The organism is Gammaproteobacteria bacterium (genome assembly GCA_029862005.1).
Taxonomy (GTDB): domain Bacteria; phylum Pseudomonadota; class Gammaproteobacteria.
Window position 1 is genome coordinate 1 of record JAOTYD010000020.1, and the last position, 57,226, is coordinate 57,226.

Genomic DNA, 57,226 nt, shown 5'->3' on the forward strand with positions numbered 1-57,226 from the left:
GCCGACGTCACCGCGATCAACGTCATACTGCAATACCCGGAAAAGAACCTGATGGAAGTGCCGCAGGCGGTCAACCATGCACGCGAACTCGCGGCATTGATAGAAGCCGAGTACCCCGCCATCGACATACACCTGACCGGTGTTTCGATGTTGAACAACGCCTTCGCCGAGACCGGCATCAACGACGGTGCGACGCTGATGCCGCTGATGTTTGTCGTCATCTTCGTACTCACCTGGCTCATCATCCGCTCGTTATCGGCCACGTTTACAACCCTCGTCATCATCGGTCTGTCGTCGATGATCGGCATGGGCATCGCCGGATACTTCGGCGTCAAACTGACCCCGATCTCGATGTCGGCGCCGATCGTGATTCTCACGCTCGCGGTCGCCGACTCGATTCATATTCTATTATCACTGCACGGCCTGATGCGCGAAGGCATGGCCAAGCGCGATGCCATCGTCGAAGCGGTGCGCATCAACTTCCTGCCGGTCAGCATTACCTCGGTCACCACCATCGTCGGCTTCCTCGCGCTCAACTTCTCGGACGCCCCGCCCTACTGGCACCTCGGCAACATCACCGCGGTCGGCATCGCGGCGGCCTGGTTGTACTCGCTCACGCTGTTACCGGCGCTGCTCTCGATCCTGCCTTATCGCGTCAAGCAAACCCAAGGCACCGAATGGTCGCAGCGTGCGATGGATAAATTCGCGGATTTCGTCATCGGTAACAACAAGAAGTTGCTGATCGGCGTCGGCGCTGTCACGCTGGTGCTGATCTCGTTCGTGCCGACGCTCGAATTCAACGACCAGTGGGTCGAGTATTTCGATGAGCGCATCGAATTCCGCCGCGATTCGGACAAGTCCATGGAGCATTTCGGGCTCTACCCGATCGAATACTCGGTGCCGTCTAATGGCCCTGGCGGCGTTAGCGAGCCGGAGTATCTCACCAACATCGAAAACTTTGCCGATTACCTGCGCACACAGCCGAACGTGACTCACGTCTACGCGCTGTCCGACATCATGAAACGGCTGAACCGCAACATGCACGGCGACGACGCGGCCTGGCACCGTATCCCCGATGACCGCGAACTCTCGGCGCAATACCTGTTGCTGTACGAATTGTCGCTGCCCTATGGGTTGGATCTCAACGACCGCATCAACATCGACAAGTCCGCAACCCGCGTCACCGCAACCCTGTCACGCACCTCGACCGCGGAAACCAAGGCGTTCTTCAACGGCGTCGCCGCATGGCAGCAGGCCAACTGGCCCGCGTACATGCACGCCGAGCCGACCAGCGCCGCGGTCATGTTCACCTACATCAGCGAGCGCAATATGGAGAACATGGTTACCGGCACGATCGTCGCGATCATCGCCATTGCGCTGATCATGATGTTCGCGCTGCAAAGCCTGCGCCTGGGCGCCTTAAGCCTGATCCCGAACGGCCTGCCGATCCTGACCACCTTCGGCGCCTGGGCGCTGCTGGTCGGCACCGTCGGCTTCTCGGTCGCGACCGTGGCGTCGATCTCGCTCGGCATCATCGTCGACGACACCGTGCACTTCCTGTCGAAGTACGTGCGTGCTCGCAACGAACGTACACTGTCGATCGAGGATTCGATCCGCTACGCATTCCATAACGTCGGCATCGCGATCGTGGTCAACACCATCATCCTCGCCGCCGGCTTCTTCGTCATGACCACCTCGGCCTTCAAGATGAACGTCGATCTCGGCCTGATGACGATACTCGCCATCGGCTTCGCGCTGATCCTCGACTTTTTGTTGCTGCCCGCACTGCTGTTACTCGGCAAACGCCAGCCGGATGCATTGAAAGCACCCGAGGCCGCACTGCCAGCACCATCGGCAGCCACCGCTAACTAAATCATTTACATTAACTCGAAAACGGAGACACCATTATGAAAAGCAAGACCATGAAAACTTATCGCACCGCCCTCGGCTCTCTGCTGTTGCCGGCATTGCGGCTTTCCGGGCTGCGCAAGCAGAACCCAACCAAAACATTCAAGGTAAAGCGACCGGCCGGTTCGGTAGCACCCCTTTATTAATCCCGATTAAGGAGAACCAACATGCATCCCAGTACCAATACATCACTCGCCATCGCCCTTGTAATTGCCCTTTTTGGGGGCATCGCGTTTGCCGCACCCGTAGCGGCCAACACGCCCGCAGAGCAAGGCTTCGAAATCGCGGCGCGCTCGGACCGCACCGATATCGGCTTCGGCGACAGCCGCGTCGAGCTGCAGATGATCCTGCGCAACGCCGCCGGACAGCAATCCACGCGCTCGCTCAAAATCGCGACGCTGGAAAAACCCGACGAAAGTGTCGGCGACAAGAGCCTGGTTTTGTTCGAAACGCCGCGCGACATCGAAGGCACCGCGTTGCTGTCGCACGCCAAGATCCTCGATCCCGACGATCAATGGCTGTATCTGCCGGCGCTGAAACGCGTCAAGCGCATCGCGTCCAGCAACAAGTCCGGCCCGTTCGTCGGCTCCGAGTTCGCATTTGAGGATTTCACCGCGATCGAACTCAACAAGTTTGATTACAAGTACATCGGTACCGAAACCTACGGCGAGTTCCAGACCGATGTGCTCGAACGCAAACCACGTTATGAGAACTCCGGTTACAGCAAGCAGATTTCGTGGGTCGACCAGGACGCGTTCCAGTTGCGCAAGGTCGAGTTTTACGACCGCCGCGGCGACCTGCTGAAAGTGCTCAAGCTCGAAGACTACCGCCAGTACGACAACGGTGTGTGGCGCGCGCACAAGCTCATCATGGAAAACGTGCAGACCAACAAAAAGACCGACCTGGTCTACCAGGACTACGCGTTCAACGTCGGCATCTCAGACAAGGACTTCGTCAAGGGCCGCCTGAGCCGGTTGCGCTAATTCTTGGTCATTGCGAACGAAGCGAAGCAATGTGATGAATAAAATCCTCCTCAAGTCCATTGCGACGATTACCTTCCTGCTCTCGGCGCTCGTCGCCGAGACAGGAAGGGCTTCTTGGGATGTCTCGTCAAACATCGACCTGACCACGCGCATATTCACCGAGGAAACGCGTTGGCCCGGCCAGGACGACACGACGTCGCAACTGTCAATCGCCGGCTCGACCGAGTTTCGCTGGCGCGGTGACGAATCGCGCGCGTCGATCATCCCCTATCTGCGCTACGACGAAACCGACGACGAACGCTCGCTCGCCGACCTGCGCGAGGCTTACTGGGCGAAAGAGGCGGAAAGCTTCGAACTACTCATCGGCGTCAATACCGTATTCTGGGGCGTCACCGAATCCGTACACCTGGTCGACATTGTCAACCAGACCGACGCCGTCGCCGACATCGACGGCGAAGACAAGCTCGGCCAGCCGATGATCAACCTCGAACTGCAGCGCGACTGGGGATTGGTCAGCGTTTACGTATTGCCCTATTTCCGCGAACGCACTTTAGTGGGTGAAGACGGCCGCCTGCGCACCCCGCTGCCGGTCGACACCGACGACCCGCATTACGAATCGTCAGCCGAAGAAACCCACGTCGACCTCGCACTGCGTTACAGCCACTACGTCGGCAGCGTCGACATCGGCGTCAGCGCCTTCAGCGGCACCAGCCGCGAAGCGAGACTGCTGCCGAACGCCAACGGCAGCGAACTAATCCCATTCTACGACCAAATCGACCAACTCGGCCTCGACCTGCAATACACCGGTGACGCCTGGATATGGAAGTTAGAAGTCATCGCCCGTGAAACCCAAAACGATTCATTCACCGCGGCGGTGGGCGGCTTCGAATACACCTTTTACCAGGTGACTGAATCAAACGCCGACGTCGGCGTGCTGCTCGAACTGCAATACGACGGCCGCGATGACGGAGAACCCGTAACGCTCGCCGATAATGACCTGTTCGCCGGCATTCGCCTCGCGCTCAATGACACCCAGGACACCGCCGTACTCGCCGGCATGGGTTATGACCTGGAGACCAGCGAAACCTACGTCAATATCGAAGCCGACCGTCGCCTCGGCGATGACTATGTACTCGAACTGCGGGCACGCTTTTTCACCAATGTCGAGTCTGGCGATACCAGCCACGCAATCGAGAACGACGATTATCTGCAGTTGCAGTTAAGTCGGTATTTTTAGACCGAAACGGAGTTAGTACTTCCAATACAGATGGGAACCTCACTTTAACTGGTAACCAAATAGAAATACTGGCCCCGGAATTCACAATAGCTTTGGATTGCATAATACGATTATCGGCTGACGGGAATCTAACCTGAAAAATTAATAGTTATCGATTCAATTAATCGATAACTATTCGGGTATAATCGTATTCAAGTTTTTGTGAGGGAATACATGCACTTATCTAAATTACAAAATTCACTCGCCGATAATCGGTTCAACCCTCTAATATATATTAAAAGGTCGAAGACCTTTTAAATGAGCTGTTATGCGGATTAACTAAACGACAATGAAAGAGGCAGATTGGAAGATTTTTAAAGAGATCAAAGAGAAAGCGCTTGGATCCTTCTGTGAAAATGCTTTTTCTGAATTCACGGAGATTATCGAAAACGAAAGTGAACATATTCACGATAGATATCTTAAGCTGTATAAACTCGTTCATGAAAAAGACAAAGAATTAAGCGACATTTTTGATGGTCATAGCCGGTCAAAAGCAGCATTCCAATTACTATTAATCCGAAAAATGGGATTGGCGGATAAGGGTTTATTGCAAAAGATATCTGACGAGTTTGCCGAAGAAACCGATCCAGGGAGGTTACGTTGAAGAATCCGCATAACAAGGGCATGCAGACGGATCTCCGCAAGCGCTACACGCATGCTCCGGCCGCTGATGCGAGGCGTTATGTGTTATTTACAAAATCAAAGTATCGGAGCCTACTATGTCAGAGTTAATCGAAGCGAAAGGATCTTGTCTTTGTGGTGCCATTCGTTTTACTGCTAGGAAAGTTAGTAAAAGTGTAGGCGCCTGCCATTGCGGCATGTGCAGGAAATGGGGGGGCGGACCGTTGATGGCAGTTAATTCTGGCAGCGATGTATCATTCGAAGGAGAAGAAAATATATCGGTATACGATTCTTCGGCTTGGGCGGAACGAGGTTTCTGTAAACAATGCGGAAGCCATCTATTTTATCGGTTGAAAGAAAGCAACCAGCACATTATTCCGGCTGGTCTTTTCGAAAATCAGAAGTCTTTTGTTTTCGATAATCAAGTTTTTATAGATAAAAAGCCTTCGTTCTACAGCTTCGCAAATAAGACAAATGACATGACCGAAGCTGAGGTTTTCGAAAAGTATGGCGCATCATAAAAAAACACATAACAAGGCGCTGCAGTCGGATCGCCAAATCGCTACGCGGTTCGGCGACCGTTGAGCGCAGCGTTATAAGGCATTTGGAGAATCATGAATTACAAAGCATTAAATTTTAAAGAAAAACTTTCTCTCTTTAACGAGCAATGGACACCTAAAGTTATTGCGGAGATGAATGATTATCAATTCAAGATCGTAAAAATTAAAGGTGACTTCGTATGGCATGACCACGAGGACACGGACGAAACCTTCATTGTCTTGGAAGGAAATCTTCGCATAGATTTTAGGGATGGCCAGGTAGAACTGACGGATGGGGAAATGTTTGTCGTACCCAAAGGTGTAGAACATAAGCCCTATGCTGAAGAAGAGGTGAAAATGCTTTTAATTGAACCGCGAGGAGTAAAGAACACTGGGGATAAAGGTGGCGAACTTACCGCGGAAAATGATGTATGGATTTAATGCCTTATAACAAGCGCATGCAGTCGGGCGCGGCAGAGCCGCGCCGCTGATGCGAGGCGTTATGAATAATAGGAAAATATTAGGGGATAGACCAGGTTTATTTCACCGTCCGAATAGCAATCGAGCTAATCGTGGTCTGTCCCCTATTGTTCTCTTTATGATTTTTTGAATCGCCAGTTACAAGGCGGCTTGCAAATGACGTACCGGGTCCATTGCCCGCCCATCTCTACGGAACTCGAAATGCACGTGATAGCCGGTCGCATTGCCGGACCTGCCGACTGTAGCAATTATTGCTCCCTGCTGCACGCGCTGACCTCGCTGTACCATATTTCGTTGATTGTGCGCGTACGCGGTTTCAATGCCACCACCGTGATCGATGACAATCATATGACCATAGCCGCGATTGTAGCCGGAGTATTTGACCCTGCCCGCGGCCGATGCGCGAATCTGTGTTCCGCGCGCCGCGCGTAAGTCAATACCGGCATGCATGCGTCCACGGCGGCGACCAAAATGCGACGAAATCTCAAACCTGGCGAGCGGCCAGATGAAATCGGAGCGCCGGAGCTGACTGTCTAAATGCGCGTTCGATTGATCCGCCTGCTGGTTAGCATCGCCGTACGCATAATGGCTGTGCGGTGAAGCGTCAGGTATTACAAGCTGTGTGCCAGGCTCTATATATAACGGATCAACCCACGGATTGGCGTGGCGCAATTGCCCGGGTGTGACTTCGAGCGCAAAGGCGATGGAGTGGATGTTGTCATTCGACTTTACGGAATAGTAATTTGGCGATGGTCGCTCGCTATACGGCTGAAACGGGGCGCAGCCGAAAACTGTAACAACCGTCGTCAATACAAACAGAACTTTCAACATAGCATGCGTTCCGGCGGTGATTCGAGAACGAATGAAGTACTCTGATTGTACCAATTATAAATGAACATTCGCTTAATCGCTCAGCGCGCCAATTAGTAAAAAAATAAAGTTAATCTAACTAGTTTGACTCAAGTCAACAGCTTTTGCCGATAGTTTTGGTATTTATCAAATTCGATCATTGTGTAGATAGATTCAATTCGTCTCTAAAAGACGGATTTACTATCGACAGGAGAAAGTCCGATGACTATTGCACAAACGGTTCAGAAGCATCTAAAAGACCGCAAGATTGACTATGATGTAATCACCCATTCGCCGACAGGCTCGAGTTCGGAAACCGCGCAAAGCGCGCATGTCCCGGGCGACCGGATCGCCAAGGGCGTGGTGGTTAAGGATAGCAGCGATTACTTGCTGGCGGTGGTGCCAGGTGAGCACTATCTGGATGTAAAATCCCTGGGCGAGCATTTAAATCGTGATCTCGAAATGGCCGATGAGTCGGAACTCGGTAAGTTGTTCATAGACTGCAAGGAAGGCGCGGTACCGGCGCTGGGTATAGCCTACGGCCTCACAACCCTGGTCGACGAAGGCCTGCTCAAACAGCCCGAACTGTATTTTGAAGCGGGTGATCACGAGTCGCTGATCCAGGTCAAGGAAGCTGATTTTGAAGTCCTCATGGAGGGTGCAGAATTCGGCGTATTCAGTCACCATCGTTTGTAACTGATAAAAAAGATGACGGGGGGATTATTTTTTATTCCCTCCGTCGACTTCTTCTCGCTTCGAATGGCTATTGCAAATGATGCATTAATTTCAATTGCGCTGAGCGAAAAGCATCTCTAGCCAGCCAGTAACGTGTCTTTTGCCAAATTTATCTTGGCCGCGAGATATGCAGAACCACCGCGGTCCGGATGCAGCTTCTGCATCAGCCGCCGGTGCGCCTCGATAATCTCTGCTTCGCCGGCGTCGGATGACAATCCCAGTACCTGCAGCGCCTCTTCACGCGACATATCGCCCGGTTCGCTGGCTGTCCGTTGCTGCCCTTGCGTGCCGGCCTGTTGTTGCCAGGTGTCCGCATACACCCGGTCGAGGTAGGCCTGCAACAAGGCAACAGACTCCTCGTCGTCCTGACATTCGCGCAACAATTGCAGCAACGCATCCAGTCCCATTCGATCGAGCGTGCTGCCCTTGAACTGTCCCGCCAGAACCTCCCCGTTGAGGTCTCCCGAATCGTGGTTCAGTGTCATGCGGACATATTTGCTTTGTACGGTAGATGTTTGCCCGCTGCTCGGTTCAGTTCTTGATTTTAAAGCATCAATATCAACCAGCACCCGCTTGAGTAACGGAATATGATTGAGCAACACGAGCATGGCTCGCATGAACGGCAGCAAAGCGGCAAAAACCCCCGCCAGCCAATGCACCCGCCCCGTCAACACCAGCACCAGCAGCGCTACCGCGAGCAGGACCGCTATCCACTGCCAGTAAACCCGGGGAGGTTGGCTAAACAACCAGCGTAAAAAGAAGAACAGTCCAGCCGCCAGGCCGAGTAACAGTAACAGCCGTGCCACGGATCAATCCTTGCCCATCTGGCGGGTCAGTTGCCGCACAACCTCGCTGCGATCTTGACTGAAATCCTGCAAGGCTTTCTGACCGCCGGCGGCATAGACGGCAACCGCGCTCAACAGGTCCCGCAATTGGCCGGCGCTGGTCGCGTCGAAGCAACAGCAGGCGCCGCGGGTCAAGCGCGCGAATTCTTTGAACGCCCGTTGCGCCACCGGCTCTTCACCTTCATGAAACAGAAAAGCCGGCACCCCGAGCATCCCCAGTTCGCCCGCCAGGTGGCACAAGCGGTCGACGTCTTCTTCCACGCAGTCGCCGACGAACACGAGTGCCTGGACTTTCTTTTGTCTGGTCTGCTCGATTGCCTGACGCAGTACCTTTTCGATCTGCGTATAACCACCCCGGCAAGACACGCTCGTCATGCGGTGCAGCAGGTCATCCGCAGAAGACAGCCACGGGCTGACTTCGAATTCGCCAAAGCCGCGGTAGTAGCAAAGCTGAATATCCAGGCCGCCGAGCGCCGCGGTTTCGGTGAACATTTCGCCCTGAATCTGGCAGGCCTGGTCCCAGGTAGGCTCTCGACTGGCAGTGGCGTCCATCGCAAATATCAATCGCCCGCGTTCCTGACCGGATTTGACCACCGGTGTCGACCTGACCTGTTTAACGAACGCGTCAATCGCGACCTTGGTCGATTTTTGCGGAAGATCTTTGTCTGCGCCTGTCATGAAATCCGTCTTAGAACAGTCATCCCGGAGACAGTATACCTATTTTCCATGCGGCGGTTTTCAAGCCTGAACCAGGTGTCACTGTACCGGGAATTAACCGATCCCGAGATTCAATCACGAATTGCCAGACGTACTCGTTTAAGAAAAAAATCGAGAATGCATGCCTCGTTCCCACCAGCGCATCAGTAATCCGTCGACCGTGTCCTGCAGCACGATACCCAGTCTTTCCGGGAGCGGCTTTTTCTCCACGTACTTGACCTCGAACACGTCCGAATCCTCGCACGCTTTTGCGATGTATTCATCGCTGGTGATCAATTCGTCGACCAGCGCGCGGTCCAGCGCGCGTTGACCGAACCAGGATTCCCCGGTCGCGACCCGTTCGATATCGAGCCCGGGCCGGTGGTGGGTAACGAATTGCTTGAACAGCAGATGAATGTCCTCGATTTCCTCGGTGAACTTCTCCCGGCCCTTGTCGGTGTTCTCGCCCAATATCGTCAGGGTGCGTTTGAATTCGCCTGCCGTAATCATCTCGAAATCGATATCGTGCTTTTTCAGCAGGCGATTGAAATTGGGTATCTGCGCAAGCACGCCGATCGATCCGAGGATGGCAAACGGTGCGGCCAGAATTTTATTCGCAACGCAGGCCATCATATAGCCGCCGCTGGCGGCAACCTTATCGACGCAAACGGTCAAGCTGACGCCGTGTTCCTTGATGCGATCGAGTTGCGAGGACGCAAGCCCGTAGGCATGCACCATGCCGCCGCGGCTCTCCAAGCGCACGACTACCTCGTCGCTGGCTTGTGCCATCGACAATACCGCCGTAATTTCCCGCCGCAGCCGAGCCACCGCCAGGGCCCTAAGATCGCCGACGAAATCGAGCACGAAAACCCGCGGTTTAGCGTTTGCTCCGGTTTCACCGGTGGTAGCGCCCTTGGCGCCTTGCTTGAGCGCTTTCTTGCGTGCTTTGTGTTCGAGCTTTATCTCCTGACGCTTTTGCTTGATATGCAGTTTATACGTATCAGGATCTGATACCCCCGCATCGAGCGCAAAGCGCATGGCATCGATCTCGTCGTTGACCTTGGTGGTCTCGATATGGCCTTTCCTCGATTTCTTGACGCGTCGGGTGGCGAAAAACGAAACGACGACAACAACCAGTATGCCAATGACGATGGTAGCCAGCTTGGCGGCAAACAAGCCATAATCAAATAAGAATTCAGTCACGCTTAATCTCCATTTGTGTGAGTTGTGTTTCGGCAAGCATGATACCCGGCTGCCGCTGCTTGCGATACCGGGCTAACCATGGACAATGGAATCGAATCATTTGGTCTCCCGATAAGATAACCGTGACGCCCAGAATGACTTTTTATCTGATTCTTGTTGTTGGCCTGATCGCTTTTTTTACCTACATGATTTACATGCCGGGCCGATCCTACCAGGGGGAATTACCCGCGCTAGATTCTGCCGGCGAGCAAATGGCGCGACGCTTCGAGACCCATGTTGCTGCTCTGTGCAGCCACCCGGCGGGCAGGAATTACATCGAAAAAGAAGGCCTGGCCGCAGCCAGGGCGTATATCGCCACGCAGTTTGAAGCTTACGGTTATTCGGTCAGGCACCAGGAATATCAAATCTCGGGTGATCGTTTCGCTAATCTCGAGGTGACCCGCCTAGGCACCACGCGCCCGGACGAGATTGTGATCGTCGGCGCCCATTACGACGCCGTCATTGGCGCGCCCGGTGCGAACGATAATGGATCGGGTATTGCCGCCGTGCTCGAGCTCGCGGACCGATTCAAGGATGCGGAATTTCCGCGCTCAATCCGCTTTGTTGCCTTTGTCAACGAAGAGCCGCCGCATTTCACGCAGAAGACCATGGGCAGCGACGTGTATGCCAGACAGGCTGCGCAGGAAAAAGAAAAGATCGTCGCGATGTATTCCCTCGAAACAATCGGTTTTTTTCGTGATGAGGAGGACAGCCAACAGTATCCGCCGTTGTTCAATCTGTTTTATCCGCGCGCCGGTAACTTTATCGCGTTTGTCGGCAATCTTCGCTCACGGGGCCTCGTTACCCGCTCACTTCGATCGTTTCGCGCGCACGCAAGCTTTCCGTCGGAGGGAATTGCCGCACCGGCAATCATTCCCGGAATCAACTGGTCGGATCACTGGTCATTCTGGAAGCAGGGTTATCCCGCGATCATGATTACCGATACCGCACCCTACCGATATCCGCATTACCACAGCCCGGAAGATACGCCGGACAAGGTCGATTATGAGAAAATGGTTCCTCTCGTTAGCGGGATCGAAAAGATGCTGCAAGATATGCTGACAGAGTAATGGGGGGCGGTATACACTGGTGATTTAACTTGCCGAAATCTATCAATATCCGCGTTATTGGGTGTATGCTTTAAATCTCTCTCGTTGCGGAGATTTGTCATGTTTAAAACTATTTTATTGCCAGTAGACGTGGCCCACCTGGATGAAGGACATAAAACCCTCGAATTCGCACTGACTGTAATGAGCCCGGATACAGCGATTATTCTCCTCTATGTCATGGAAGATATACCCAATTGGACCGATATTGACCTGCCGCCAAATTTCAAGGCAAACTCTATGGAATCAGCCCGGAAAGCACTCGAAACGATTGCTGAAACGACCGATAAAGCGGTACAGATAGAAACCAGGGCGGGCCATGCCTACAGCACCATTCTGAAAGAGGCCGAGGCCATGAATGCCGATCTGATCATCCTCGCATCGCACAAACCGGGATTGAAAGAATTTTTTATTGGATCAAATACCACAAAGGTGGTCAGTCACGCCAATTGCTCGGTAGTGGTGGTGCGTTAATCGAGCTCGGCCCGTCTGACTCAGGACGGATTGACGCAGGGTGTCGTCAGTGTTTAGATAGCAGGTCAGGGGTTCGAAAATTACCAATCGCCGGGGATCCCGTGAACCCCTGGTTGAACGAAACGGCGACGCCGTTTCCGAACACAAAACGCGGGCGCAATGCCTGGTGCCCCCGGGGGTCGCCGGTGAAGAATTCAGGAGGACATCATGACGTCAACGTCCTGTAACCGGTGCCACGCCGAAACCGAACTCACGATCATCAATTTCGCCGACGGCGAAGCAAATCCGTTACGCATTCGCCTGAAAGAATTCCCGCTGCGCGCATGCCCCGAGGGCCATCGCCAGTTCGTGCGCCCGGATTTTGCCGCCGAGCTGTTGCAACACCTGACCGAGGAAGACGAACCCGAATTGCCAGCCGGCAAGGAAAAAGGTCTGATCATGAAGAAATACCTGTGCGAAAGCTGCGGCGAAGCGCTCGAGCCGAAGCCGGACCATCAGCATACCTTTTCGATCGATATCAGGCTCGACGATCTCGATCCATTCGGTGTAGACCTGACGATGCCGGTGTACAAGTGCTCGGCCTGCGGCAAGGAACAACTGCATTCGTTGAAAGAGGTGCGCAAACTGACGCCGGTGGCAATGGCGCATGCGTTCGAGGCGGCCGACATTCCGCCGCCACCGGCTGTTATCTGAACATTGATTTTCAGACCAAATTTGGAGACAGGAGACCACAATCATGAACGTTTCTTCCAATTCGAATCCAGTGACCGAGAAAAATCGCGGATTCCCTTTTGCGCCTGAAAACTGGCAGGAAAGCGATGCCGAGCGAATCGCTCGTGACGAAGGCATAGAACTCGGCCCGGATCACTGGCTGTTGTTACAATGCCTTCAAGAGTATTTTTCCAGGCATGAAAATTCCGACATTAACGTCCGGGAACTGAAGGATGCCCTGGATGAAACTTTTCATCAAAAAGGTGGGATCAGTTACCTCCATCGATTGTACCCGGGTGGACCCGTGGCACAGGGATGCAGACTCGCCGGCCTACCGATACCACCGGGCGCAGTGGATAAATCTTTTGGCAGCGTGCAATAGACTTCATCCTTGAAATAGGGTGATCGGGCTCGACATGATCACCGATGCAGGGCGACGCCACGAGGTCGCTAGCAATTGGGAGACAGGTTACGTATTTAATCCTCTGGTAATTATTAAGCGTTATTGGTAACAAAAATACTGTCCCCAGAATACCCTGAACAAGCACCCGGACGCCGGGTCACACGAGGTAAATCCCGCAGACCGTCACCAAGTGTATAAAAAACGTGATCTGTTCCCTATTTATTTATTACGACCAGCATCTAATAACGGGAATCAATCAAAAAAATAGAAATAATTCCTTTTTAATTCAATGATTTGTGATCCAAGCGAATTAAATCGGTTGATGGAAAATATAAAATAAATAAATGTTCCAAAACCTCGAGAGGGTTTATGGCTTGTGCAATATTAAAAATGAGTCCAGATGCAAACAGTGCATGTTGGGATAAGCTCGTGATGGTTGTTAACGGGTCCGACACCGTTATTCCGTTTATTCGCTTCAAAGATCGTTTTGATGCGGTGAATGCGTATAACCAGACTTTTATTGCACACACGAAAGGACACACTGGTGATCTCGATGTCGAAATTAACGGAATAATCCACAGGTTTACCTATGACGTGTGGCAGGCCGTTGGAGGAACACTTGACAAGTGGTACGAGGAGTACCTTGCTCTAGCTGATCAAACAGAAAGCCAATTTCAATAGCAAACCCTGCAATCATATCTCCAGAATTTAACCGATCGTTACGGGTGACAGTCGGAAGACAGTATACGTATTTAACGCTCTGGTAATTTTTAAGCTATATTTGTAATAGGAATACTGGCCCCAGAATACCCGGGGGCGTAATTATTTTTGTTAAGAATGAATGCGGCCCATTTATCAAAATAGTCCACAAAAAAGCAGTAAATAATTTCGCACCCCTAAATCCAATATACCGACATAACTCTCTATTATCAGTAACAACGAAGTAAAACATCGGAGAAATGACGTGGTCGCAATAACGACAATGCATAAATTGATAGGCGCTACTCTTGCATGGCCCCTATTGTGGGTACTGGTGTTTGACAGATGGTTCTTCCTAAGCCCGCTTGGTTTGTTTATCGCGTTCGGTATACCGATCGCAGGCTGGCTAATCTGGTGGAAATTTTATAAATCTGATGAACAGAAAATCGTAGCTGACAGTCAACTTGTATTAAACAAGGGTACGGAATTTTTGCACAAGCTTAAAAAACGTTTTCCCAATCATCAATAATCCAATCCTGCTCAAGTAAACGGGGGTCAGTACAGGAATTCCGGGGGGGAATTCCGGGGACAGTATACCTATTAACTAATAGCCCCTAATCGTGGCATTAATTTTCGGAATTCCGGGGACAGTATACCTATTAACTAATAGCCCCTAATCGTGGCATTAATTTTCAAGCAAGTTTCTCTGGCGGGCATAAGCACAATTTTTACAACTGGGATGCGCGTCCGGAATGTCTTCCTGATTTATCAATGTGATCATTTCTGAGACTTTTCCGGGAATCCAGTCCGTGCTCCAGTCATAAGGTATCAAGGTTTCACTGAACTTCATCACCCCGTAAAAAATTCGCCGCGGTCCGGTCTGTATTACAGACCAGAAAGTAAGCGGTTTCCGCGACGTGAAACCCAATCTGCTGCAGCAGATAGGCATAAAAATCCATCTGCGTTTTATAGCTCTCGCGATAGACATCAGACAAGTAAGTCTCAGCATCCAGCGATTTGGTATTTGCCTGGGATTTGTAATCGGCAACGACCAGTCGCTCACCCCGGGTATCTTGCCAGAGATCATCAACCCCTCCGGTCAGAATGATATTGGTGTCTTCAAAGCGATACATCAGGCCGTGGCGCAAGGAATCCCGCCACTTATCCATGTCAGGATGTTTGAACGTGGTCTATCCCCTATTCGCTATTCGCGGTAAACACGTAGATCAGCGTGGCGGTCACGATCGCGACCAGCAGCGTCTGGATACCGCTGCGCAGCCAGGATACGCCCGAGATCCGGCCGAGGAATACGCCGAGCAGGAAAATTATCAGCAGCGCGACGACTATTGCCGCATATAGCGGGGGTATCGGCAAAGGCAGCCCGGTCTGATCCAGGAACAGCGGCAACAGGATCGAAAGCGATATGGCCAACGGCGCCAGTCCGTTGACCAGCGCGATCAACAGCGGCACCCCGCGCGCCGCCTCGCCGTGCGCGCTGTCTTGCAAGCTGGTGATCATCGCCTCTTCGAGTTTGCCCAGTGCGCGCCGGCGTTCTGCAGCTTCGCTAACGTAGGCGCTGCTAAGGCCGCTCATGCCGAGCGCGATTGCAGCGCCCAAGCAAACATTTATAACTACCCTGAGATCGCTCGCGCCGCTGACCAGGAAACCGATGATGAGACCCAGCATCGTCAACGCCCCATCGAATCCGTTGACGACGAAATAGCGCCGCACGATATCACTGGAGCGGGTGATGCCCAGTAAAAATTTCACCTGGTCCAATAGGTTCATGGACCTTGACTGTCTTGGCCTTTACCCTGAACTTCGACTTCATCGATGCTGTGCAGCGATCCGCCTAGTTCACTGATGCTCGACTGTATCGCTTCGAAATCGATGCTGCCGCCTTCGACAACGACCTGTATGGTTTCGGTGTTTTCGTCGACCTCGAGCACCGTAACGCGCACCCGGCATTTATTGCTGGCACTTGCGATGGTACGCGCAAATTCGAGCACGTTCGGCTGGTGAGGTTTGAGCACATCAAGCACCAGCTTTTTAACAATGGCCATCTACCTTCCCCGCGTCAATCGAACCGAAGATCATACCCGATCCCTGCCGGAAGCCACAGGGGCTGTGACAGAATTACGCAGCAGGGTATATTTCATAAAAATCGTTTCCAGCCTGAGACCTACCCGCCCAGGTAAATAAAATAATACAGCAGCACCAGGGTCATACCGGTGCCGAGATTTACCAGAAAACCGTTCTTGATCATTTCACGCACGTTGACCACGCCGGTGGAATAGGCAATCGCGCTCGGCGGCGTGCCCACTGGCATCATGAAGTCGAGCGACACGCCGATTGCGATCAGCATCGCCATCGACTTTATGTCTAGCCCCAGATCGTCGGCCAGCGGCAGCATCAGCGGAATCAGAATCGCCGCCGAGGCGGTATTGCTGGCTACCATGGTCACACCGATGCCGAAAAAAACCAGTATCAGCAGCACCGCGAACAATGGAATACCCGTGATCGAGTCCTGCACCAGGCCAGCCAGCCAGGTGTCGATGCCCACCTGGTTGACCGCCGAACCCAGGCTCAGCCCACCGCCGAACAACAACAGCGTGGGCCAGGAAATTTTCGCCAGGTCGCCAACCTCGAGCAAACCCAGGGTAAACAAGGCGATAACCGGCACGAGCGCCACGGTGGCGGCGGACAAACCGGTAAACTTGGTGCTCAGCCAGCCGATCACGGTGATCAGGAAAACGAGAATAATCAATTTTTGTGAACGGTCGAGTTTGCGCTCGTGGTAGGTAAAACGGATTCTGTCGATCTCGGGTTTGTTGAACAGCGACAGCAGCAACCAGGTGAACAGCAGCGCCAGCAGCACAAAAGGCAGCGCCTTCGCCATCCATTCAACAAAATCCAGCGAGACGTTGTTCTGGTTCAGGAATTTTACCGCGATTGCGTTGGGCGGACTGCCGACCAGCGAACCGATGCCGCCGATGGTGGCGGCGTATGCCACCGCCAGCACCACCCCCTTGGCGAAGCGCGAATGTTCGTGAAACAGCCGGTTTTCCTTCAATACGATGATCGATATCGGAATCATGATCGCGGCCGAGGCCGTATTCGACATCCACATCGAAAGAAACGCCGTCACGAGCATCAGCCCGAGGACAAAAACGAGTGGCCGGTCGCCCATACGCTTTAATATTTCGTGCGCAATGCGGTAATCGATCCCGTACTTCTGCATTCCCTGCGCGAGGATAAAACCGCCGAAAAATAAAACGATCACAGGATCGAAATACGGCTGAAACACGGCCTCGGCGGTAAAATCGCCGAACGCGAGCAGTAAAAAAGAGCCGATCAGCGCAGAGACGAACAGCGCAATCACTTCAGAAACCCAGAGAATTACGACCGCAACCAGCGTAGCGGCAACCACCGCCTGGTTAGGCTCTGCTTGCGGCCAGGCCCAGTAGACCGCGATAAATGCCAGCACGGCAAGCAGGAACGCCCACCATTTGGAGTTGCCCCCGGCATTGGCTTTTTTTTCTGTGGTTTTACCTGTTTCCATTAGCCCGATTTTCTCTGCCGCAGCAGGAATTCTGATCACAATACACCGTTTAACCGTTCAACAATTGAGTCCGGTCAATTCGCGGATGGTGATTCGGTGGCAATATGAAATTTGACGAGTTATTTAAAATGGGTTTTAAGCCTTTTTTTATAATGATATTTGGACTTTATTCACGAAACAGCTGCTGAGGATTTGATAGAATGGATTTTAAAGAAGTGATTTCGATAGCGGGTTACGGCATCGAAACTATCGGCGTTTTGGTCATCATTGTCGGCTCGGCAGCGGCGTCATTTCGTTTTTTGTCTAGATTTCGCAAGGAGCCCGAAGGTGTTGCCTACGACGCCGTTCGGCGTCAGCTCGGGCGTTCGATCATCCTCGGCCTGGAATTTCTCATTGCCGGGGATATCATTCGCACGGTGATCGTCGCTGACACCTTGACCAACGTAACGATACTGGGATTGATTATCCTGATCAGAACTTTCCTCAGTTTTTCCCTGCATTTCGAGGTCGAGGGGCGATGGCCATGGGAGACTGCCAGACTATCGGGGAAAGATTAAGAGATCCTGTTGCGGCCTTACGGGTCGAGAATATTTTAAGGAATAAACATGAACAACCAATTGAACGACAAGCAAATACATCGATTAAGAGAACAGCTGGAAAATCAATTCAACGCCTTGTGGAGTGAAATTGGTTCAGAACTGAAAGGATCGGCCAAAGAGCGCTTCCTGCAAATCGCCGGCGAGGTTCATGATCTGGAGGATAGTTCGGTTGCTGACCTGTTTGCCGACCTGAATATGACGATACTCGACAAGCACGTGCAGGAAACGCGGGATATCAATAGCGCGTTGATTCGGATCGACAAGGGGACTTACGACATTTGCAACGACTGTGGCGAATCAATCGACTTCGATCGCCTGATCGCCTATCCGACAGCGACACGCTGTGTGCGCTGCCAGGATGTCTACGAGAAAACCCACGTCGAAGGAATGCATTCCAAGCTTTGAAACTTTAGGGGACAGACCACGCTTTCCTAAGCATTAAACTATAAACGTGGTCTGTCCCCTTAAATCCTATTTCAGTATTCTAGTGTGACTTATCGGCCTTGTTACCGTATCCAGCGCTATTCCCTGTTTCAGCATCTGCATGATTCCCACCGCTTCGAGATAATTGTTCGCGCGAAAGAACTTTCCGTGCTCGAAATCAAGTTCGTCCAGATCATTCGTCATGATATTTCGATTCCTTACTGCTATGACGGGTATGCCTTGTCTTATACAGGCCAGAACGGGTAATCCCACACAACCATCGGGAATAAGCACACAGGATACATCGCTGGCATTGAATCCCTTCTCGTAGGATACGATTCCGGGACTCTTGTGCAGACCCTTCAATACACAATGGATATGCCGAATTGAACCTGCAACAGGAGCCAGTCTCGGTTCGAAAACACCGTGATGCGGGGCGTCTCCCTGGGGAGCAGGGGCATGCGCGCACGGCTTATTGAAGAGCTCCACCGCAGCGTGTGTCATCATCGCTTCGATGCCACCGGTCGGGTTCACTGCTACATCCTGATATTCCCTGTCGGGATTAAAATATTCACGATACCAATCCGTATCCCGCTCTACATGAGTAGACAAAGCTATCGCTTGATAAGGATCGCCATACTTGTCTATGGTCTCGAAGAGATTCTCCATATGTTCCAACGCACCTACTGCCCTGCCTGATTTGGACAGGCCAATCGTGCAAGATGTCAATTTCTCCATCTCGAAAATGTCCGAATCGAGACCCAGCGTAATCCTTGCCGTCGAAACGGCATTGCGTATTTCCTCGTTGTATCTGAGGGCGCCCTTGTCAACCAGGGTTAAAATTCTGTTTGCTCTTACTTTTTGCAAGCCGACCTGTCCCATGAGAAGCCGGGTAACCGTGCTACCTTCGACGTACTGGGTATTTGGAAGCATTTCGTTATAGTCGGTCGCATTGACAACGTTAGGATGGGTAATCAGCGCATCGCAAGCCGAGGCCACTAATCTGCATACTGCATTTCCATCCCCTTCGTGACCACCTATCTCGCAGCCGATACCGGTAGGAATGATCAGGACTGCATTAAAGTTATCAGTGTTTTCGCGTTCTCGTTGGCGAAAGGCAAATATTCCGGGTTTCTCCGAGGACCATGGATTGGAACTATCGATCTCGAGAAAATCGACTTCCAGAAACCGCTGCCCGTCGTCGCAACCACAAACGATAAAACGAATGGCATGTTCGCCATACTCGCGGATTTTTGCATCCAGGTTTTCAAAGGTTAGCTCTTCCTCTTTGTTTATTCTTATCTCTTTGTGATAGACCCTCATGATCTCTTCTCCGGGTTGGGTAACTCTAATTGGGTCAGTCTTTAGGGTACAGACCACGTTTTCCCGAGCATTAAACTACAAACGGAGCCTGCCCCCTATACACGATATCGACAGCAGGTGATGCAGGTCAACTAATAGCCGGACAGCTATTTGTAAGCTTCGGTAATTGTAAGGAATAGCAATGCGGATTTTATCGTCATTATTCCGTCTGATACCGGCACTGGCCGCGCTGTTAATGATCTCGCCGGCCGGTGCCGACGAGGGCGGCAAGGCATACCTGATCGAGCTCGAGGGTACGATCGGGCCTGTCACCCAGGAACTCGTCACACGGGGTATCGCCGAGGCTGAACAGGACCATGCCGCCATCGTTATCCTGCAAATGGACACGCCCGGCGGCCTGGATCATTCGATGCGGGAAATCATCAAGACCATCCTGGATGCCCAAGTGCCGGTTGTAACCTGGGTCTCGCCGCAGGGATCACGCGCCGCCAGTGCGGGCACCTATATCCTATACGCCAGCCACATCGCGGCGATGGCCCCGGCGACCAACCTGGGCGCGGCGACACCGGTGCAGATCGGCGGACTACCCAAACTGCCTTCCCAACCGTCGCAGCCGGGGGAAGAAAAGCCGGACGACGACGGTAAAACCGACATGGAACGCAAGATCCTCAATGACGCGATCGCCTACATCAAGGGCCTGGCGAAACTCAGGAACCGCAATGAACAATGGGCCGAGCAGGCAGTGCGCGAGGCCGCCAGCCTGAGCGCGGAGGAAGCGCTGGAGCTGAATGTCATCGACCTGGTCGCGGCCGATCTCAACGACTTGCTGAGACAGCTCGACGGGCGCGAAATCAACGTCAAGGGACGCATCGTGGTACTCGACACCGATGCCATGGTCGTCGAACGCATCACTCCGGATTGGCGCTCCGAGCTGCTCGCCATCATCACCAATCCCAACATCGCCTACGTACTGATGCTGATCGGTATTTACGGGCTGATTCTCGAGTTTTCCAACCCGGGGGCGATTTTGCCGGGCGTGACCGGTGCAATTTGCCTGTTGCTCGCGCTCTACGCCTTCCAGGTGCTGCCGGTCAACTATGCCGCGCTCGCGCTTCTCGCGATCGGGCTCGCGTTCATGATCTCGGAGATATTCGTCACCAGCGGCGGCATCCTCGGCATCGGCGGTGTAGTCGCGTTCACCGTCGGCTCGATCATGCTGTTCGACGATGATTACCTGGCCGTGTCGATCCCGATGATCGGCGGCACCGCGCTGGTCGCCGCCGGATTCATGCTGTGGATACTGAGGCGTTTCGCCACGCTCAGGCGCGCCCAGGTGGTCAGCGGCGAGGAATACATGATCGGCCATATCGGCACCGTGCGCGAGGCGTTCGACGCCCGCGGGCGGATCGACCTCGATGGCGAAAACTGGATCGCGGAAACCCGCGTTCCGCTGGACGCGGGGCAAAAGGTGCGCGTCACCGCCGTCGATAAACTGATACTGAAAGTCGAGCCGGTCGAGAAATCGTCCGAGGAGGAATAAACATGTTTTTATTAGAATACATTACGCCCGCGATCATACTCTTTGCAATTGTTGTTTCTGCAATCCGAATCCTCCGGGAATACGAGCGTGGCGTGATTTTTTTCCTCGGCCGTTTTCAGAAGGTCAAGGGCCCGGGGCTGATAATCGTTATACCGTTCATCCAGAAAATGGTGCGGGTCGACCTGCGCGTCATCACCTATGACATCCCGACCCAGGACCTCATATCGCGCGATAACGTGACCGTGCAGGTCAGCGCGGTATTGTATTTCCGCGTGGTCGATCCGGAACGCGCGATCATCCAGGTGGAACAATTTTTCGAGGCCACCAGCCAGCTGGCACAGACCACGCTGCGCTCGGTGCTGGGCCAGCACGACCTCGACGAAATGCTGTCGCAACGGGACAAGTTGAACGCTCACATTCAGAAAATCCTCGATGAGCAGACGGCTTCCTGGGGCATCAAGGTCACCAATGTCGAAATCAAGCATATCGACCTGAACGAGAGCATGATCCGCGCCATCGCCAAGCAGGCCGAAGCCGAACGCGAGCGCCGCGCCAAGGTCATTCACGCCGAGGGCGAACTGCAGGCATCTCAAAAGCTGCTGGAGGCGGCGGAGGTCATGTCGAAAAATCCGCAGACCCTGCAGCTGCGCTACCTGCAAACCCTCAACGACATATCAAACGAAAATGCCACGACGATCGTGTTTCCGATACCGATTGATATTATGAAACCGTTCACCGGACCGAAGCCGGAAACTGTCGAAAAGAATTAGCGAAAATAACTAGGGGGACTGACCACTTTTTACAGCCAGATTTGGAGACAGCATAACTGTTTTGATCCCGAGGAAGAGGCAAACAGGTATACCGTGGAACTAATTCACTCGGGCGCGGGGCGCAGCAGTGCGGCGTTCACCTCATAACTCGAGCCGTCAAGGGCGCGAATGCTGATCTCCCACAGCTCTTCGTCCGGAATACTGGTGCGTTCATGGCCCGGCAGCTCGAACTCGTCGTCGACCTGTACACCCCACTGACGCACGTGGCGAACCGCCTTTACCGGTATTCGCCCAACGTCGAAACGGTCGCGGAACTCCCTGGGTAGCGACTCATCCGCAAACACAACATAGCCACGCCGTTCGATGGCGGCGACTTCGTCGGGCAGCCTGGTCGTAGGATCGTTCATCATTGCATACTCCTTCGGTTACACCGCACGCACACTCCGTAAATCCCGAAACAGTATACCAGTTTCTTTACCTATGGCTTTCAAACTGTGGTGACAGTTTACTTAACTCACCCGGCTTGCCGGCCTGGGGCCGGTCTCTAACTTTTTTTAAATCGCTTCCGGGGAGAAGTCGAGCCTGATTCAACTTTTCGGGAGTCAAATCCTAGGACAGACTACATTTCTTGAATAACTAATTAAAACGTGGTCTGTCCCCTATACTAAACCTCTCCCAATAAGGCGCGCAGTCCGGGGACTTCGCGTTTCAATTCCTCGAGTGAGGTTTCCGCCGAATCCAGGTTAATAACCCGGTTAACGCCCGCTGCACAGACAACCATCGCGGTGGCTTCGATCCGCGCGAAAAGCCAATAAAATCGACCGGATTTCTCCGCATTGCAATGGACCGCCTCGATGGCAATTACCCTGATCTTGTCGTCGGCATGAATTTCGCTGGCGCGCAGCTTCCGCATCGATCGCCCCGGACTATTCATGCGGCCTGACGCATTCGTTGCATGCCGCGCCAGAAGGATGGTGAACACAACAAGCCGAGCACGAGATATAACAGTTGCAGCGGAATCACGCTGATTTTGCCGCTGCTGTCGAGTTCAAATACGGCATCGATGAATTCCGGTTCGAGTGCGATCGACGCATCCTCGATATTGGCCAGCAGGCCGGACAAGGGCCCGAACAGCGCCCATAACTGCCCGGTCTCGGCCGGATCGCCCAGGCCGACCCGGATTCGAAGATTTAGATCCCGTTTCCGAAACGCACGCCAGATATCGCGCCCGAATCGCAGTGTCCGTTGGCGAAAGGATTTTTGCCGCAGCGCAGCCAGCGGGTTGGATTTTTTACGCGCCGTTTTGGCCCTGGGCCGGGTCGCGTCGTCGGATATCTTTATTTTCGGGGCGGACGCGTTGCCCCGCGGTGGCGCCAGCCGCACGCGAACGAGGCCGAACAGCCATTCCAGCCTGGCCTCGCCGCGTAGTTTTTGCTGCCAGTTGAGCTCGTAAGTCAGGGTGACCGGGACCGCTAGCAAGGCCAACAATACCAACAGGACTATTGCCGTGGCGGACAACACCGGAGCGCACGCCGATCAATCGTTGTCCTTGGCGCCCTTGGTGGTGGCCACCTTGCCGATGGACTCGGCGACCTTTTCCAGTACCGACGCGGTGCCGGATTTGATCGGTTCGACGCGTACACCGTCGGCATTGATAATGACCAGCGCCACCGGCTTGACGCCGCCACCGCCGCCGGTCCCGCCGCCCTGCCCGCTGCCCTTGTTCGGTTCCGTGCCCTTGCCGCCGCCGACGCCAAAACCGAAACCGACATTAATCAGTGGGATCAGCGTGTTACCTTCAACCGTGATGGGTTCACCCACGACCGTTTTGCTGTTGAGCATGCGCTCGATTTCGGCTACCGCCTTGTCGAACAGGTTTTCGATGTCTTGCATTGTATTCTCCTATGATCGGTAAGCCGCAGTTAATCACTCGTTCCGGCATCGCGTATTGACGTGAGTCAGGCATTCCTGTCATCGGCTGGTGTAATTTGGGATTTTGATATCGATTGGCCAGGCGACGGCGGGATTAAAAAGCAAACCAGTGAAACAAGGCAAAGCAAAATATGGATACCTTTTTATAGCGGCGAATATCGTTTATCTATTCTTCGTTATCAGGGGTTTGCCCAATCACCATTACCTGGACTGGACGCGGGAATTTCAGATCGGAGATTGCATTGCAATCATCATATTCACCATCCCCCTGGTTTGCCTGGTCCTCAAATGGCTCTCCCGCAAGCAAGACTATGTTAAAGATTCAATCTGGTTTGCCTTTTTTACTTCGGTTCCGTTTCTGATTTACGACTCGCTTTATCTCGGTATCTTCAAGGGCTTCGGTTTCAGTTATTTTCGTGAATTCTGGTTTTTGACCATCTTTTATTTCATTGTCTGGGTAGAGATGCCGCTCATCGGCTATCTCATGCAAGTCGATGATCCGAAGATTACGAAAAAGCATTTGCTGATGTTATTGATCGCTGTCGTGGCTTGGTGGCTGAATTGGTGGGAAGGATCCTACAGCCATCATTATCTGGACCTGGCATTGAATATGAAGCTTGCACATCTCATCAACATCGTATTGATGCTGTTGCCGATTATTTACCTTGTGCTCAAATTTCATTCCAGCAAAGCACAGTACTTCAAAGATGCCATTTTTCTGACGCTCTACCTGATGTTCATATTCGTGCTGTTCGACTTCTTCTATTTCGCAATTTCACAGGATCATGGTTTGCGTTATTTAGTCGATTACTGGTTCGTTACCGTGCTTTACGTCATTTTCTGGATCGAAATCCCGTTAGTCGGCAGGGTGATGCAAAAAGATATTTGAGCAATTTCGATGACAGTTTACCTGTTTCGGCATCGAGGAATCGGCAAATGGGTATACTGTCCCCGGAACTGGTAGGTCGATTTACCGGGCAGCAGCCAGTCCTTTCTGTACCGCTTCTCTATCCTGGATAAGCTTCGCCCAGCGTAATACGTTGCTGTACGAACCCGTGTCCAGGAATTCGGCGGCATCGTAAACTTTACCCAGTGCCAATCGCCCGTACCACGACCAGATCGCAATATCGGCGATCGAATAGCCGCTGGCACACATACTTTCACGCTCGGCCAGGTGACGATCCAGTACATCAAGTTGACGCTTGGTTTCCATGGCATAGCGGTTGATCGGATATTCCATCGGGTAGGGTGCATACTTGTAGAAGTGTCCGAAACCGCCGCCGAGGAATGACGCACTGCTCTCCTGCCAGAACAGCCAGGAAAGGCATCCCGTGCGCTCCGCCGCATCCTGCGGCAGCAAAGCACCGTATTTCTCTGCCAGGTAGAATAGAATCGCACAGGACTCGAACACGGATTGCGCGGGGGATTGGGACTGATCGAGTATGACCGGAATTTTCGAGTTCGGGTTGAGCTTGACGAAATCGGAACCGAATTGCTCGCCTTTGCCGATATCGATGCGGTGCAGATCGTAGGCCGCATCCGTCTTACCCATTGCCAGCAGTTCTTCCAGCATGACCGTGATCTTGATGCCATTGGGCGTGCCCAGCGAGTACAGTTGTATCGGTTTATCGCCGATCGGCAGGGTTTTCTCATGGGTCGGCCCGGCGATCGGGCGGTTGACGCCGGCCCATGTGCCGCCGCTTTCCTTGTCCCATGTCCAGACTTTCGGTGGGGTGTAGTCGCTATCGCTCATCGTGTGGATCTCAGGTTTCGGTGATTTCAGTGGATAATAAATCAATCGGCACTTGCTTGTGGATTTAAACGATGCCGGGATTTTTGGTCATTCACGGATAAACAATCGACACGGTTTGGCCTTATAATGACTTGCCCACTCACCAACATCCCCAATCCGGAGGATTTCTTATGGCCGCCTATTTGATTTTCACGCACAAAGTTACCGATGCCGACACGTTGAACAACGTCTATCTCCCCAAAGCCGTCGAGACACTGGGGCCCTACGCCCCGGAAATTCTCATCGTCGACGAAAACATCGAGGTGATCGAAGGCGATACCGGCGATACCCGCACCGTCATGCTGAAATTCAAGGACCGGGACGAGGCGAAACGGTGGTACAACTCGCCCGAGTACCAGGCCATCGTCAACCTGCGAATGGATTCCATCTCAGGCGCTCGCGCGGTACTTTGCGACAGCTTCGAGGGATAACAGGCCTGACCGCTAAAGTGTGGTCGATGAGAAAAAATCAGATCTCGATGTCCTGCGCATAGCAGATATATTCCAGCAGCGGTTTCGCGGCCCTGAAGGTTTTTTCCACCTCGCCCACAAAACCGTCGTCGAGAATGATTTCGGGCGGCTCGCGACGCATCAGGAAAAAGCTTTTACGCTTGAGGTCCTCGATGTGCTCGTGCTCGGCATCGAAACCGCGCGGCGGGCGCTTCAAACCCTCGCCGCCGATGCCGCCGAAGAATTTCTTCACCGAGCGGCTCGACTTGATCCGCCGCCATGCGTGCGGGTTATCGACGATGGTATTGCGTATTTTCAACAGCTCGCTGCCAGGCGGCAGCCAGATGCCGCCACCGAACACGGCCTCCTCGGCGGAGAGATGCACATAGAAACCCACCGTATGCGCATCCTTGCCCAGTTCATGGCGAAATTGACAGGCCGCATGCAGTTTGTAGGGGCGTTTGTCTTTGGAGAAACGTACATCGCGGTAAATGCGAAACATCGAGCCGCCGTGGGGGCGTGAATCGGCAATAAAATGCGGCGAAATCCTCTTAAGCCGAGGTGCCATCGCATCGATGAAAGCGCACATTGGTTGCACCACCGCCTGCTGATAGCCCGGTTTATGTTCGTTAAACCAGTCTCGATTATTATTTTTCGCCAGTGCCTGGTAAAAATCGAAGAATTTCGGCGTGAACATATTCAGTTCTCAAGTGGTTGGTCCGGTAACAAGCCGGGGAATTAAAGTGTGCACAAACCTTCGGGGAAATTGGAGGGCAGTATACCAAATTAAGTCAGCTCAACTTTCGGGCCGGGCTCGATGAAACAAGTATACTGTCCCTCGAATTCCTGGAGCGGGATCTACTGAACCCGTAATATTGATTAAACTGTTATCCTGATTCTGGAATGGTAATCGACTTATTTAATCGCCGAAACAGGAAATGATAAGACCAGGACCCTTCGGGCGCGGATTGGCCGCGGTCGCCATGCTCGCGTGGTCGGGTTTAGCCATCACGGCACAACCCTTCGCCGATGTGCATGTGCATTTCAACTGGGACCAACGGGAACTGATCGACGCCGAGCAGGTTGCCGCGAAGCTACAGGCCGCAGGTGTTGAATTCGCAGTCGCCGCGGGAACGCCGTCCGAACTCGCGCTCGAGCTCGCCCGCGCTTCGGGTGGCCGTGTCATCCCGCTATTTTCGCCCTATATTCACGAACTGGGGCGCCGCGACTGGCACCTGGACCCGCGCGTCGTCGCCAGGGCGGAGGCCGGATTAAGTGCGGGCGACTACTACGGAATCGGCGAAATTCACTTCATGACCGGGTTTAAGCCAGGTCTCGATAATGGCGTGTTTGTGCAGTTGATGGCGCTCGCGGTCGAGTACCGGGTGCCGGTGCTGATACACATCGATTCGGGCAACGAAGCAGCCTTCATGGCAGTCTGCCGCGCCTACCCGTCGCTGGATCTGCTGTTCGCACACGCCGGCGGCAATCTGTACCCGTCACACATCCGGCGCATCGTCGAGGCCTGCCCGAACGCATGGATCGAGTTCTCCGCACGCGACCCGTGGCGCTTCGGCGGACTGGCGGGCGAAGACGGTCGCCTGCTGCCGGAATGGCGCGAGCTGGTACTCGAACACCCGGACCGTTTCGTCACCGGCACCGACCCGGTCTGGCGGGTCACACGAACCCAATCCTGGGATCTCGCCGACGACGGCTGGGATTACTTCGAACAGCTGATCGCCTGGCACCGCGCCTGGCTCGCGAACCTGCCCGAAGATGTGCGGCGCAAAATCAGCGTGGAAAACGCGCGGCGACTCTTCAGGCGGGAATAAAAATTACGAAAAGAGGACAGAGGGATGAAATGGTAATCCCTCCGTATCCTTTTTTCTAAAAGTGACAATCACCTCAATTCCATATTAAGTAAACGGTCATCATTATTTGAAAATCTATGAGAACTACAGAATTTTCTGAATCACGAAGATAGTATCGCAGCTTAATTTCAGGCGGCGGTCTTGTGCGAAGCGTCGACCGCGGCCGGGGTAGTCGACGCAGGTCGAGCCAGTCCCAGGCAGGCCATGGTCAGCGCCGGCAGGAAAGTCAGGGTAACGATCGCGGTGCCGACAAGACCGAACAGCACGATCGCGCCGAGTCCACGATAGAGCTCGGTGCCCTCCCCGGGAATCAGCACCAGCGGCGCCAGGCCGCATACCGTGGTCAGCGTCGTCATCGCGATTGGGCGCAGCCGGATTGCAACTGCTTCGCGCACGGCATCCCGGGCCGCCATTCCCTGTTCGCGGAAATTGACCATGGCCTGGTGCACGATCAGGATCGGATTGTTGACCACGGTGCCCATCAGGATCAGGAAACCGAGCATCGTGATCATGTCGAAGGATTGATGGATCGAACCCAAACCGATCAACGGTAGCGCCGCGCCGACCTGGTTCATCAGCCACAGGCCGACGATGCCGGAGGCGATACCGAGCGGGATCGTCGTCATGATCAGCAGCGGATAGCCCCAGTGCGTCAGAATCGCGACCAACACCAGGTAAATGATCGCCAGCGCAATCAGGTAGTTGGCGGAGAGCGACTGGCGCGTTGCCTCGAGTGCATCGCTGGCGCCGGAGATCAGAATCTTGACGTTACTCGGAATTTTGCCTGCATCCTGCAGATTCCTGACGACGTCTTTTTTGACCAATTCGAGCCCGGTTTCGAGCGCAATGTTGTCCGGCGGAATGATCGACAGCGTTACCGTGCGTCCGCCATCCACGCGGCGAATATCGCTGGTGTCTACCGATTCTACAATGCGTGCCAGCGAGGCGAGCGGAACCACCGCTTTTGCCGGCGTGTAGATCGGCAATTGTTCAAGCGTATCGAGCGCGGCACCCGTAGCGGCGGCGCTGTATGCATAGATGTCGATCTTTTCATCGTCGATAAAGAATTCGTCGATGTAGGCACCGTCGGTCAGCGCAGCGACGGTGAAACCCATGTCGGCAGCGGTCAGGCCGGTTTGTTGCAACCGATCCCAGTAAGGCCGGATTTCGATCATCGGTTGCGACAGCGTCAGCGAGCGCGGCTGCGAGCGCACGCGCGGTTTTTTCAATACTTCGCGCGCACGTGTCTCGATGACCGCGGCCACGCGATATATGTCGGCCAACGAAGGACCCGAGATGTCGAGATCGATGCTGCGGGTACCGCCGCTGTTGCTGGTGATGATCGAACCGCGCGCGACGAAGGAGCGCATGCCGACATAGGATTCGAACTTGCGGTTGACTGCGTCCATCAACGCCTTGATATCGTGCGGATCCTTCGTCTGGGCGATAACGAATAATCGGGTTGCCTGCACGCTGACGTTGACGTAGAGCAGCGCCGGCACTTCGGTTTCGCCGCGCTGGAACTGCGCCGGGTCGTGCTCGAGAAACGGCAGCATCCAGGCCTGGATTTCCTCGCCGATGCGAGTCATGGTGCCGAGATTGTAGCCCGTCGGCGGCGCCAGGTTGGCGAACATCTTCGGTTCCTCGCCCTCAGGCAGGTACTCGGCAGGCGGCGTCAGGTAGACGATGACCGACGCGCAAACACCGACCACGACAGCAATTACGCCGGCACGGCGCAGTGGCGAAGCGATCATCCAGTCAACACCGCCGGTCACCCGTTCGCGCCAACCGGCAGACACCGCCGCGGACCCGCTTTTGGCACCGAAAACCTTGACCGCCGCGGCCGGGATGACCGCGATCGCAACCAGCATCGAGGCGATGATCGACGCCGAAATCGCGATCGCGACATCGGAATAGAGTTGGCCTGCCTCCTGCTCGATAAAACCGATCGGCACAAACACCAGCACCGTGGTCAGGGTCGACGCTAGCACCGCCGGCCAGACCTTGCGCACGCCTTCGACCGCGGCGTGCCAGCGATCCAGCCCGCGCCGCCAGGCGTTCTCGATGCTTTCGAGCACGACGATGCTGTTGTCCAGCGTCATGCCGATCGCAAACGCAACGCCGGCGAGCGAAATCACGTTGATCGTGCGCCCGGCGAGAATCAGCCCGGTAAACGCGGCGATGGTACAGATCGGAATCCCCATGACGCCGATCAGCGTAACGCTTAAGCGGCGTAGAAACAGGAACATGACCAGGCTGGCGAGCGCGGCGCCGATCAGCAGGTTGGTCCAGACGTTATAGATCGACGCCTCGACGTAACCGACGTCGTCGGCCAGCAGGCGCATCTCCATGCCTGCCGGATTCAGCACATCGCGGTTGATTTCGTCGACCAGCGGCATCATTCCGCGTTTGATGTCGATCACGTTGGAGCCGGCCTGGCGGCGTACCGACATGCCGAGCGCGGTGCTGCCGTTGGTATAGAAAAAGCGGTTGATTTCGAAGTGGCCGAGCCTGACCTCGGCGATTTCGCCAAGCCGAATAAACGCGTCGCCGCTGGCGTCGACGATGACCTGTTCTAAGTCCTCGATACTGTCGAAGCGACCGATGGTGCGCAGCAGGTAGCGCCGCTTGCCGGACTCGATTTCACCGCCGGAAATATCGCGGTTACGTTCGCGTATCGCCTGCCGTATCTGGCCCATGGTCAGGTTGCGCTCGGCCAGTCGCACCGGGTCGACGAGGACCTGGATCTGGCGCGCGGCACCGCCGTAGGTCGAAACCTCGGACACTCCTGGCACGGTTTCGAGGCGGGAGGCGACATTGTCACGCACGAAATCCTGCAGCGGCGCCATGTCCAGGTTACGTGGGTTACCGGCCAGCGGCATGACGCGAAAGTACATGAACGAGTTCGACGAAAACGAGGTTGCATAGATGCGCGGCTCGTCGACGTTGTCCGGGTAAGCGGACACGCGATTGAGCGCGTTGATGACGTCGATCAGCGTCTGGTTCAGATCGATGCCGAACGGAAACTCGAGCTCGACGCGCGCGCGGCCGAAAGAGGCCGACGACACGATACGCTGCAGGCCCGGTACGCTGCGCAGCTGTTCTTCCTGCTCAATCAGTATTTCCTTTTCGACGTCCTGCGGCGTCGCGCCGGGCCAGATCGTACGCACCGAGATCGTGCGCACCTCGAGGTCCGGAATCATCTGCACCGGGATGCGCGTGGCCGCAACCAGGCCAAGCACGGTAACGATTAATGTCGCGACCGTGATCAGGATGCCGTGCCTGACCATCTTTTCGAACATAGTTTAGCTATCCGCCTCGCGCAGGATGACCGTCTGCCCTTCGTAAAGCGATTCGTTACCACGCACAACCACCAGCGCACCCGCCTCGAGACCACTGGTGATCGCGACGCGGCCGCCGAAACTTAGCCCCGTCTGCACTCGCAGTTCGCGCACCCGGGCCTGCTCGCCACCCGCGTCCGCGATCCACACCGTGACGCGACCGTCGGGGTAGCGAATGATCGCATCGCGCGGCACGACGACACCGCGTTCGCCGCTGTCGAGACGCAACACGCCGCTGGCCGACATCCCGGGCGCGAGCCTCACTTCGGTATTGTCGAGCGCCGCGCGGATCAAAAACGTGCGGCTAACCGGGTCGGTAACCGGAACGATTCGATCGAGACGGCCGTCAAATAGTTGGCCGGGCAAGGCGTCGAGCTGGACGCGCAGGCGGGTCAAATCGCCAATTTTCGCGTAAACCGATTGCGGCGCCTGGAAATCGATGCGTAACTCGTCCAGCGCAACTAGCTCGATCACGGTCTGGCCGGGCTGAATCCACTCGCCCCGCTCTACCAGCTTGCGGCTGACCACCCCGGCAAAGGGCGCGGTCAGGCGATGACGTTCGAGCCGAGCGGCCTCGCGTTTCTCTTCAGCCTGGGCGCGCCGAAGGCTGGCCACATCGATCTGGACCTCGGCCGCGATCGATTCGGCTACCGACAGACTCTGAACTTCCCCGAGCTTACGCGCCTCGGCGAGGCGCCGGCGTGCATCGGCGAGTTCGTGCCGCGCCTGTTCCGTGGACGCCCGCGCCGCCTCCAGCGTTAGCGCCTCGAGTTCCGAGTTGAGCCGCAGTATCTGCGCGCCGGCGTCCACGTGATCGCCCGGCTCGACTCCGATCTCATCGACGATGCCGCTGACCTCGGTGGACAGTTCGGCAATGCGCGGAGATACGACGGTGCCGGTCAATGGCACCTCCTCGATCAACGCGGTCTGCTCAGCGCGGCTAACGAGAACGGTGGGGGCATTTTGCTGCGCCGTTGCGAGCGAAACGCCGAACAGCCACAATGCCAGCAGGCAACCGGCCGGGATAGACCAGCTTATGTCGGACCGCCTCGTTTTCATCGTTTCCTCATGCGCCACGGACAAACAAAACCATAAAGTATCACCTACTGCAAAAAATGGCGATCTGCACAAGCCCCTGGGATTATTTCGAACAGCTGATCGCCTGGCAACGCGCCTGGCTCGCGGACCTGCCTGAAGACGTGCGGCGCAAGATCAGCGTGGAAAACGCGCAGTGACTATTCGGGCGGGAGTAAAGCGGTTAAGGTGACAATTAACTTATACTCGCAGTGCAGAAATCAGTTAACTGTCACCAATTCGGATCAAGCTTTCCCTCTGAAGATCTCGATCAGGCTCGCGTTATCCTTATCGAGGTAACCGGCAGCCGAGGCGCGTTGGTATAGCCCGAGTATGAAATCAGGAAATTCGGTGTTTATTCCAAGATCACCGGCCAGAGCACGAATGGCAGACGCTGCCTCGATCGAGGTTCCGACCGTGGCCGCGATATCCTTCTCGTAGTCGCCGCTTTCAACGACCCTGGCCAGGTGGCGGGCCCGATCCCCCTGCGGGAACATACCGGCATATTCCGCGAGGGGCACGCCTTCCGACTCGCAGATATGAATCCCGTAGACAATCGCAACCGTGTTGGCGACCAGCCGGGATACGAGCGCCATGTCGAGCGCCGCCGCGGCTCCTATGGTCGCCCCGAGATAGCGAATATCGCCGCCGAGGTGATCGATAAACCCGGCGCATTCGTCGTAAACCTCGCGTGATCCCGCCACCAGCAGTTGCCCCTCGGCGGTACCGATCGATGGCGGATAAACCATGATCGAGCAATCGAGGTAACGCCCCCCGTGCCGATGGGTCCAGGCTTCGGCGTCCCGGGCTTCGGCCGGCGTACCGGTACTCATCTGGATAACAGTGCAACCGGACAGCAGCGGAACGATCTCGGGATCGTCGAGCAGCGCACGGGTAGCCGCGTAACCGTGGATGCAAACCATGATGCGAGGGCTCGCCTCGATCGCCTGTTTCAGGCTTTCGGCCACGGTAGCGCCCAACGCCGCCAGGTCTCCGGTTTTATCTGCAGACCGGTTCCAAACCGTCAAATCGCACCGATGATCGATCAGCGTCCGCGCGATGGCGGATCCCATGGCGCCCAACCCAACCAACGTCAACTCACTCATTGCAGACCCTCCCCTTTCGAGCAATCCTGTGATATTCCGGATATTCCGGGGACAGTATACCTATTAGGGGACAGACCCTGGTTTTAGTTAAAGCCCAGGAAAACGTTTTCTATCCCCTATTTGCCACGGGCAGCAATGTCAATCCTAATGACTGTCCCCGTATTGCATTGATCTGATCCATCAGGTCCTGGCGAACGTAATAAAGGTTAGTTAAATCCAGTTGGCCGATACGGCATATCAAATGAGGCAATAATCCCGATCATGAACCCTGTAACGGAATCATCGACACGAAACACCCTGGTCCGCCCACTCATTGCGGCGCTGGTCACGCTTGCGCTCGGCGGTTGCAGTTTGCTGGGTATTCGCACCGCCGAAGAGGCGGCCTACGTCGTGGTGAGCAACCAGGACGATATCGAGTTGCGCGAGTACGCCGCCTACATCACGGTCGAAACGACTGTCAACGCTGAATTTAAAGATGCAGGTAACCGCGCTTTCCGCAAGCTGTTCGACTATATCTCTAGCGAAAACCGGACCCGACAGAGCATCGAGATGACCGCACCGGTGATCGCGAGCGAGACAGGTACCGCCGATGGCGAGTCCATCGAAATGACCGCCCCCGTCGTCACTACGAAACAGCAGAACGGCTGGCGCTACGCCTTCGTGTTGCCGGCACGTTACACGATCGACAATGCGCCACTGCCCGTAAGCGAGGATCTCAGTCTTGTAGAGAACAAGCCGAAGCGCGTCGCGGTGCTGACCTTTACCGGATCGTGGCGGGAATCCGGTTTCAGGCAACAGCTCGACCGGCTACAGGGCTGGATAGAGAGCAACCAGCTAGAATCCGCCTCGGAGCCGCGCTTCGCCGGTTACGATCCGCCCTGGGCGATACCCTTTCTGCGCCGCAACGAAATCATGATCGACATAAAATCCTGACAGGATTACCAGCTTGAAACGAAAGACTTACCTATGCTGAGAGCCATACCCGTAAAATCCCGCGTAGCCAGGGGCTTACTCGCCGTTCTCGGAATGTGGCTCGGCACGGTGGTTATCGCGGCAGCCGCGCCAGCCGCCTCCGAGCAGGGCGAGAACCGGGCGCGGATCGAGCCAACGGGTTTTTTCTACGGCGGCGCGCTCGGTGTGCGCCGCGAGATTTATGCCGACTACGAGCGTCGCATTATCCCCTTGCCCGTCATCGGCTACCGCGGCGAAAAGCTGCGAGTGTTCGGCCCCTTCGTCAGCTACGAGGTCGGGCACGCCGGCGCAATGGATCTCGATGTCAGGTTGAGCCCCCGTTTCAGCGTTTTCGACGAATCCGACAGCGATAACTTTGACGGCATGGAAGAACGCGAGTTTTCGATGGACGCAGGCTTCGGCCTGACCTGGGCACGCGACGACTGGAAACTCGAGCTGGCCGGCCTGCGAGACGCGCTCGATCGCTCGAACGGAAAGGAATGGAGCGCGACCCTCGGGCGCGCGTACCGCGCCGGCACGCTGTTGCTCGAACCGGCTATCGGTTTGAGTTACCTCGACCGCCGACACGTGGATTATTACTACGGTGTCGATACAAGCGAGGCCACGGGTTCGAGGCCCGTGTATCGCGGCGACAGTGCGCTGAACACCACGCTCGGACTGACCCTCGCTACACCCGCCCTGTTCGGCGGGCTGACGCGCATCGGTATCGAGAACACCTGGTACGATTCGCCGATCGAGGACAGCCCCATAACCGACGCGGATTCGAACCTCAGCGTCTTCATCGCGTTCTCGAAATTCTTCGATAAGTAGTCCCGACCTCACGGAGATAGAAGTTAAATTAAAGGATTAGCTATATTATCCTCGGGACTTTCGGTTACCCAATACGATGATCCTGGAAGCCACCCATACTCATTTATATCCCGGCCTCGAGGGGAAGATACCTGGCCTGGCGCAAATAGCGGAGATGCAGTCGGGCGGCGATTGCCTGGTCGAATTTTCTGATGGATCGGTAACCCCCGCCAGAATTACTAAGTCCGAGAACGGTTGGCAACTCGACACAGACGCCTATCGTACGGCAGCCGGAACGAATATCCCGGAAAAGCGCTGGCTAGTCTCTCTGAGAGAAAACGGTAACCACGTAAGTTTTCGAATTGTTAGACGCGACTAATCCATAAGATCCTCTTCCAATCTGTAAAAACGTGATCTGTCCCCTATATTCGATCTACTGGTCGATCCCAGGTCTCGACAGCTCGCTCGCGATAAACCGCTCACCCTCAAGCACAATTGTTATCGAAAATCCTAACTATAAGTTCAGTGTATTGACCTTCGACGTCCTCGCCGCTGTGTTGCAGATAGACATCACATTTGGGGCTAAGGTACATCGCGGTAAATGCGAAACACCGAGCCGCCGTGCGGGCGCGAATCGGCAATAAAATGCGGCGAAATTGGAGGGCAGTATACCAAATTCAGTCAACTCAACTTTCGGGCCGGGCTCGATGCAACGAGTATACTGTCCCTCGAATTCCATCATCCAATCTATATAAGCGTGGTCTGTCCCCTATATATTCTCCGAATAGATACTATGATCTATCGTAGATAACCAGTCTGTTTGATTGGGCTTCAAACTAAATTAGGAGTCAATTAGCAATGCGAAAACTGAATAGTATTGGATTAACCATAATTTTAGCTGCACTCATTTTACCGACTGTTGCCAATGCCGAGTCCTGGATTTGCGAGCATGAAAATTTAATGCGTGAAATAACCGTCGAACGTGAAACTACCGATCCGGCACCTTGCTCAGTGGTATACAACAAAGACACCGAAAATCTCGGTTCCACGGTACTCTGGACTGCACAAACCGACGGCGCTTACTGCGATGCTAAAGCCAACGTCCTGGCCGAAAAACTTGAAGGTTGGGGCTGGTCTTGTACTGCATTTTGACAACAATAAGTAAAAGTAATCAGGGGACAGTATACATATTTCAATCGTAAAGCTTGACGGGCTTGGATAGGTATACTGTCCGCTCTAATCCCTGAAAGAGGACTAGTCAATAATTCGATTGCCAGGTAATCCTCTTTTACAAAAATCGCACAGGCTAAAAGGGTTCAAGCCTGACATCCCACATTCGAGCAAGCGCATCAAATGTAAGGCCTGCCAGCGCATACAGGCCCATCTTTCCAAACACGCCGATCCTGAATTAATGGCCAGCACCATCTATAGTTAATTAGTATTGGAAATCGACATCGAAGGGAGTACTGGGTTGAAATCGATCTTACTGGCAGCAGCGATGAGCATTCTGGTTCTGAATGCAAGCCAGGCCAAAGACGCCCTGACGAAAGATATCGTGGTTTACAAAAATCCCGAGTGCGGCTGCTGCACCAAGTGGGTTCGCTATCTCGAGGAAAAGAATTACAACGTTACCATCGAGCACACGCGAGACATTTTCGAGGTGAAAAAGCGCCTCGGCGTACCCGAGAAACTGGCTGCCTGCCATACCGCTGTCATCGACGGCTATGTCATCGAGGGCCATATTACCCACCGCGACATCAAGCGCCTGCTGTTGTTCCGACCAGAGGTTACCGGAATCGCGGTTCCAGGCATGCCGATCGGCACCCCGGGTATGGAGCAGGGCAACACCAAACAGCCTTACGACGTCATCAGTTTCGATAAAAAAGGCAATACCGGGGTGTTCGCCAAACACTGATCCTCGATTCCATTCGGCAGTTCGGGGGACAGTATACCTATTAACCACTAGCGAGCCTTAGGATTGAAATAACTATACTGTCCCCGGAATTTGCCGTGATTTTTGCGCGACGAATATCTTATGGCGGCTGCCCTTGCCCGGACGGGCTCTTACCGTACGCAGCTGGACATCGAAACCGGTTTTTCTGAGCCGCTTCGTGAATAGAGGATCCGCCCTCGCCGACCAGATCGCGGCAATGCCCTCGGGGCGGAGTTTTTCGTATATTGTTCTTAACCCATCGGGTGAGTAAAGCCAAACGTTGTCGGAAGAAGTCATCGCCTCGGGGCCATTGTCGACATCGAGCAGAATCGCATCGAATTTCTCTGATCGATGTTTTAACAGATCCGCCACGTCGCCCAGATGCACGCGCGTGCGGCCATCGTCTACAGGTCGTCCCGCACATTGCCCCAGCAGACCCCGATTCCATTCGACCACAGCAGGCACCAGTTCCGCCACGATCACCTCGGCCGACCCCGGCACGGTCTTGAGAACCTGCGCCAGCGTGAAGCCCATGCCGAGACCGCCGACGAGTACCCGCGCATTTTCGATCCTGCGCAGACGGCTACAGGCGAGTTCGGCCAGCGCTTCTTCGGAGTGGTGCGTTCGGCTATTCATCAGATCGCCCGGTACACCGCCGATACGAATCGCAAAATCGTCATTACGCTGCAACAGGGTCAGTTCGGTATCGCTGCCGGGAACAGCAGTGCTCGCGATGATTATCCAGGGGTCCATAGGAGTTCGTCAAAGTCCAGGGGTCGTGTCTTACAGTTTACCTGTTCCAGCCATCGCCACCGTCTGCAAAATAAAAGGCCACACATCACTATTCCCTCGCATCACTCCGGATTTCCCGGGCCCTGTCAGGCCCGCGCGCGTTTTGGCTTGCCTTTGTTCTTTTTGTCCCTGGCCCTGTTTTTCGGCCTGCTCGCGGGCGCCTTGCCCGCATCCGCCTTTTGTTTTGCGTTTCTCTTTTTGCCGCCGAGCAGCGAAATATTCAGGCGTTGACCGGCAACCCGCACATTCTTGAGTATTCTGAGCAACTCCTTCGGCATGCCTTCGGGCAGGTCGACCAGGCTGTACTCGTCGAAGATATCGATCCGGCCGATGTACCCGCTGTCGATATCGGCTTCGTTGGCGATCGCGCCGACGATGTTACCCGGCTTGACCTTGTGCTGATGTCCGACTTCGATGCGAAAGCGATCCATTCCCGCCTCGGGCTGCTGGTCCCTGGCCGCGGGGCGATCGCGACGTGTTTTCCGCCCGCCATCGCCCGCCTGCCGGTCGCGGCGTGGTTTTCCCTGCGTCCGGGAATCGTCCCGCTCCAGTTCCCGGGTCGGCATAACCGCTGCCTTGCCGGATAATAAAAACGGCGCCCGACCCTGCATCTGCCTGGCCAGCGCCGCGGCGATATCGAGCGCGTCGACCTGGTTTTCCTGCTGGTAGTTTTCGATCAATTCCCTGAACAGGCTCAAGTCTTCTTCAGCCAGCGTATCGCTAATGCGCTGCTTGAACAGCTCGATGCGGCGATTGTTGACCATGTCGGTCGAGGGCAATTCCATCAACTCAATTTGCTGGCGCGTCGCCTTTTCGATCGCCTGCAGCATGCGTCTTTCGCGCGGTGCGACAAACAGGATCGCGTCGCCTTCGCGCCCGGCCCGCCCGGTGCGGCCGATGCGGTGCACATAGGCTTCAGTATCGTGCGGAATATCGTAATTGATGACGTGACTGACCCTGGCCACGTCGAGACCGCGCGCGGCGACGTCGGTAGCGACCACGATATCGTGCTTGCCCGCTTTTAACTGTTCCACTATGCGTTCACGATTTTTCTGCGCGATGTCGCCATTGAGCGCAACGGCGCTATATCCCCGCGCCTCGAGTTTTTCGGCAAGCTCGAGGGTGGCGGTCTTGGTACGCACGAATACCAGCATCGCATCGAAACTTTCGGCCTCGAGAATTCGAGTAAGCGCGTCCAGTTTGTGCGTGCCGCTTACCGGCCAGTAACGTTGACGAATCGTTTCCGCGGTGGTGGTTTTGACCTCGATCGTCACTTCGGCCGGATTATGCAGGTAACGTTTACTTATTTTTCGCACCGCGGCGGGCATGGTTGCGGAAAACAACGCGATCTGACGTTGTGCGGGAGTCTGCTCCAGGATCCATTGCACATCGTCGATGAATCCCATGCGCAGCATTTCGTCGGCCTCGTCGAGCACCAGGGTTTTCAGCCGGTCGAGCTTTATGTTGCCGCGGCGCATGTGGTCCATCACCCGGCCCGGGGTGCCGACCAGAACCTGTACGCCACGTTGCAGCGCGCGAATCTGGGCGCCATATTCCTGCCCGCCGTATACCGGCAGCACGTGAAAAGATTTCAATTGCGAAGCATAGGATTTAAATGCCTCGGCAACCTGTATCGCAAGTTCGCGGGTCGGCGCCAGCACCAGGACTTGCGGCGCCTTTTGTTTAAGGTCGAGATTCGAGAGTAACGGCAGCGCGAAGGCCGCTGTTTTGCCGGTGCCGGTTTGCGCCTGTCCAAGGACATCCCGACCCTCCAGCAGTAACGGAATGGTTTGCGCCTGGATCGCGGTAGGCATCTCGTATCCGAGCGCGTTCAGGGCCTTCAATAGCGGAGGATTCAGCGCCATATCGGCAAACTGAATGGTGGTTTGGGCAGGCATGGGACAGGTTCGGGAAAAAGGGTGGCGCAGTGTAGCGGTTTATCCCTTTATTTGCATGTCTTTATTAATGGTTGCCGGCTCGGAATTATGGTGACCGTCACCTTTATCTCCTAATCAGGGGACAGTATACCTATTAACCACTAGCGAGCCTTAGGATTGAAAAAGGTATACTGTCCCCGGAATTTGCGGAATTTGTGACTCGGACCACGTTTTACGTTTTTTCCTGCAAATGGCAAAAACTGGCCTGCTCCCTGACTCCATTCGTATAATGGCGCCTCAACGATTCGCGGTGGATAAGGATCCGGCTTATGAGTAACTTTAAAGAAGTCTTTCAGCACAAACAGGAGATACTGAGAAACAACCCGGAGAAATGTCGGGTAGAAGTTCATGCCGATAGCCGTCTCGTCGAAGCTTTTCGCAGCCACGCCAAGACCAGGGACTTTGACGTGATCGTCGATCAGCCTGAAAACATGGGCAGCACCAACCAGGGGCCTAGACCCAGCGAACTGCTGCTTGCCGCGCTTGCCGCATGCCACGAAGTAACCTATCGCCTGTACGCGGACGCGATGGACATCGACCTCAAAAGCGTTGCCGTCAACGTCACCGGAGTATCCGACGCGCGGGGATTTTTCAACGTCGAAAAAGATATCGCGGCCGGATTCTCCGAGGTTTACGGCGAAATAAAAATCGAGAGCGACGCGACGGACGAGGATATCGAGCGTTTACGTCAAACGGTGAACCGCCACTGCCCGGTGCTCGATGACCTGCGTAAACCGGTCATAGTAGAGCTGGACATCAAACGTTCCTAGCCCACGGGGCGCAATATTCGGCCTGACGCCAGAAAAAAAATCCCGGTCGCGGCTACGCGACCGGGATTCAAAACAAAAGCTCGTTTCTAGTATGGCCGCGTGGACCGTGGTTTACCCTCGATCCTGCCAATCGGCGCACTCAGCCCCATTTCCGCCAACGCCTTTTTGATCGGCATGTCGTTATAAGCGTTCGGGGGCGCGTCAGGTGATTTGAGCACCTTAAGCTGATGCAAAAAGGCGTAACCGTTGTTCATCAGCGTCAGGACATCGTCGTCGAAAATCATCTTCGCCTCGTAGGTCACCGGATCGCCGCCGATGGCCGCCGGATTTTCCTCGTAGATCGCAGACCAGATCGTGGCCTTGGGGTAACCGGTAAGCTCCTTGTAAAGAATTTCAACGGTCTCTTCCGGATTATTGATAATGAACTGCATGGCCTCGATTTCGGCCTTCATCCAGCCAATCGCGGCTTCCGGGTGTTTCTCGATGAAATCCTGGCGCATCAGCGTAAAGTCGGCGTCGGTCTCGCCCCAGGGCGCGCCGGTTGCAACGTACTTGGCGTGCCCCGCCTCGACCACGCGCCGCGCATGCGGTTCCCACATCGCCGCGCCGCCTTTGAGCTTGCCGGCTTCGAGGTTACTGGTAATGACCTCGATAGTCATGCTCAGGCGATCGGAAGGCTTGAACGCACCCTTGCTGATGATCGAATCGACAAAGCGATTGGCGCAGGTGCCGCGATGCACCGCGAAGGGCTTGCCGGTCAGCCACTTGCCAGCTTCCTCGACGCTGGCAAAATCGGGCGCATCGGCCGGCACCACTACCTTATTGCAATTCTGACCATTGCTGAACATCGGCGTCGACACCAGGCGGATGTCCGCGATTTTACGCTTGGTGGTGGCGACCAGCGACGGCATGTCGCCCATGGTGCCGATCTGCATCTTGTCGGCCAGCAACGCGTTCACCATCGGCGGACCGGTCAGGTGCGCTTCGAACTTTACCGTGCTGCCCTTAGGCAGGTATTTCTCATGCAGTTTCTTGTGCTTGATAATCACGCCGTTCCAGCCACCAGTCCAGTAGGGGTGGTAGCCGTAGGTGATATCGACCGCTTCGGCCGCAAACAACGAGCTGCTGAACAGGGTCAGCATCAGGTAGGCGACGAAATTTGCGATTTTCGTGTTTCTCATTTTGAACTCCTCATGTTTCACGTTAGTTGGTGGTTGTTTCGTTGGATAGCTTGTCCCTCCCGTTACATTAGTTCTTCGGCACCTGCGTACAGGTGGTTCATCGCGATCTGTTTCAGGTCCAGGTATTGTTCGGTGACGGTTACCTCGAAACTGCGGGGCCGCGGCAGATCGATTTCGATCACCTGGTCGATATTATCAGGCGCCTCGGTCATGACGTACAGGCGGTCGGCCAGGAACAGGGCCTCCTCCAGTTCGGATGTTATAAACAGCGTGGTCAACTGGGTATCCTCGTACAATTGCAGATAGTACTCCTGCAACAGTTCCCGCGTCATCACGTCGAGGCCGCGAAATGGCTCGTCCAGGATCATGATATCGGGGCTATTGATCAACGCCTGCGCGATTTCGGCACGTCGTTTCATGCCGCCCGACAACTGGGCGGGGTACTTGTCTTTGAAATCGATCAGGCCGAAGCGCTCGAGCAATTCATCGGCCTTTTCCCTGGCTTCCGATCGGGGCAGAGCATTGCGCGCCAGCGGGCCGAAGATGACATTATCGGTCACCGTCATCCAGGGCCACAGCGCGGTCTCCTGGAAAACCATGATGCGATCGGGACCCGGCTCGGTTACCTCGCGACCGTCGATCTCGATCGAACCCCGGTCGGGATTCAGGTAGCCGGCGACCATGTATGCAAGCGTGGACTTGCCGCAACCCGATTTCCCCATCACGACATTGAGCAAACCAGGCTCGAATTCGACCGAGCAATTCTCGATGACGCTGATCGCATTACCCTCCTTGTCGGTAAATCCACGCGCCAGGTCGCGGATCTTGATGTGCCCCCTGAGCGTTTCGCCGATATCGTTATTGACGTCATTCACTGCGACTACCGCCTTTCCCGCCAGGGCATCATGCGCGACTCGACCCAGTCGACCGCGATCGACGACAGGTACCCCGCCAGGCCGATACTGATCATGCCGATCAGCACGACTTCTGGCGTCGAGCTAACGTAACCCTCCCAGGTCATACGACCGAGCCCGCTATCGCTGGCGATCATTTCCGCGGCAATGACCACGTTCCAGGTAATCGCAATACCGAGCGTCATGCCGACCGCAATCGACGGGATCACCGATGGCAGCATGATACGTCTGAAAATCGTCATGCGGGTTGCGCCGAGCGAACGCGCCAGCCACAGGTGTTCCTTCTGGATACTGCCGACGCCCTCGAAGACGTTGATGACGATCACGAAAAATGCGCCGATAAACGTGATGAACACGATACTCGATTCATTGGTGGGCCAGAACAGGATCGAGACCGGTACCCAGGCCAGCGGCGGAATCGGCCTTAACAGCTCGAACACCGGGAAAAACATGTCGCGGAATTTCGGGCTGGTGCCAAATAGCAGGCCCAGCGGAATGCCCATGATCTGGGCGATGATGAAGCCGTAGAGCACGCGCTCGAAACTGACTACCCAGGAGCCCCAGTAGTCCGGACTGGCCATGTATTCGGTAAAAAAAGTACCCAGCGTCTGGATCGGCGTCGGCAACTCGGCGAAACCGGCAAGCTTCAGCACCACCGCCGCGTGCCAGAGCACGAAAAAAATTATCACCGAAACGGCGCCGCGCCACCTGACCTGCCGCCATCGCGAAGGTTTGCCGGGCATGGTTACCGCCTGTCCCATCAGGCCAGCTCCCGCTCGCCGCGCTCGAAGGCTTTTTTCGCCTCTTCGTGCACCGCGTTCACCGCCTGCTGTTTCAATTCCAGGAAACGATGGCTGGTCAGGGTTTCGCGGGTTCGCGGGCGCGGCAAATCGACATCGAGCCTGAGCTTGATCGTACCCGGGCGCGTGGTCATCACCACCACGGTATCGGCCAGGAAAATAGCCTCGTCGAGATCATGCGTGATGAAAAAAACGGTCTTGTGATACTGGTCGTAAATATCCAGCAAATGCCGGTGCATGGTGGTTTTGGAAACCGTATCCATGGCGCGAAAAGGCTCGTCGAGCAGCAGGATTCTCGGATTATTGATCAGCGCGCGCAGGATCTCGACCCTGCGCTGCATGCCGGAGGAGAGCTGCCCGGGGTAGGAATGCGCGATGCGATCGAGATTGCCCGTTTTCGCCAGCAGCTCCATGCCCATTTCGTTGGCCTCGGGTTCCGTCATGCGATTCTGCACCAACAGCCCGTATACCACGTTCTGCAGCACCGTCTTCCACGGGAACAGCGCGCCGTTCTGAAATACGACCACGCGATCGGGGCCGGGTCTCGGCGGGTGATCGACGGTTGCCAGGGGCTCGTCGTCGAGCAGCACCTGGCCGCCGGTCAGATTATCGAAACCGGCGAGAATATTCAGCAGGGTACTCTTGCCGCAACCCGACGGCCCGACCACGGCGATAAAATCGCCCGCCGGTATTTCGAGAGTGCAGTCCTGCAGCGCTTCCACGTGCACACCGTGCGGATCGTAAATTTTATTGACCTGCTGCACCGACAGGTGGCCGAGACTCGAATCGGCGTCGGGCTCGAAAACTTGCGAAGTAACGGTCATGGTATCCGGCATGCCTCGCTCAATTCGCGGCCAGCCCGATCGATTGTTCGCGCCAGCGCATCAATCGATTGCCGACGACACGGATGATCGCGCTGCTGGCGTAACCGACGATGCCGAGCGTAACCATCATGATGACGATGGTCGGATACTGAACCAGGTTATAGGATTCGAGGATCATGAAACCGAGGCCATACTGCGCGGCGATCATTTCCCCGGCGACAAGTGAAAACCAGGCGGCACCCATCGCAATCTGCAGACCGGTGAAGATCGACGGCAGCGCGCCAGGGATGATGATGTCGCGCAGAATATCGCCGGGTTTGGCGCCGAGGCATTCGGCGGCGCGAAAATAATCGCTGTCTATCGAACGAACCCCGAGCAGCGTGTTCATGGTAGTGGCGAAAAACGCCACCAGGAAAGTGACGAAGATGACCGCGGGCTCGCTACCCGGAAAGATCAGAATCGCCACCGGCACCCAGGCCAGCGGCGGGATTGGCCGCAGGATGCTGAGCAGCGCCGAGGCATACTCGTTCACCTTGACGCGCCAGCCCATCATAATCCCCAGCGGTACGCCGAGGATCACCGCCAGAAAAAACGAGGCGGTGGCGCGGTAGGTGCTGTACCAGATGTGCAGGTAGTAATCCACGGTGAACACCGACAAGCCGTAATCGGGATCGGGATTGAACCATTCTATGACCACGGTCAGCGGGTCGGGCAGGCGCTGAAAGGACGAGATCGGCAGCCATTTAACCGAGGCATACCAGGCGAATATGGCTACCAAGTAACCCAGCCACATCAATCCGAAACGCTGTTGAAGCAATTTGTGTCGCATGGCCTCCTCAAACAGGGCTGCACCCTGCGTGTTATTATATTTATGTAATGTAAGGCAGACGAATAATGCATCCTGCAAATTATCGTTATTCGGCAAAAGCCTAGCAGGAAATCGATGTATCTTACAAGCCGGCAAGAGCCTGTCACCAAAACCCCGGGACCCAAATCCCCTTCTACCTATTAGGTATACTGTCCCCGGAGTTGCGGAATTGCGTGTCCCCGGAATTGATGCGGTATTTACGACTCGTTCCGGCCCGGTGCAGCCGCGGGCAGGCTTCGTTACCTGAGCGCCCTGACCGGCGCCAGCAAAGCCGGATCGTCCCATTCACGGCTGCCAATCGCCTGGTAGACGATCCGGCCAGTGGGATCGACGACGAAGGTGGTCGGCAGGCCGCGCACCGGCCACTTCCTGGTAACCGAGGAGTCGCTGTCCATGAGCAACGGGAAATCGACCGGGTAGTCAGCAGTGAACTGGAAAATCGTATCCTCGTCCTCGCCGACATTGATGCCGATCATGAGAATGCCTTCCTGACGAAGCTGTTCCCAGGCGCGCTGCATCGACGGCATTTCCTCGCGGCACGGCGGACACCAGGTTGCCCAGAAATTGACGATGACGACACGACCGCGGTAATCCGACAGGCGGTAAACATTGCCGTCCACATCGAGCAGGCTGAAGTCCGGCGCCAGCGGCGCCTCTGCAAGCCGCGTGAGGCCGGTGCCGGCCTGCTGCGCGGCCGACGACAGCGAGGACAGCAACAGGACGGCGGCGAGAAGGTATCCACGCATGCTCAGTTCACCTCGCGGTCCGGCGGGCAAACGATGCCATCGATGGTTCGAGTCAGCTTTTCGCCGCCGAGGCGCAAAACCATCTCGAGATCGAAAGTCGAGCCAGACGGCAGACCGAAACCGGTCATACCCCAGTTATAATCACCCGGCTCGAAACGTTGGCTAGTAGGTAGCAGCGACCAGCGCAGCGCGATACGCGCGGCCTGACTCGCCTCACCTTCCTGCCAGACAGCATCCCAACGCTCTCGAGTCATCAGTTTTCCACTGGCGCCCCGGTGCAGTATACGCCAGTCGTCCAGCCTGTAGCTCAACGGCTGCTCGCTTTCGTTACGAAAGATGGTCTGAAAGATGCAGGCATTGGCGATGCGCTCGGCAGCGGCACCGGAAAATCCCCGCGCCTGGAAAAATGCCCGAGTCTGGTCCGGCAGCCTTTGCACCAACTGCAACGACACGCCCGCCTCGCGCCATTCCCACGAACGCAGGCCGGTCTCCGTATCCACGCCGCGCTCGACCACCGCCGCTGACATGCCGAAAAGGAACGGGATCGCCCACAACAGCGTCGTTACCGGCTTCACGCAGATACCCACGCTAGTTACCTCGCTCGATCACGAGCATCATCAAATCGAATCTCTCGGTTAGATCTTTGCCGCTTTACCTTAACCGCAGCGCCTTCGTATATCCAGCTTTCGCAAGTTGTTCGGAGTCAGGCCTTACCTATCAATAGTATTTATATTAAAAATGTAAGGCTTGATCCCATAGCCTTCGGGTCGGATCGATCTACCGGCCTCGTCAGAGATCGAGCCGACGGACCGCCTCGGCTACCTGCGCGGACTCGAACACTGGCGTCGAGCAGACGCTGGCGCTACAGGCAAAGGCCGCGGCGCGATCGAGCGATGGATAGGTGACGTTGTCGTGCGGTAACGGGCCCTCGCGCTTGTCCCACCATTCAACCCGCTTGTATACCGTCGGGTAAGCTAGCGCGGAGCGGAACAATTCAGCCGCGGCGGGATCATCCTTGGCGCCGACTACGGTGATGTGGGTGGGTTCACGAGCCAGTTCGAATTCGGCCTGCAGCACACCGGGCAGGAACCAGTAGGCGTCAAGCACGTGATCGGAGGTCAGATAACCCATGCTGCTGCGCGCGATTTCGCGGTAACGTTGGTCGCCGCTGTAGTAATGCAGCAGATTGAAAAAGCGCGTCGCACGCACGTTTTCATCCTTATGCTTAACGGCCTTGGCGAGAAACCGCTGCGCCGGTCTGGCCGCGGCCAGAAAACCGCCGGTGTCGTCGTCGATGAAATTGGCGGCAATGAAATCGCCGGTCTCGATCGCTCGTTGCAGCCACTCTCGCTGAGCAGTCGATCGATAGAGCGCGAGCAGGGCCTGCGCCATGGCCAGCGAATCGACCAGGTAAGGCCCACCCGAATCGACATCGTCGTGACGGAATCCACCGCTATCGAGGCGGCGATTAGCGAGCACCCAGCGCGCCTGCTGTTCGGCGAGCCTGAGCGCATGTGCATCGCCGCTGAAGTCGTGGAGCTGTGCCAGCGCCCGAATGGCTTGCCCGTTTTCGCGCGCATAGCGGCGACGATCAACTCCCGGCTCGAAATTATGCGATCCGGTGCTGGTGTAAAAGCCGCCGTCGGATGCGCGCATGGTGTCATCGAGAAACCCGACGATGCGCTGCGCGGCGTCGAGATGGCGTTGTTCCCCCCACAACGCATAGGCCAGGGAAAAGGTCTCTAGCCCGGCTTCCTGCGCGAACATTGGAAACTCCGGCAACGCGCGATCCCAGTCCATTGACAGGCTAATCTGCGACATACCCCCGTTGTCCGCATCGATCATGCCTATCAGGCCATCGACGGTTTGCCGGGCCCGAGTTTCGTCGAATTCGCCGCGTGCACTCTGTTCCAGCGCATAGACGTAGGTAGGGCCGTGGGTGAACTTGCTGTTGCGCCCCCAGCCACCATTTTCCTCGTCGTACATTTTGTTCATGAAATCGACGATGACCTTGCGCTGCGCATCGGTCAGGGACGTGATCTGCGAGGCCGCGCGCTCGGGGCCCCCGATACGTCCGTAGTCTACCGGGCTCGGGTCTTCGATGGTCGCCTGCAGGATCGGAATGAAAAAATTCGGTGAATAAAAACCCTTGAGCTTGACGATTTCGGTGCCGTCGGCGGCAAAGATGATCGTCGCCGGCCATCCCCAGCGCTCGTAGCGTTGCGAGATATCGGGTCGGCTGTCCTGGTCGACGTAAACCGGGATGAACTTGTCCGCGAGAATGGCGCGCACCGACGGATCGTCATAGGTAATCGTATTCATCTGGTGGCAGGGATGACACCACCAGGCTTGCAGGCTCAAGAGGACGAATTTGTTCTCTTTGGCCGCGCGTTCGAATACCGCGTCGCCCCAGGGTTGCCACGGAAAATCGGATTTCACCGGCGCGGCCTGCACGCCGACAACATAACACCAGGCAAGCACGAACAGTAAATGTTTCATTGGCGGCCCTCCCCCGTAATTCTAGATTAGGACCATGCGGGCGTTGCTTAGTTCGCCTGGCTTCCTCCAAATACCCATCCGGATCAGCCGAAATTCTCGCACAGCAACACCCAGGGATCAGGCCTTACAATCGACAACAGGGCTTGAAATGAGCCTGGTTCAACAAAGCGCTCCTGATTCGTGTGGAATGTAAGGCCAGACCCCAAAGTTCATTCCTGTTTGACGCCTATTTCTGTAGATAACCGATCAGCCTGTTTTCGATAAAATCGAAAAACCTGAAGCGGCTGGCCCTGCTGTCGGCAACATTCTGCTCGCTGCGAGAGGCGATCGCGATCACCGTCTTCAACGCCGGAATCATCAATAGGTATTGACCGCCATTACCCCAGGCAAATTGCACGGTGTGGCCATTCAGCTCCTGTTGCCACCAGCCATAGCCGTAATCATAGGGATTGAAGTGACTGCGGGTGTAAATCTGCATCGACTCGGCAATCCAGGCCCGCGGTACGATCTGTTTGCGGTCGTAAACGCCCATGTTCATCACCATTGTGCCAATCCTGAGCAACGCCGAGGGCGACAGCGCCATGTTATTACCGCCGAAGTAGTAACCCTGGGGGTCCCGGTCCCAGCCACCGAGCCCGATGTCGAGAGGTTTGAACAGGTATCGTTCGGCAAACGCGCGCGTGCTCATCCCGGTGGCCCGGGTCAATATTACCGACAGTAAATGCGAGGAACCGGTACTGTAGATCATCTCCCCGCCCGGCCGTTCGACCAGCGGCCGATCGAGAGCAAACTCGATCCAGTTATCGCTCACGACCCAACGCCCGTAGTTGGCGCGGCTGGTCGATGCCAGCCCCGCGCGCATCGTCAGCAAATCCTGGATGGTGATAGATTCTTTTTCCGGATCGGGCCGGCGTTTGAAATAGTCCGGAAAAAATTCGCCGATGGGTTGCTGCACTCCCGACAGGTTCCCCTGCTCGATCGCGATACCAACCAGCAGCGAAATAATACTTTTACCCACGGACTTGACGTTGGTCGTACGATCGGCCCTCATACCCATGCGATGCGCCTCGATCAGGAGCTCCCCGTCGCGCTGCAGCATAAAACTTTTAATCGGGCCGGTGCGCAGGGCCTCTTCGACGATTGCAGCGGTCTCCGCCTTCGAATGAGCGTATACGCCCGCGAACGTCGGAATTACAAAAAAACCAGCCAGTAACAAAAATCTGTAGAGCATCAGGAAGATATGCGGTTTGCCCTTTTTCGAGGCCTGGATCGAGGAATTCGGGGGACAGTATACTTATTTCGTACTTGCCCAGGCATTTGAACTTGAGCGAATTAAGTATACTGTCGCCGTATTTCGAGCTGCCAATTGCCGCCTATCCCTGAACCTCCAAACATGCAGTTGTCAAAATCACAATACGTTCGCGGTCTTCAGTGCCACAAAGCACTGTGGCTGTATAAACACAAAAGAGAGGTAATGACACCCACCAGCCCGCGACAGGAATTCATCTTTGCGGGCGGCCACCGCATCGGCAAACTCGCGCAGAGCCTGTTCCCCGGCGGCACCGAAATCGAGCATGACCAAAAAAACTTCGACGGCATGATCGAGAAAACCCGGGCACTGATCGACCAGGGCGCGAACGTCATTTACGAGGCGACCTTCAAAAGCCGCAACATTTTAATCATGGCGGACATCCTGCTGCGAAACGGCGATGTCTGGGATCTCTACGAGGTAAAAGCCTCGACCGGCGTTAAACCTCAACACAAGCCGGACGCCGCCATTCAGTGGTGCGTGATCCAGGACCACCTGCCGCTGGGCAAGGCCCACATCGTGCACGTCAACAGCGACTACGTGTTCAACGGCGAGCTCGATATCACTCAGCTACTGGCCATCGAGGACATTACCGACGAGGTGCTCGAGCTGCAGGCGGGGCTCGACAAAAACCTGGAATCGATGAGCGACATGTTGAGCCAGAATGAGCCCGACATCCCGATCGGCCTGCAGTGTGACGACCCCTACGAATGCGACTTCAAGGAATACTGCTGGCAAGACGTGCCCTCTCCTTCCGTGTTCAACCTGTATCGGATGGACAAGAACAGGAAGTTCGAGCTGTACCACGAGGGCAAAATCAGTTACGCAGATGTCTGTAATCTCAAGCTTACGAAAACGCAAGCATTACAGGTCGACTCGGCGCTTTCACGGGAGGTTTATATCGATCGAAAAGCCATCAGGGAATATGTGGACAGCGCGGTTTACCCGATCAATTTCCTGGATTTCGAAACCTTCAACAGCGCGATACCAAAGTTCCCCGGCCAAATGCCCTATCGCACCGCGATCCCGTTTCAGTATTCGCTGCACATCCTGTACGAGGACGGAGAAATCGAGCACAGGGAATTCCTAGCCAACGAGCACCGGGACCCGCGCGCCGAAATCGCGAAACGACTGGCCGAGGACGTTACTGCCGAAGGCTCCATCGCCGCCTACAGTCAGAAGACCGAAAAATCGATTATCCGTCGACTCGCGACCGAGTCCGCCGAACACGAGCAAACGTTAATCGCGATGGACGACCGATTTGTCGACCTGTTAAAGCCGTTTCAGCAACTGATGTATTACCACCCGGATTTCAACGGCAGCTTTTCGATTAAATCGGTGTTACCCGCCATGTTCCCGGATGACGCAGCGCTGGACTACAAGGCGTTGGATATCCAGGCGGGCGACATGGCCTCGATGATCTATGCCGATCTGGACAGGATCGACGATGAAAGCGAAAGGCAGAAAATACGCGAAGCGTTACTCGATTACTGCAAACTGGACACGCTGGCGATGGTGATGATCTGGCAGGAACTCAGCAATATTGCAGAAGGGAGTTAACTGCCGCCATGATTGCTGAAACCAAATAGGTATAATATACCCGGAGTTCAAATGCAGGAATTGTCTGCCGTCCGGCAACTTATAACAAGCGGTCGACCCGCACCAAACCAGGATTTGGCATATGAGAATACCATTTGTAAGGCTGGCATTGATTGCTGTCTTTCCAGCGGTTTGCGCGGCCCAGGACAGCGGTCTGGGTCCGATTACGATAACGGCGACCCGGGTCGAAAAGAATATCGATGAAATACCGGCAGCGGTCAGCACCGTCGGCCAGGATGAAATTCAGCTCGGTAACGAGCAACTCGGACTGGATGAGTCCCTGGGCGGAGTGCCCGGCCTGTTCATGCTCAATCGATACAACTTCGCCCAGGACTTGCGCGCCTCGATCAGGGGCTTCGGAGCGCGTTCGAGTTTCGGCATCCGCGGAATCAAGATTATCGTCGACGGAATTCCCGAAACTCTCCCCGACGGACAAGGATCGGTGGATGGCATCGATCTCGGCTCGGCCAGCCAGGTCACCGTTATTCGCGGACCGGCATCGTCCTTATACGGGAACGCATCAGGTGGCGCGATATTGATCGAATCCGAAAAAGGCCCCCTCAGACCGTTCGCCAGCGCGCGCTCTACCGTCGGCGATTTCGGCTTTAACAATACGCAGTTGAAAATCGGCGGCGAAAGCGGCAAGCACAACTACCTCGTGAACCTGTCGGATACGTCCTCGGATGGCTATCGCGATCATAGCGAATACGATAATACCCAGCTCAACGGCCGATTCGAAACCATATTCAAGGGCGGCTCCTCGCTCCTCGCAACCTTGCACCATACCGATCAGCCGGTGGCCAACGACCCGGGCAGCCTTACCGCTGCGGACGCGGAACTCGATCCGGAACAGGCACGGGCGCAAAACGAGGCATTCGACGCCGGCGAGGCCCTGGAACAGACCCGGATCGGTCTGCTCTATAAAACCAGCCTGAGCAAGGGCCGGGACTTCGAGACCCGGGTCTACAATACGCAAAGAGACTTCAGCAACAAACTGCCGTTTCAGGATGGTGGCGCGGTAAAACTCGATCGCGGTTTCACCGGTGCGGGCCTTAAGTTTACCTGGCTGGGCGAGCTGGCCGGCCGCCAAAATCAGCTATTGCTGGGCGTGGATTACGACCGCCAGGACGACGACCGCCGCCGTTTCGACAACTTGTCGGGTTCGCTCGGTGCACTGACCTTCGACCAGAACGAGCAGGTGACTTCGATTGGCACCTATCTGCAAAACGAAACGCAACTCAGCGATGGTGTCGAGCTCACGCTCGGTATTCGCTACGACGATATCGAGTTCGACGTCAGCGACGACTTTCTTGCCGACGGCGACGATTCCGGCAAGGTCGACCTCGATCATACCAGCCCGATGGCGGGGATCAGCTACGCCCTGAGCGACGCTACCCGCTTATACGCTACGATCTCCACTGCATTCGAGACGCCGACCACCACCGAGTTCGCCAATCCCGACGGAGGCGGTTTCAATCAGTCGCTCGATCCCCAGAATTCGACCAACTACGAAATCGGCATCAAACAGCGAACCGGCTCTTATCGCTTCGAGCTGGCGCTGTTTCACATTGAGGTCGACGACGAGCTAACCCCGTTCGAGCTGGCGTCTCAGCCAGGGCGCACGTTTTTCGAAAATGCCGGGTCATCCACCCGCGACGGACTCGAACTTTTCTATAGCCGGACTCTTGCCCCGCAAATCGAATTTACCTCGGCTTACACTTACTCCGAATTCAAATTCGACCGATTTACCGATTCCGACGGCGACGTATTCGACGACAAACGGATACCCGGGATTCCGCGTGACCTGCTTTACCTGGACCTGACCTGGTTCGGGGAAAATGGGTATTACGCAACCTGGGATTGGACCTATACCGGTGAGATATACGTCGATAATGCGAATCAAACCCGGGTCGGTTCAAGCCAGGTTTCGAATCTTCGAATCGGCCATAACGGGTTTTACGGCGACTGGGAGGTCTCACCGTTTCTGGGGATCAACAACCTGTTCGACGAAGACTACAACAACAACATCCGGATCAATGCTTTCGGTGGTCGCTATTTCGAGCCGGCGCCGGAGCGGAACGCTTTTGTCGGCATTTCGGTTCGCGCATCCTTCTGAGGTTAACCGCTACTTCGCACGGAAACGGGGCCCACTAAAACCGCACCTGGAGTGCATATAAAATAATTTAATGCATCACCCCGCATACCCCATTTGCCGGGTTTACATAACATTGACAGGTTGCGACTTTCCTGCAAGACTTTTTCTCCGCCATTAATTAAGAGGAGAAGCTTGTAATTTTGTTGGATAGTAAAGAGCACAATCGTTTTTGCTTTATGTAATTTTTTCATTCGGAGGAAGAGTCGACATTATTAGATTAACCCAAGGACTACTTTTGCTATTCCTTCTGAATTTTTCAGGATATGCATTATCTGGAGATAAGGTGGCAGGAGAGGAAAGATATAAGAAATCCTGCATTAACTGTCATGGACCAGCCGGTAAAGGTGTAGCCAGTTATCCAAAAATATCCGGAAATGAAGTTTCTTATACGAAGTCAAAGTTAGAGACTTACAGGGATGGGATTAAAATAGGACCCAATTCGGCTTTGATGATCATGATGGCAAAGCCCTTGACGGATGAAGAAATTGCAAACCTGGCCGCGTATTTGAAATACGCGAAATACGAAAATAATTAAGGGGGATAAATGATGAAAACACTAAGTAAGTTTTTCACGACAGTCATGGCGCTCGCTTTGATGTTTGGATTGTCTTCTAATGCCCTTGCAGACGGGCATGAGGGGATGGACATACCGACGATTAAATCATCGGCACTTATGACCGGACTTGAAAATCCATGGGATATGGCTTTTTTACCTGACGGCACAATGTTTTTTACTGAAAAATGTAAAGGTCTTTCAGTCAGAACAAAAAATGGAAGTGTGAATGCACTGTACGGAATGAAGGACTCTTCGGGCTACCGCGATTCTGGTAGTGATCTTTTTTGTGAAGGTCAGGCCGGTATGTTGGGCGTGGTTGCAGATATTCACTTTGCCAAGAATCGCACCCTTTACGTTTATTCCACTTCTTCCAAATACCATGGTTCCGGTTGCAAAACCAATTTCGAAAAGTGCGACGGAAACATTGTTATGCGGTTTAAGGTCAGTGACGACCTCAAGAGCGTTTCTAACCGAACCGATATCGTTAAGGATATTCAATACAAGCCATTCGAATCGAACCAGCCGTTCGGCGGGCCCGGCGCTCACAATGGCGGCAGGATACGTATTGGACCGGGAGGATTCCTCTGGGTAGCTGGCGGTGATCGTCACAGGGGAATTTGTCCTCAAGACGGTCAGTTACTATGCGGTAAAGTACTCAGGATCGATGGAGACGGTAACGCACACCCCGAAAACAACCCGCCCGAGGGCTACGACAAGCGTATCTACACCTATGGGCATAGAAACGTACAAGGTATAGATTTTCGTCCGAGCGATGGCAGAGCGTTTACCGCGGAGCATGGGCCATGGCATAACGACGAGATCACCGCACTGGTAAATGGTGGTAATGCCGGTTGGGACCCTGCAGAGAAAAGAGGCGGCAGAGACGCATGCCCGGACATGTACTGCGGTTATGAGCCAAATCAAATGGACGCTGTGGATCCTGCGGTACGTGCTGCCTATACCCCGATGAGCGATACTCGTTTCAAAGATCTGATGCCGGCTTCCTGGAATAACAATGGCTTTTCTCAAGGCACCGGATCTGCCGCATTCCTCAAAGGCAGTAACTGGGGTACCTATGAAGGCCACTTAGCAGTTGGCATCATGGGCATTGCTTTCGGTGATACGCCGCCTGGATCCCGTATCGACATGATCGATCTCACGCCTGACGGATTAGGAATAAGGGGTATCGTGCGTATGCCGCTTGGATTCTCGAAGAGATTTCGCGGTCTGGTGATGGGTCCGGATAATGCGCTGTATGCTTCTACCGACGAAGGTGAAATCTATAGAATTACAGCTGAATAAGAAGTAGTTAACTGAAATTAGTGCTCGCGTTACGATAGTAGCGCGAGTATTTTTTTCACTTGTCCGCATGCTCCGTCGAATGGGGCTGCGTCGGTCTGTTCATTGCTCCAACCCGTTCTCGAATTTTATTGAGCCACTTTCAGTATCGAGTCTGGTTCTTCCTCTACCACAAATCCCCGACAAATTTATCGAGCTATTGCTTACACAGGATGTTAGCCAGGCGTTCCGTAGCTGAATTCGCATTGATAGACACCTTTGGTTTCTGCTTGGTGTCAGTTGCCATTGCCGGGGTGGTCCAGTTTTTATCGGAGTAAAACGTACGTTGCAGTGTTGTTTCCGAGTACTCGGAGCAGTCTATTTTCATCAAGCTCTGATAGCTCGAGGCTCCCATGACCGAGGACTTATATCGAATTCTATTCCACACGTTAACGAGATTACCGTCCTTTTGCACTCGCGTGTCGTCGAAGAAAAAGACATCGCCATTCGCGCGGGTCGAATACTCAACCCACTCTGCCATCGTATTGCACGAAAAGGTTAGCAGGAGTATGGGTAGTAGTTTTTTCAAGATCATTCCTCAAATCTGCACAGAATAGTAGGCCATTGCCGACGGGGCTTGCAAGCGGGTGCTGGAAGTGCTGCTGGATCTGGTCGATGACGGACTGATCCCCAATACTGGCCAGGGCCTTCACCGGGATTTATGGTGACAGTTTACTTGGTTCGGAATTAAGGTAACTGTCACCATAATATTCGGCATATTAATTTCCGCCAGGGTTGGCGCGGTCACTTGTGGCAATAGCGGTTTCACTCCTTTCTGCTGGATGAAGATTACCTGCTTGCCACAGTCCGATATGTCGAAAGTAATCCGGTTGCCGCCGGACTGTGCCGACACCCCGGCGAATGGCCATGGTCTAGCGCGCGGGCGCACCTCGAAGGCACGGACGACATCCTGGCGATCGTCAAGCCCATGCTCGATCGCGTAGCCGACTGGGAAGCCTACCTGTCCAGCAGCACCCGCAGCGACAGGGCGGAGTCGATCCGGCGACACAATCGAACCGGGCGCCCTCTCGGCATCACCGAATTCATAAAAATACTGGAGAAACAAACCGGCAAAACCCTCACCCCAAAACGCCCCGGCCCAAAACCAACCTCGACTAATTAGGTATACTGTCCCCGGAATTGCTGGTGAAACCACCGGCACGTGAGTATCTGGCGCAGCGAAGGGATTAACAATTTTCGCTCGGCCCCCCTCTCCCGAGACGGTTATAATGCCCGCCATGGCAACCGGCACATTCCGCTTCGCGGCGATCGCGACGATCGTCGTATCCGCGTCGCTCTGGGCGGGCGCGACAGCGGCCGCCGAGTGCGGCGGCGGCGAGGTCACAAGCGCGCACGCGATCGCGATGCATGGCGAGCCGAAATACGCCGAGGGCTTCCCCCACTTCGACTACGTCAACCCGGCTGCGCCAAAGGGCGGCTCGCTGCGCCAGGGCGCGCTCGGCACCTTCGACAGCTTCAATGCCTGGATCCCCAAGGGCAACGCGGTCTCGACCGGGTCGATCGAATCGCTGCTGGTCGGCAACGAGGACGAGCCGTTGTCGCTCTACGGACTCATCGCCGAGCGCCTCGAGTGGCCCGGCGACCGTTCCTGGGTCATGTTCACGCTGCGCGATATCGCGCGCTGGCACGACGGCGTGCCGATCACCGCCGACGACGTAGTCTGGTCGTTCGAGACGCTGACGACAAAGGGTTCGCCGCAGTACCGTTTCGTCTACCGCGGTGTGAAAGGGGTGGAAAAGCTCGACGCGCGCCGGGTCAAGTTCAGCTTTTCCGACGCCAGCAACCGCGAGCTGCCGTTGCTCGTGGGGCAGATGCCGATCCTGCCGAAGCATTACTGGGAGAGCCGCGATTTCGACAAGACCACGCTCGAGCCG

General features: G+C 55.1%; 61 protein-coding genes (1 of these 61 cut by a window edge). 30 read left to right on the forward strand and 31 right to left on the reverse strand.

All coding sequences use genetic code 11. The features are described from left to right. The 7 genes from OES20_12680 to OES20_12710 all read left to right on the forward strand — a co-directional run. Positions 1–1,872: MMPL family transporter (locus tag OES20_12680; GenBank protein ID MDH3635545.1), on the forward strand; the 1,872-nt coding region annotated here is incomplete at its 5' end. Between the two features lie 35 nt (positions 1,873–1,907). Further along, positions 1,908–2,054, forward strand: a complete 147-nt coding sequence (locus OES20_12685; GenBank protein ID MDH3635546.1) for a hypothetical protein — start codon at positions 1,908–1,910, stop codon at positions 2,052–2,054. Between the two features lie 21 nt (positions 2,055–2,075). Continuing rightward, positions 2,076–2,891, forward strand: coding sequence for an outer membrane lipoprotein-sorting protein (locus OES20_12690; GenBank protein MDH3635547.1), 816 nt, complete (start codon positions 2,076–2,078; stop codon positions 2,889–2,891). Between the two features lie 34 nt (positions 2,892–2,925). Further along, positions 2,926–4,128: a hypothetical protein gene (locus OES20_12695; GenBank protein ID MDH3635548.1), complete on the forward strand. Its 1,203-nt coding sequence runs from the start codon at positions 2,926–2,928 to the stop codon at positions 4,126–4,128. Positions 4,129–4,456: 328 nt separating this feature from the next. Beyond that, a complete protein-coding gene (locus OES20_12700; protein ID MDH3635549.1) occupies positions 4,457–4,771 on the forward strand; it encodes a hypothetical protein in 315 nt (104 codons plus the stop codon). 115 nt (positions 4,772–4,886) lie between these two features. Further along, on the forward strand, positions 4,887–5,309 hold the full coding sequence (locus tag OES20_12705; GenBank protein ID MDH3635550.1) for a GFA family protein: 423 nt from the start codon (positions 4,887–4,889) through the stop codon (positions 5,307–5,309). Positions 5,310–5,402: 93 nt separating this feature from the next. Then, positions 5,403–5,768 carry a cupin domain-containing protein gene (locus tag OES20_12710; GenBank protein ID MDH3635551.1) on the forward strand — a complete coding sequence of 122 codons (366 nt, stop codon included), beginning with the start codon at positions 5,403–5,405 and terminating at the stop codon, positions 5,766–5,768. A gap of 177 nt (positions 5,769–5,945) precedes the next feature. Here OES20_12710 and OES20_12715 read toward each other — a convergent pair whose 3' ends face one another. Then, positions 5,946–6,638, reverse strand: coding sequence for a LysM peptidoglycan-binding domain-containing M23 family metallopeptidase (locus tag OES20_12715; protein MDH3635552.1), 693 nt, complete (start codon positions 6,636–6,638; stop codon positions 5,946–5,948). 240 nt (positions 6,639–6,878) lie between these two features. On the opposite strand from OES20_12715, the gene OES20_12720 reads away from it, so the two are divergent. Beyond that, a complete protein-coding gene (locus tag OES20_12720) occupies positions 6,879–7,352 on the forward strand; it encodes a YbaK/EbsC family protein (GenBank protein MDH3635553.1) in 474 nt (157 codons plus the stop codon). A 116-nt stretch (positions 7,353–7,468) separates the two neighbouring features. Here the strand turns inward: OES20_12720 and OES20_12725 are convergent, their stop codons facing one another. The 3 genes from OES20_12725 to sohB all read right to left on the reverse strand — a co-directional run bounded on the left by OES20_12725 (position 7,469) and on the right by sohB (position 10,135). Then, the gene (locus tag OES20_12725; GenBank protein MDH3635554.1) at positions 7,469–8,197 is read right to left on the reverse strand and encodes a molecular chaperone DnaJ; all 729 of its coding nucleotides are present in this window, start codon (positions 8,195–8,197) and stop codon (positions 7,469–7,471) included. A 3-nt stretch (positions 8,198–8,200) separates the two neighbouring features. Further along, positions 8,201–8,914, reverse strand: coding sequence for a VWA domain-containing protein (locus OES20_12730; protein ID MDH3635555.1), 714 nt, complete (start codon positions 8,912–8,914; stop codon positions 8,201–8,203). A gap of 138 nt (positions 8,915–9,052) precedes the next feature. Further along, positions 9,053–10,135: a protease SohB gene (gene sohB, locus OES20_12735; GenBank protein MDH3635556.1), complete on the reverse strand. Its 1,083-nt coding sequence runs from the start codon at positions 10,133–10,135 to the stop codon at positions 9,053–9,055. Positions 10,136–10,386: 251 nt separating this feature from the next. Here sohB and OES20_12740 point away from each other — a divergent pair, with 251 nt between their 5' ends. The 5 genes from OES20_12740 to OES20_12760 all read left to right on the forward strand — a co-directional run bounded on the left by OES20_12740 (position 10,387) and on the right by OES20_12760 (position 13,549). Beyond that, the gene (locus tag OES20_12740; protein MDH3635557.1) at positions 10,387–11,244 is read left to right on the forward strand and encodes a M20/M25/M40 family metallo-hydrolase; all 858 of its coding nucleotides are present in this window, start codon (positions 10,387–10,389) and stop codon (positions 11,242–11,244) included. A 99-nt stretch (positions 11,245–11,343) separates the two neighbouring features. After that, positions 11,344–11,754 (forward strand): universal stress protein, encoded by a 411-nt coding sequence (locus OES20_12745; protein ID MDH3635558.1) that lies wholly within the window; start codon positions 11,344–11,346, stop codon positions 11,752–11,754. Between the two features lie 207 nt (positions 11,755–11,961). Continuing rightward, on the forward strand, positions 11,962–12,447 hold the full coding sequence (locus OES20_12750; protein MDH3635559.1) for a hypothetical protein: 486 nt from the start codon (positions 11,962–11,964) through the stop codon (positions 12,445–12,447). A 43-nt stretch (positions 12,448–12,490) separates the two neighbouring features. Next, positions 12,491–12,847, forward strand: coding sequence for a TusE/DsrC/DsvC family sulfur relay protein (locus OES20_12755; GenBank protein ID MDH3635560.1), 357 nt, complete (start codon positions 12,491–12,493; stop codon positions 12,845–12,847). 390 nt (positions 12,848–13,237) lie between these two features. Next, positions 13,238–13,549, forward strand: a complete 312-nt coding sequence (locus tag OES20_12760; GenBank protein MDH3635561.1) for a hypothetical protein — start codon at positions 13,238–13,240, stop codon at positions 13,547–13,549. A gap of 854 nt (positions 13,550–14,403) precedes the next feature. Here the strand turns inward: OES20_12760 and OES20_12765 are convergent. From OES20_12765 to OES20_12780, 4 genes are all read right to left on the reverse strand, one after another. Beyond that, positions 14,404–14,736, reverse strand: a complete 333-nt coding sequence (locus OES20_12765; protein MDH3635562.1) for a PD-(D/E)XK nuclease family protein — start codon at positions 14,734–14,736, stop codon at positions 14,404–14,406. Between the two features lie 28 nt (positions 14,737–14,764). Continuing rightward, positions 14,765–15,355, reverse strand: coding sequence for a hypothetical protein (locus OES20_12770; GenBank protein ID MDH3635563.1), 591 nt, complete (start codon positions 15,353–15,355; stop codon positions 14,765–14,767). After that, complete coding sequence (locus OES20_12775) at positions 15,352–15,630, reverse strand: DUF211 domain-containing protein (protein MDH3635564.1); 279 nt, start codon at positions 15,628–15,630, stop codon at positions 15,352–15,354. Before OES20_12775 ends, OES20_12770 begins: the two co-directional genes overlap by 4 nt. Before the next feature lie 119 nt (positions 15,631–15,749). Continuing rightward, entirely contained in the window at positions 15,750–17,129 is a 1,380-nt protein-coding gene (locus tag OES20_12780) for a DASS family sodium-coupled anion symporter (protein MDH3635565.1), read from the reverse strand. 200 nt (positions 17,130–17,329) lie between these two features. Between OES20_12780 and OES20_12785 the strand changes: the two genes are divergently transcribed. Then, on the forward strand, positions 17,330–17,686 hold the full coding sequence (locus tag OES20_12785) for a DUF1622 domain-containing protein (protein MDH3635566.1): 357 nt from the start codon (positions 17,330–17,332) through the stop codon (positions 17,684–17,686). 48 nt (positions 17,687–17,734) lie between these two features. Continuing rightward, the gene (locus OES20_12790) at positions 17,735–18,133 is read left to right on the forward strand and encodes a TraR/DksA C4-type zinc finger protein (protein MDH3635567.1); all 399 of its coding nucleotides are present in this window, start codon (positions 17,735–17,737) and stop codon (positions 18,131–18,133) included. A gap of 66 nt (positions 18,134–18,199) precedes the next feature. On the opposite strand, the gene OES20_12795 is transcribed toward OES20_12790, so the two are convergent. Next, the gene (locus tag OES20_12795; protein ID MDH3635568.1) at positions 18,200–19,474 is read right to left on the reverse strand and encodes a DUF3326 domain-containing protein; all 1,275 of its coding nucleotides are present in this window, start codon (positions 19,472–19,474) and stop codon (positions 18,200–18,202) included. Positions 19,475–19,655: 181 nt separating this feature from the next. Here OES20_12795 and OES20_12800 point away from each other — a divergent pair, with 181 nt between their 5' ends. Continuing rightward, on the forward strand, positions 19,656–21,014 hold the full coding sequence (locus tag OES20_12800; GenBank protein ID MDH3635569.1) for a nodulation protein NfeD: 1,359 nt from the start codon (positions 19,656–19,658) through the stop codon (positions 21,012–21,014). A 2-nt stretch (positions 21,015–21,016) separates the two neighbouring features. Next, positions 21,017–21,784 (forward strand): slipin family protein, encoded by a 768-nt coding sequence (locus tag OES20_12805; GenBank protein MDH3635570.1) that lies wholly within the window; start codon positions 21,017–21,019, stop codon positions 21,782–21,784. 104 nt (positions 21,785–21,888) lie between these two features. Here OES20_12805 and OES20_12810 read toward each other — a convergent pair whose 3' ends face one another. From OES20_12810 to OES20_12825, 4 genes are all read right to left on the reverse strand, one after another. Beyond that, a complete protein-coding gene (locus OES20_12810) occupies positions 21,889–22,194 on the reverse strand; it encodes a hypothetical protein (protein ID MDH3635571.1) in 306 nt (101 codons plus the stop codon). Between the two features lie 254 nt (positions 22,195–22,448). Further along, entirely contained in the window at positions 22,449–22,697 is a 249-nt protein-coding gene (locus OES20_12815) for a hypothetical protein (GenBank protein ID MDH3635572.1), read from the reverse strand. A 17-nt stretch (positions 22,698–22,714) separates the two neighbouring features. After that, complete coding sequence (locus tag OES20_12820) at positions 22,715–23,305, reverse strand: DUF2953 domain-containing protein (protein MDH3635573.1); 591 nt, start codon at positions 23,303–23,305, stop codon at positions 22,715–22,717. Between the two features lie 15 nt (positions 23,306–23,320). Beyond that, positions 23,321–23,677, reverse strand: coding sequence for a spore germination protein GerW family protein (locus tag OES20_12825; GenBank protein ID MDH3635574.1), 357 nt, complete (start codon positions 23,675–23,677; stop codon positions 23,321–23,323). Between the two features lie 148 nt (positions 23,678–23,825). Here OES20_12825 and OES20_12830 point away from each other — a divergent pair, with 148 nt between their 5' ends. Then, positions 23,826–24,605, forward strand: coding sequence for a hypothetical protein (locus OES20_12830; protein ID MDH3635575.1), 780 nt, complete (start codon positions 23,826–23,828; stop codon positions 24,603–24,605). 81 nt (positions 24,606–24,686) lie between these two features. On the opposite strand, the gene yghU is transcribed toward OES20_12830, so the two are convergent. Continuing rightward, positions 24,687–25,469 (reverse strand): glutathione-dependent disulfide-bond oxidoreductase, encoded by a 783-nt coding sequence (yghU, locus tag OES20_12835; GenBank protein MDH3635576.1) that lies wholly within the window; start codon positions 25,467–25,469, stop codon positions 24,687–24,689. Positions 25,470–25,639: 170 nt separating this feature from the next. Between yghU and OES20_12840 the strand changes: the two genes are divergently transcribed. Further along, positions 25,640–25,939 (forward strand): DUF1330 domain-containing protein, encoded by a 300-nt coding sequence (locus OES20_12840; protein MDH3635577.1) that lies wholly within the window; start codon positions 25,640–25,642, stop codon positions 25,937–25,939. A gap of 37 nt (positions 25,940–25,976) precedes the next feature. Here OES20_12840 and OES20_12845 read toward each other — a convergent pair whose 3' ends face one another. After that, positions 25,977–26,654, reverse strand: a complete 678-nt coding sequence (locus OES20_12845) for a DUF2461 domain-containing protein (protein ID MDH3635578.1) — start codon at positions 26,652–26,654, stop codon at positions 25,977–25,979. Between the two features lie 241 nt (positions 26,655–26,895). Here OES20_12845 and OES20_12850 point away from each other — a divergent pair, with 241 nt between their 5' ends. Further along, positions 26,896–27,789, forward strand: coding sequence for an amidohydrolase (locus OES20_12850; protein ID MDH3635579.1), 894 nt, complete (start codon positions 26,896–26,898; stop codon positions 27,787–27,789). 167 nt (positions 27,790–27,956) lie between these two features. Here the strand turns inward: OES20_12850 and OES20_12855 are convergent, their stop codons facing one another. The 3 genes from OES20_12855 to OES20_12865 all read right to left on the reverse strand — a co-directional run bounded on the left by OES20_12855 (position 27,957) and on the right by OES20_12865 (position 33,349). Next, the gene (locus OES20_12855; GenBank protein MDH3635580.1) at positions 27,957–31,130 is read right to left on the reverse strand and encodes an efflux RND transporter permease subunit; all 3,174 of its coding nucleotides are present in this window, start codon (positions 31,128–31,130) and stop codon (positions 27,957–27,959) included. Between the two features lie 3 nt (positions 31,131–31,133). Next, positions 31,134–32,300, reverse strand: a complete 1,167-nt coding sequence (locus OES20_12860) for an efflux RND transporter periplasmic adaptor subunit (GenBank protein MDH3635581.1) — start codon at positions 32,298–32,300, stop codon at positions 31,134–31,136. Between the two features lie 188 nt (positions 32,301–32,488). Then, positions 32,489–33,349, reverse strand: coding sequence for an NAD(P)-binding domain-containing protein (locus OES20_12865; protein MDH3635582.1), 861 nt, complete (start codon positions 33,347–33,349; stop codon positions 32,489–32,491). 261 nt (positions 33,350–33,610) lie between these two features. Here OES20_12865 and OES20_12870 point away from each other — a divergent pair, with 261 nt between their 5' ends. The 4 genes from OES20_12870 to OES20_12885 all read left to right on the forward strand — a co-directional run bounded on the left by OES20_12870 (position 33,611) and on the right by OES20_12885 (position 37,025). Further along, the gene (locus OES20_12870; protein MDH3635583.1) at positions 33,611–34,282 is read left to right on the forward strand and encodes a heme-binding protein; all 672 of its coding nucleotides are present in this window, start codon (positions 33,611–33,613) and stop codon (positions 34,280–34,282) included. A 93-nt stretch (positions 34,283–34,375) separates the two neighbouring features. Beyond that, entirely contained in the window at positions 34,376–35,131 is a 756-nt protein-coding gene (locus OES20_12875; protein ID MDH3635584.1) for a MipA/OmpV family protein, read from the forward strand. A gap of 939 nt (positions 35,132–36,070) precedes the next feature. Further along, entirely contained in the window at positions 36,071–36,262 is a 192-nt protein-coding gene (locus OES20_12880; protein MDH3635585.1) for a hypothetical protein, read from the forward strand. Between the two features lie 319 nt (positions 36,263–36,581). Next, positions 36,582–37,025, forward strand: a complete 444-nt coding sequence (locus OES20_12885) for a DUF411 domain-containing protein (GenBank protein ID MDH3635586.1) — start codon at positions 36,582–36,584, stop codon at positions 37,023–37,025. Positions 37,026–37,097: 72 nt separating this feature from the next. On the opposite strand, the gene OES20_12890 is transcribed toward OES20_12885, so the two are convergent. Both OES20_12890 and OES20_12895 read right to left on the reverse strand, forming a co-directional pair. Next, positions 37,098–37,796, reverse strand: a complete 699-nt coding sequence (locus tag OES20_12890; GenBank protein ID MDH3635587.1) for an MnmC family methyltransferase — start codon at positions 37,794–37,796, stop codon at positions 37,098–37,100. A gap of 125 nt (positions 37,797–37,921) precedes the next feature. After that, on the reverse strand, positions 37,922–39,733 hold the full coding sequence (locus OES20_12895; GenBank protein MDH3635588.1) for a DEAD/DEAH box helicase: 1,812 nt from the start codon (positions 39,731–39,733) through the stop codon (positions 37,922–37,924). 308 nt (positions 39,734–40,041) lie between these two features. On the opposite strand from OES20_12895, the gene OES20_12900 reads away from it, so the two are divergent. Beyond that, positions 40,042–40,542 carry an OsmC family protein gene (locus OES20_12900; protein ID MDH3635589.1) on the forward strand — a complete coding sequence of 167 codons (501 nt, stop codon included), beginning with the start codon at positions 40,042–40,044 and terminating at the stop codon, positions 40,540–40,542. Positions 40,543–40,628: 86 nt separating this feature from the next. Here the strand turns inward: OES20_12900 and OES20_12905 are convergent, their stop codons facing one another. The 9 genes from OES20_12905 to OES20_12945 form a co-directional block, all read right to left on the reverse strand. Next, positions 40,629–41,723, reverse strand: coding sequence for an ABC transporter substrate-binding protein (locus OES20_12905; protein ID MDH3635590.1), 1,095 nt, complete (start codon positions 41,721–41,723; stop codon positions 40,629–40,631). 62 nt (positions 41,724–41,785) lie between these two features. Continuing rightward, on the reverse strand, positions 41,786–42,598 hold the full coding sequence (locus tag OES20_12910; GenBank protein MDH3635591.1) for an ABC transporter ATP-binding protein: 813 nt from the start codon (positions 42,596–42,598) through the stop codon (positions 41,786–41,788). A 5-nt stretch (positions 42,599–42,603) separates the two neighbouring features. Further along, positions 42,604–43,398: an ABC transporter permease gene (locus OES20_12915; protein MDH3635592.1), complete on the reverse strand. Its 795-nt coding sequence runs from the start codon at positions 43,396–43,398 to the stop codon at positions 42,604–42,606. Next, complete coding sequence (locus OES20_12920) at positions 43,398–44,273, reverse strand: ABC transporter ATP-binding protein (GenBank protein ID MDH3635593.1); 876 nt, start codon at positions 44,271–44,273, stop codon at positions 43,398–43,400. Before OES20_12920 ends, OES20_12915 begins: the two co-directional genes overlap by 1 nt. A 7-nt stretch (positions 44,274–44,280) precedes the next feature. Next, positions 44,281–45,090: an ABC transporter permease gene (locus tag OES20_12925; protein ID MDH3635594.1), complete on the reverse strand. Its 810-nt coding sequence runs from the start codon at positions 45,088–45,090 to the stop codon at positions 44,281–44,283. 278 nt (positions 45,091–45,368) lie between these two features. Further along, the gene (locus OES20_12930) at positions 45,369–45,875 is read right to left on the reverse strand and encodes a TlpA family protein disulfide reductase (protein ID MDH3635595.1); all 507 of its coding nucleotides are present in this window, start codon (positions 45,873–45,875) and stop codon (positions 45,369–45,371) included. A 2-nt stretch (positions 45,876–45,877) separates the two neighbouring features. Beyond that, positions 45,878–46,450: a hypothetical protein gene (locus OES20_12935; protein MDH3635596.1), complete on the reverse strand. Its 573-nt coding sequence runs from the start codon at positions 46,448–46,450 to the stop codon at positions 45,878–45,880. Positions 46,451–46,664: 214 nt separating this feature from the next. Beyond that, positions 46,665–48,374 (reverse strand): DUF255 domain-containing protein, encoded by a 1,710-nt coding sequence (locus OES20_12940; GenBank protein MDH3635597.1) that lies wholly within the window; start codon positions 48,372–48,374, stop codon positions 46,665–46,667. A 226-nt stretch (positions 48,375–48,600) separates the two neighbouring features. After that, positions 48,601–49,605 carry a beta-lactamase family protein gene (locus OES20_12945; GenBank protein ID MDH3635598.1) on the reverse strand — a complete coding sequence of 335 codons (1,005 nt, stop codon included), beginning with the start codon at positions 49,603–49,605 and terminating at the stop codon, positions 48,601–48,603. Between the two features lie 243 nt (positions 49,606–49,848). Here OES20_12945 and OES20_12950 point away from each other — a divergent pair, with 243 nt between their 5' ends. The 4 genes from OES20_12950 (at position 49,849) to OES20_12965 (ending at position 55,295) form a co-directional block, all read left to right on the forward strand. Then, entirely contained in the window at positions 49,849–51,243 is a 1,395-nt protein-coding gene (locus tag OES20_12950) for a DUF2779 domain-containing protein (GenBank protein ID MDH3635599.1), read from the forward strand. A 121-nt stretch (positions 51,244–51,364) separates the two neighbouring features. Continuing rightward, positions 51,365–53,398, forward strand: coding sequence for a TonB-dependent receptor (locus OES20_12955; protein ID MDH3635600.1), 2,034 nt, complete (start codon positions 51,365–51,367; stop codon positions 53,396–53,398). 322 nt (positions 53,399–53,720) lie between these two features. Next, positions 53,721–53,972, forward strand: a complete 252-nt coding sequence (locus tag OES20_12960) for a c-type cytochrome (protein ID MDH3635601.1) — start codon at positions 53,721–53,723, stop codon at positions 53,970–53,972. Positions 53,973–53,981: 9 nt separating this feature from the next. After that, positions 53,982–55,295: a PQQ-dependent sugar dehydrogenase gene (locus tag OES20_12965; GenBank protein MDH3635602.1), complete on the forward strand. Its 1,314-nt coding sequence runs from the start codon at positions 53,982–53,984 to the stop codon at positions 55,293–55,295. 193 nt (positions 55,296–55,488) lie between these two features. Here the strand turns inward: OES20_12965 and OES20_12970 are convergent, their stop codons facing one another. Both OES20_12970 and OES20_12975 read right to left on the reverse strand, forming a co-directional pair. Further along, positions 55,489–55,860 carry a hypothetical protein gene (locus OES20_12970; GenBank protein MDH3635603.1) on the reverse strand — a complete coding sequence of 124 codons (372 nt, stop codon included), beginning with the start codon at positions 55,858–55,860 and terminating at the stop codon, positions 55,489–55,491. Between the two features lie 120 nt (positions 55,861–55,980). Continuing rightward, positions 55,981–56,571, reverse strand: coding sequence for a hypothetical protein (locus OES20_12975; GenBank protein ID MDH3635604.1), 591 nt, complete (start codon positions 56,569–56,571; stop codon positions 55,981–55,983). Here OES20_12975 and OES20_12980 point away from each other — a divergent pair. Next, positions 56,561–57,226, forward strand: partial view of an extracellular solute-binding protein gene (locus OES20_12980; GenBank protein MDH3635605.1) — the 5' end (the start) only. 1,320 nt of this gene lie beyond the right edge of the window; only the first 666 of its 1,986 coding nucleotides appear in the window; the start codon lies at positions 56,561–56,563; the stop codon falls past the right edge of the window. The genes OES20_12975 and OES20_12980 overlap by 11 nt on opposite strands.

What these genes read in the sequence shown, in the direction of transcription:
- OES20_12685 (MDH3635546.1), top strand. Translation starts at nt 1,908, where the DNA reads ATGAAAAGCAAGACCATGAAAACTTATCGCACCGCCCTCGGCTCTCTG.
- OES20_12690 (MDH3635547.1), top strand. Translation starts at nt 2,076, where the DNA reads ATGCATCCCAGTACCAATACATCACTCGCCATCGCCCTTGTAATTGCC.
- OES20_12695 (MDH3635548.1), top strand. Translation starts at nt 2,926, where the DNA reads ATGAATAAAATCCTCCTCAAGTCCATTGCGACGATTACCTTCCTGCTC.
- OES20_12700 (MDH3635549.1), top strand. Translation starts at nt 4,457, where the DNA reads ATGAAAGAGGCAGATTGGAAGATTTTTAAAGAGATCAAAGAGAAAGCG.
- OES20_12705 (MDH3635550.1), top strand. Translation starts at nt 4,887, where the DNA reads ATGTCAGAGTTAATCGAAGCGAAAGGATCTTGTCTTTGTGGTGCCATT.
- OES20_12710 (MDH3635551.1), top strand. Translation starts at nt 5,403, where the DNA reads ATGAATTACAAAGCATTAAATTTTAAAGAAAAACTTTCTCTCTTTAAC.
- OES20_12715 (MDH3635552.1), bottom strand. Translation starts at nt 6,638, where the DNA reads ATGTTGAAAGTTCTGTTTGTATTGACGACGGTTGTTACAGTTTTCGGC.
- OES20_12720 (MDH3635553.1), top strand. Translation starts at nt 6,879, where the DNA reads ATGACTATTGCACAAACGGTTCAGAAGCATCTAAAAGACCGCAAGATT.
- OES20_12730 (MDH3635555.1), bottom strand. Translation starts at nt 8,914, where the DNA reads ATGACAGGCGCAGACAAAGATCTTCCGCAAAAATCGACCAAGGTCGCG.
- OES20_12740 (MDH3635557.1), top strand. Translation starts at nt 10,387, where the DNA reads ATGGCGCGACGCTTCGAGACCCATGTTGCTGCTCTGTGCAGCCACCCG.
- OES20_12745 (MDH3635558.1), top strand. Translation starts at nt 11,344, where the DNA reads ATGTTTAAAACTATTTTATTGCCAGTAGACGTGGCCCACCTGGATGAA.
- OES20_12750 (MDH3635559.1), top strand. Translation starts at nt 11,962, where the DNA reads ATGACGTCAACGTCCTGTAACCGGTGCCACGCCGAAACCGAACTCACG.
- OES20_12755 (MDH3635560.1), top strand. Translation starts at nt 12,491, where the DNA reads ATGAACGTTTCTTCCAATTCGAATCCAGTGACCGAGAAAAATCGCGGA.
- OES20_12760 (MDH3635561.1), top strand. Translation starts at nt 13,238, where the DNA reads ATGGCTTGTGCAATATTAAAAATGAGTCCAGATGCAAACAGTGCATGT.
- OES20_12765 (MDH3635562.1), bottom strand. Translation starts at nt 14,736, where the DNA reads ATGGATAAGTGGCGGGATTCCTTGCGCCACGGCCTGATGTATCGCTTT.
- OES20_12770 (MDH3635563.1), bottom strand. Translation starts at nt 15,355, where the DNA reads ATGAACCTATTGGACCAGGTGAAATTTTTACTGGGCATCACCCGCTCC.
- OES20_12775 (MDH3635564.1), bottom strand. Translation starts at nt 15,630, where the DNA reads ATGGCCATTGTTAAAAAGCTGGTGCTTGATGTGCTCAAACCTCACCAG.
- OES20_12780 (MDH3635565.1), bottom strand. Translation starts at nt 17,129, where the DNA reads ATGGAAACAGGTAAAACCACAGAAAAAAAAGCCAATGCCGGGGGCAAC.
- OES20_12785 (MDH3635566.1), top strand. Translation starts at nt 17,330, where the DNA reads ATGGATTTTAAAGAAGTGATTTCGATAGCGGGTTACGGCATCGAAACT.
- OES20_12790 (MDH3635567.1), top strand. Translation starts at nt 17,735, where the DNA reads ATGAACAACCAATTGAACGACAAGCAAATACATCGATTAAGAGAACAG.
- OES20_12795 (MDH3635568.1), bottom strand. Translation starts at nt 19,474, where the DNA reads ATGAGGGTCTATCACAAAGAGATAAGAATAAACAAAGAGGAAGAGCTA.
- OES20_12800 (MDH3635569.1), top strand. Translation starts at nt 19,656, where the DNA reads ATGCGGATTTTATCGTCATTATTCCGTCTGATACCGGCACTGGCCGCG.
- OES20_12805 (MDH3635570.1), top strand. Translation starts at nt 21,017, where the DNA reads ATGTTTTTATTAGAATACATTACGCCCGCGATCATACTCTTTGCAATT.
- OES20_12810 (MDH3635571.1), bottom strand. Translation starts at nt 22,194, where the DNA reads ATGATGAACGATCCTACGACCAGGCTGCCCGACGAAGTCGCCGCCATC.
- OES20_12815 (MDH3635572.1), bottom strand. Translation starts at nt 22,697, where the DNA reads ATGCGGAAGCTGCGCGCCAGCGAAATTCATGCCGACGACAAGATCAGG.
- OES20_12825 (MDH3635574.1), bottom strand. Translation starts at nt 23,677, where the DNA reads ATGCAAGACATCGAAAACCTGTTCGACAAGGCGGTAGCCGAAATCGAG.
- yghU (MDH3635576.1), bottom strand. Translation starts at nt 25,469, where the DNA reads ATGAGCGATAGCGACTACACCCCACCGAAAGTCTGGACATGGGACAAG.
- OES20_12840 (MDH3635577.1), top strand. Translation starts at nt 25,640, where the DNA reads ATGGCCGCCTATTTGATTTTCACGCACAAAGTTACCGATGCCGACACG.
- OES20_12845 (MDH3635578.1), bottom strand. Translation starts at nt 26,654, where the DNA reads ATGTTCACGCCGAAATTCTTCGATTTTTACCAGGCACTGGCGAAAAAT.
- OES20_12850 (MDH3635579.1), top strand. Translation starts at nt 26,896, where the DNA reads ATGATAAGACCAGGACCCTTCGGGCGCGGATTGGCCGCGGTCGCCATG.
- OES20_12855 (MDH3635580.1), bottom strand. Translation starts at nt 31,130, where the DNA reads ATGTTCGAAAAGATGGTCAGGCACGGCATCCTGATCACGGTCGCGACA.
- OES20_12865 (MDH3635582.1), bottom strand. Translation starts at nt 33,349, where the DNA reads ATGAGTGAGTTGACGTTGGTTGGGTTGGGCGCCATGGGATCCGCCATC.
- OES20_12870 (MDH3635583.1), top strand. Translation starts at nt 33,611, where the DNA reads ATGAACCCTGTAACGGAATCATCGACACGAAACACCCTGGTCCGCCCA.
- OES20_12875 (MDH3635584.1), top strand. Translation starts at nt 34,376, where the DNA reads ATGTGGCTCGGCACGGTGGTTATCGCGGCAGCCGCGCCAGCCGCCTCC.
- OES20_12880 (MDH3635585.1), top strand. Translation starts at nt 36,071, where the DNA reads ATGCGTGAAATAACCGTCGAACGTGAAACTACCGATCCGGCACCTTGC.
- OES20_12890 (MDH3635587.1), bottom strand. Translation starts at nt 37,796, where the DNA reads ATGGACCCCTGGATAATCATCGCGAGCACTGCTGTTCCCGGCAGCGAT.
- OES20_12895 (MDH3635588.1), bottom strand. Translation starts at nt 39,733, where the DNA reads ATGCCTGCCCAAACCACCATTCAGTTTGCCGATATGGCGCTGAATCCT.
- OES20_12900 (MDH3635589.1), top strand. Translation starts at nt 40,042, where the DNA reads ATGAGTAACTTTAAAGAAGTCTTTCAGCACAAACAGGAGATACTGAGA.
- OES20_12905 (MDH3635590.1), bottom strand. Translation starts at nt 41,723, where the DNA reads ATGAGAAACACGAAAATCGCAAATTTCGTCGCCTACCTGATGCTGACC.
- OES20_12915 (MDH3635592.1), bottom strand. Translation starts at nt 43,398, where the DNA reads ATGGGACAGGCGGTAACCATGCCCGGCAAACCTTCGCGATGGCGGCAG.
- OES20_12920 (MDH3635593.1), bottom strand. Translation starts at nt 44,273, where the DNA reads ATGCCGGATACCATGACCGTTACTTCGCAAGTTTTCGAGCCCGACGCC.
- OES20_12925 (MDH3635594.1), bottom strand. Translation starts at nt 45,090, where the DNA reads ATGCGACACAAATTGCTTCAACAGCGTTTCGGATTGATGTGGCTGGGT.
- OES20_12930 (MDH3635595.1), bottom strand. Translation starts at nt 45,875, where the DNA reads ATGCGTGGATACCTTCTCGCCGCCGTCCTGTTGCTGTCCTCGCTGTCG.
- OES20_12940 (MDH3635597.1), bottom strand. Translation starts at nt 48,374, where the DNA reads ATGAAACATTTACTGTTCGTGCTTGCCTGGTGTTATGTTGTCGGCGTG.
- OES20_12945 (MDH3635598.1), bottom strand. Translation starts at nt 49,605, where the DNA reads ATGCTCTACAGATTTTTGTTACTGGCTGGTTTTTTTGTAATTCCGACG.
- OES20_12950 (MDH3635599.1), top strand. Translation starts at nt 49,849, where the DNA reads ATGACACCCACCAGCCCGCGACAGGAATTCATCTTTGCGGGCGGCCAC.
- OES20_12955 (MDH3635600.1), top strand. Translation starts at nt 51,365, where the DNA reads ATGAGAATACCATTTGTAAGGCTGGCATTGATTGCTGTCTTTCCAGCG.
- OES20_12965 (MDH3635602.1), top strand. Translation starts at nt 53,982, where the DNA reads ATGATGAAAACACTAAGTAAGTTTTTCACGACAGTCATGGCGCTCGCT.
- OES20_12975 (MDH3635604.1), bottom strand. Translation starts at nt 56,571, where the DNA reads ATGGCGGGCATTATAACCGTCTCGGGAGAGGGGGGCCGAGCGAAAATT.